We start from the raw sequence: 55959 nt of genomic DNA, 5'->3' as shown, positions 1-55959 counted from the left end.
TATTTGGTCAGGAGGAAGAGCGGGCCGCCGATCAGGCCGTAGAACCAGGCGAACGTCGCGTAGCGGGCGATCAGGACGTCGATGCGCCGCGGATCTTCCAGAAGCAGCGCGACCACGAAGAACGCGAACAATCCGTAGAAGACGAGCACGGCGTCCCGGACCGTGTCGAGGCCGTAGGCGCCGACATAGGGAACCGCCCGGACGACGATCAGCACCATCAACCCGACCAGGATCTGGTTCTGCAGCGGCACGAAGCTCGCCAGCACGCAGCGCGTCTGGAACCAGGCGAAGACCCCGAGGAGCAGCAGGAGCTCGCCGACGAACAGGGGCGGCAGGCCGAGATAGGCGAAGCCCTTGCCCAAGGTCGCGTAGCCGAAGAGCGCGAGGCAGAGCGCCAGGAGATAGAGGTCGTTGAAGCGCGCCCGCGGCGCGGTCGCCGCGCGGGCGGGACCGGTTCCGTAGGGCAGGCGCGCGAAATTCGTCATGGATCCGGCCAGGAAAACGCGGCGGGCGAGCAGGGGGACGAGGATGGCATGGCGTGCGCGGCCCGAGGGCGGCGCATCGGTGTCATCCCCCTATCCGAAAGGGGGAGGGCACGGCCTCTCCGGGTGAGGCCGTGCCCCTGGCGCGCTTCGCGCGAAGAGACGGATGCGGGGTCAGGAGTGCTCCAGGCTGGAGCGGCCGCCCTGGCGGATCAGCTGGCCGGCGGCGAGGCCCAGGAAGCGCGGGACGATCGAGGCGTAGCGGCGCCCCAGCCGCCGCGGCTCGGTCCCGAGCCGGAAGGCCCATTCGAGCCCGCTCCGCTGCATCCAGAGCGGGGCCTGGCGCTTGGTGCCCGCCAGGAAGTCGAAGGCGGCGCCGACGCCGATCATCACGGGGGCCTCGATCCGGTCCCGGTGGGCGCTCATCCAGCGCTCCTGCTTGGGCGTGCTGAGTCCCACCCAGACGATGTCGGGCTTGGCCTCGTTGATGGCGCTGACAACCGACTCGTCCTCTTCCTCCGTCAGAGGGCGGAAAGGCGGACAGAAGGTGCCGGCCACGGCGAGGCCGGGATGGGCCGCGGACAGGGTCTGCGCGAGCTTGTCGGCCAAGCCCGGGCCGCCGCCGTAATAGTAGTGGCGGTAGCCGCGCGACGGCGAGAGCCGCGTGATCTCGCGCATCAGATCCGGGCCGTAGACGCGCCGGACGCCGGGCCGGCCGAGCCGGCGGGCCATCCAGACGAGGGGCATCCCGTCCGGCGTCACCATGCCGGCCGATTCGTGGATGGCGCGCAGGGCGGCGTCGTGGCGGCATTCCATGACGCCGTGGACCCCGGTGATGCAGACGTAGTGGCGTCGGCGCGAGCGGATCCAGAAATCGATGGTCGCGACCGCATCCTGCATGTCGATGGCGCTCACCGGAACGCCGAGGATGCGCACGCGCGGGAGGGAGGAGGGGGAGCTCATGACGCGGCCTTCAGAAGGGGGCTGACGGTCCCGGCCCGGCGCGCCAGCAGCGCGTCGAAATAGGCGATGGTGCGCCGCAGGCCCTCGTCGAGATGGACCTTGGGCTTCCAGCGCAGGAGCTCGCGCGCCCGCTCGATGTTGGGGCAGCGCTGCGTCGGGTCGTCCTGCGGCAGCTCGCGATAGACGATGGTCGAGCGCGAATCGCACAGCCCGACGATGCGGTGCGCGAGCTCCGCGATGGTGATCTCGGTCGGATTGCCGAGATTGACCGGGGCCGGCACCTCCTGGTCCGTCGCCATCAGCCGCGCCAGCCCTTCGACCAGATCGTCGACGTAGCAGAAGGAGCGCGTCTGCGAGCCGTCGCCGTAGAGGGTGATCGGCTCGCCGGTCAGCGCCTGGATGATGAAGTTGGAGACCACCCGCCCGTCCTGGGGATGCATGTGCGGGCCGTAGGTGTTGAAGATCCGCGCGACGCGGATCGGAAGCCGGTGCTGCCGCAGATAGTCGAAGAACAGCGTCTCCGCGCAGCGCTTGCCCTCGTCGTAGCAGGCCCTCGGGCCGGTGATGCTGACCCGGCCGCGATAGGCTTCCGGCTGCGGGTGGATGTCGGGATCGCCGTAGACCTCGCTGGTCGAGGCCTGGAGGATGGGGATGCGCAGGCGCTTGGCCAGCCCCAGCATGTTGATCGCCCCCATGACGCTCGTCTTGGTCGTCTGGACGGGATCGCGCTGGTAATGGATCGGCGAGGCCGGGCAGGCGAGATTGTAGATCTCGTCCACCTCGACGTAGAGCGGAAACGATACGTCGTGCCGGAGAAGCTCGAAAGACGGATTGCTCGTGAGCTCGGCGACGTTGTTCCGCGAGCCCGTATAGAAGTTATCGACGCACAAGACTTCGTTCTTCTCCTTGAGCAGCCGGGCGCACAGGTGCGACCCGATGAAGCCGGCTCCTCCGGTAACGAGCACGCGTTTGTTCATTGTCCCGGTCTCCGAATGCAGCGGACATGTCGCGCTTCCCTCCTCGCCGGCTTCGCCGGATGGCCCGCGGGGCCATCGCAGGGACGGGATCGGAAACGTGACCTCCTGAGCTTGCATGGGGTGCACTTGGCCCCAAAGCATGCATCGGCATGACCTTGACTTGCGATACGGCTCTTTCGCACTAATCCTGCTGGAGCCGCTCTGATTTTTCGCGCGTGTTATAGAGTTCTGCTCGCGTGCCGCCGCGAAGACGCTTCGACTCGACGAGAGCAGCACTTCGGATTTGCCCTCGGTATCCCTGGCTTCGTGCGTGTTCGTCTCAAAGGCGCTGCACCACGCGCGGCACGGAGGAACTTGCCGAAGAGGACGCTCCGATGGGCAGCAACGCGGTCGACATCACCATCCTGGGGCTGGCCAGGGACTGCGCCCGCACGATCCCGAATCTTCTCGGCCTGATCGACGCCCTCCAGGCGTCGGGGATCACGACGCAGGCGATCATCGGCGAGAACGGATCTCGGGACGGCACGCGCCCGCTGCTCGACGCGGCCGCTGCCCGTGGACGCCTGCGGATCCTCGATACCGGCTTCATGGCGGAGCATGGCCGGCTGAAGCGCATGGCCCTGGGGCGGGAGGCCCTGGCGGGGGCCGCTCGCGAATCGGGGATCGCGAGCAAGGTGGTCTGCGTCGTCGACCTCGACACGCCGATGGCGGTGACGCCCGATGCCGCGAGCCTGAGGCAGGCGATGAGGCGCCTTCTCGCCGACGATGCGATCTTCGCCGCGGCGGCGACGTCGCGTCCTTCCTATTACGATCTCATCGCCTTCGACGATGGACAGGCGTCGTTCGAGCACCTCCTGGACGAGATCCACGCCCGGGAGACCAATCCCCTCCGGTATTACAGCCTGTTCCGGGACGTCATCTATCCTGCGCAGGAAGCCCTGACCTCCGAGCGGGTGCTGTACTGCATCTCGGCCTTCAACGGCCTGTGCCTGTATCGCTCGGAGGATTACGCGACAGGCTCCTATTGCACGGGAAGCCGCTTCGATCTCTGCGAGCACCTGACCTTCAACCGGTCGGTCGCGGCGGCGACCGGCAAGTCCATGATCATCGACCCCCTCCTGAGGGTGGCCATGCCCCCCGAGCATTGCCGCAAGTCCTTCGTCGCCTTCTGGGTTCAGCGGGCCCGCAAACTCGGCCAGCGCTTCTGAGGCGACGTTCCGCAAGCGCCCAGACTACGTAAGCGGCCGGTGCCGGACCGGGTTTGCACGTCCCTTCGGTAGTAATCCCCCAGGAAGGGCCCGGATGTCCCGAAGAATACCCTCAGGCAGGACCGAGGGGCCATAGGGTGATGTGGTCGGGACTGTAAACCACAGTCGCGATTTCGGGATGATCCCTTCGGGTTGCGGCGGAAGACATGTCGTTCTCCATGCTTGCTTTGCCTCGATTGTCCGGTCGCATCCATTCGGCCGTTCTGATGGTGCTGTTGCTGGTGGCGGTCGTGTCTCCGTCATGGGCGCAAGACGATGTCTATCGGATCGCGCCGGGAGACAAGGTCACGCTCTCGGTCTTTGGCCAACCCGAGCTGGCCGGAGACTATGTGGTCGGCGGTGACGGCAGCATTCTGCTTCCGATCGTCGGCGACGTTGTCGTCGCGGACCTGACGCTCCCCGAACTTCAGAAGCGCGTCACCGAGAGGCTGGCGGACGGATACTTCCATCAGCCGGTCGTGAGCGTGCGCATCGGCGAGATGCGGCCGATCTACGTGATGGGCGACGTCAAGACGCCGGGCAGCTACCCCTACCGCTACGGCGCCACCGTTCAGAGCGCGATCGCGCTCGCCGGCGGCTACGCTCTGCCCGAGCAGGCCCAGATCGGCCTGCGAACGGAGTTCCTGCTCGCCGAGGAGCGGGTCCGCGCGCTGGAACTGACCCGCCGTACCCTGCTCATCCGCCGCGCCCGCCTGGAGGCGCAGCTCAACGACGCCGCGAGCTTCGCGCTGCCGGCCGGCATCCGCGAGGACGACACGGTGCGCCTCCTCCTGCGCAGCGAGCGCGAGGTGCTGGAGACGCAGCAGAAGGCGCTGAAGGCGGAGATCGGGCTGCTCAACGAGCAGAAGCCCCGGCTCGAGGCGGAGATCCTCGGCAACAAGGCCCAGACCGAATCCGAGCAGACGCAGCTGTCGCTGATCCAGGAGCATCTGGCCGATTACGGCCAGCTGATGAGCAACGGCCTCGCGCGGCGCTACACCGGCATCGAGCTCAAGCGCGAGGAAGCCCGCAACAAGGGCAATATCGCCCGCCTCGCCTCCGAGCTGGCCCGCCTCGAACTGAGCATCGGCGATCTCTCGGTCCGCGTGCTGGACGCCCAGAACACCTACAAGCGCCGCGTCATCACCGAGTTGCAGGACGTGCGCTCGCGCCTGGCGGATGTCGAGACGAGCCTGCCCACGGCGCGGGAGGTGCGCGAGGCGCGCATCCAGCAGGGGGGCACCCTCGGTATCGCGACCACGCAGGAGCTGAGCCGCAGCGTCTCCATCACCCGTCGCCAGAACGGCAAGACCGAGATGGTGCGGGCGACGTTCACGACGACGCTCATGCCCGGCGACATCGTCGAGATCCGCCGCGACGGGACGCCCGCGGAAGCCCTCGCGGCCGCGGGGGGGCCGGGCACGGCGGTCGCCGCCGCCGGCCCGACGGCCGGCCCGTCCGATCCGGCGGCGCGGCGCCAGGCCGATGGTCTCGTCTCGGACCTGACCTGGCCGGGCGGTGGCGCGCGCCCGGTCAAGGGCACCCCTTGAGCTTCCCGTCAAAAGCTTCCCGTCAGAACAAACGAGGATGACATGAACCAGTTGTCGCGGTTCGATCCCCATATCCGGGAGACGAGTGTCCGCGATCACTACGACGGTGTCGCGCAATCGGCGATGAAGCTGATCTGGCGCCACCGTCGTCTCATCCTGATCGCGCTCGCGGTGGGGCTCGTGGCCGGGCTCGCCGGCGTGATCCTGATCAGGAAGACCTATACCGCGGATGCCCTGATCCAGCTGACCTTCAGCCGGGACGAGCAGAGCCGCTCGGGCTCGTCCTCCCAGGCCTCCGGCACGGCGGTGGAAGCCTCCTCGCTGGTGGAGAGCGAGGCACGCCTGCTGCGCTCGCGGGCGGTCGCGCACCGGGTCGTCAAGCGCCTCAAGCTGGCGGAGGATCCCGATTTCGCGCCGACCCTGCCGCTCTCCGTCCGCATCGAATCCTGGCTGCCGGAGGCGCTCCGCCCGGCGCACGCCCCCCGGACCGCCGAGGTGGAGGATTCGATCCGCGAGGACCTGATCGCGCTCGCGCTCCTGCAGCACCTCGTCGTCACCAACGACACGCGCTCCTACGTCATCGCCGTCTCCTACAGCTCGAGCGATGCGGTGCGCTCCGCGCGGATCGTCAACGCCTTCATCGACGAATACATCAACAACAACATGGAGACCGGCGTCCGGGCGGCGCAGCGGACCAGCGACTGGATCGCGCTCCAGATTCGCCAGACCCGCACCGCCCTCGATGCCGCCGAGGCGGCGGTGAACACCTATCGCCGCCAATCCGGGTTCCTGGAGCTCGCCGCGGACGGAGGCACGCCCCAGCAGCAGCAATTGCAGGACCTGACCACCCGCCTCGACGCCGCGACCACCACGCGCCTCGCCGAGCAGGCGAAGGCCGCCCGCGCCAGGGAGATCTTCGCCGCCGGCGGCGTGCCCTCCACGCAGGACCTCGCCGGAGCCCCGGTCATCCAGAGTCTCCTGGAGAGCCGGGAGAACCTGCGGCGGGAGCTGGCCGAGCTCACCCTGAACGGCCCCAAGCATCCCGGCCTCGCGCGGACCCGGTCCGCCCTCGAGGAGACGGAGGGCCGCCTTCGCACGGAAGTCGAGGGCGCCATCGACCATCTGGACAGCAGCGCGAAGGCCGCGGCCGATTCCGAGACCGCCCTGGCGGCCCATATCCAGCAGATCAAGGATGCGGTGATCGATTCGAAGAAGCGCGAGAGCCAGCTGAAGAGCCTGCAGCTCGACGCCACGTCCCTGCGCGACAGGCTGAAGGTGCTCACCGAAAGCTACGCGCAGGCGGTCGCGGCCGCGGGCCTCGCCTCCACGAGCGCCCAGGTCGCGATGCGGGCCGAGGCGATCCCGCTGCCCTCCGGGCCGAATCCCATCGTGATCCTCAGCGCGGCGCTGTTCGCCGCCGCCGCCGCGGGGATCGGGGCCGCCTATCTCTTGGAGAACCGGCGCAAGGGGTTCCGCTCGGAATCCGACCTGTCGGCCGAGACGCAGACGCTCTGCCTCGGCATGATCCCCAGCCCGTCGAAGGATCTGAAGCCGCGGGAAGCCCGCATCTTCGACGAGGCGATCCGTTACGTCGCCGCATCGATCGAGGTCCAGATCGCGGCCGCCTCCAGCCGGGTCATCCTCGTGACCTCGTCGATTCCCGACGAGGGCAAGAGCGCCTTCAGCCTCGCCCTGGCCGAAGCCACGGCGAAGCAGGGCGGGCAGACGCTCATCATCGACGTGGCCTCGGGGCCCGGCGAGGGCGAGGCCGCGGCGCCCCTGTCCCTCGACGACGCCCTTCGTTCGGACCCCGCCAGCGTCCTGCGTGGCTTCGCCGCGGACCCGATCGTCCATCTGCACGCCTCGCCGCGCTTCGCCCTCGACGACGAGGAGACCTGCCAACGCCTCGCGGCCCTCATCCGCGAAGCCAAGCCCGCCTACGATCTCATCGTGATCAAGGCGCCTCCGGTTCTGCTGGCGCTGGATTTCCTCCCGCTCGCGCGCCTGGCCGACGCGGTCGTCCATCTCGCGCGCTGGGGCACGACCCCGCGCGACACCGTCACCGCCGCGCTTCGGCGCTTCGACAGCCTCGCGGTCCGGGTCTGCGGCCTCGTGATGACGCATGTCGATCTGAAGGCGCACAAGGACTACGTCAAAGCCGACCAGTGCTGGCACTACTGGGCCTACCGCCGATACTACGCGCAGCACGCGCTGCCGCACCGGCTCCTGCAGAGCTGAGGCGGCTCGCAGGCCGCCGCCCGAAGCGCGGAGGGAGCACAGACCCACGCGCCATCAACCCCGCGCGGAGCACCGCCGGGGGCATGGCCCAAGACGCTCTGACCGAGGGGTGACGCGGGACGCCGCGAAGCCACTCGACAAGCTTGTGGGAAGCCAACGGCTCCCCGGCGTCCCGCGGCCCGGACCTTCTCCGTCCGAACCGTCTTTGCGTCGCGGTGTCTCCGGCTTCTCCGACAGGACGCTTGGACATCGTGGGACCACACCCTCGGGAACACAGCCGATGACAGCATCGGCTGAGACGCGGGCAGAACCCCAAATCGCGCTCTCAGCGGGAACTTCCCCCGCACGCCGGCCTCGTAGTGGGCCGCGCCGTCCTTCTCGGTGCCGGGCCAGAACGCCGTCGGGCAGTCGGGGCCATTTGCCTCCCCGCCACCCGTGGTGACCGGCCCGACCTTGCGTCGGTCTCGCCGCCCGGGGCGATGACGGCCGAGGCCATCGACGCGGGCACCGCCTCCCCACCCATCACCGTTCCGGTCGGCCCCGGAACGGCACCCCGGAAGTCCGGGCGGGAAGTGGAGGGAGACAAGCACGGAACAGGAATGATGTCAAGGAAAAACAGAAAATAGTCCTATATCGTCCGGTCGTACGGCTCCCCTTTTCGGCATCCATCTGTCCGTCGTCAGATGATTTGAGACAGGCTGCGGGCCTCAGGAACGGAGGCACTGGTCCACCTGGGTTGAGAAGTTAGGCAGCCTGCGCGTGGTGGCGCAAGCGGCGGTCGGTGAGAGTCTGGCGCTTGATCCGCTCCCGCTCGCGCAGGATGGCCTCGCCCCGGCCGAAGTAGACGTCGGCCGGCGTGAGATTGTTCAGGCTCTCATGAGCTCGGACGTGGTTGTAGTGCTCCACGAACGCCCCGACCCGCGCCTCCAACTCGCCGGGCAGATAGGCGTGTTCGAGCAGGATGCGGTTCTTCAGCGTCTGGTGCCAGCGCTCGATCTTGCCCTGAGTTTGGGGATGGCGGGGAGCACCGCGGATGTGGGTCATGCCGCGGCTGCCGAGCCAGTCGGCCAGGTCACCCGCGACGTAGCTCGATCCGTTGTCGGTCAGCAGCCGCGGCCGGTGCACCACCTGCACCTGATCGAGCCCGGCGGCGCTGAGCGCCAGGTCGAGCGTGGCAGTGACGTCGCTGGCCTGCATCGTGGCGCACAGCTTCCAGGCCACGATGAAGCGGGAGAAGTCGTCGAGCACCGTCGACAGATAGTACCAGCCCCAGCCGACCACCTTCAGGTAGGTGAAGTCGGTCTGCCAGAGCTGGTTGGAGGCCGTGGTCTTGTCACGGAACTCGTCGGCTGCCTTGACAACGATGTAGGCTGGGCTGGTGATCAGGTCGTGCGCCTTGAGCAGGCGGTAGACCGTGGCTTCCGAGACGAAGGAGCGCTGCTCGTCGGTGAAGCGCACGGCCAGCTCGCGTGGGCTGAGCTCCGGCTGCTCGAGCGCGAGGGCGACGATCTGCTCGCGGATCGCCGTGGGCAGGCGGTTCCAGACCCGGCTGGGCCGAGAGGGTCGGTCGGCCAGGGCCTCGGGTCCCCCTTGCTGGTAGGCGTCGTACCAGCGGTAGAATGTGGCGCGCGGGATGCCGAGTTTCTCCAGGGTGGCGCGCACCGGCAGAGAGGACTGCTCGACCAGCCGGATGATCTCCAGCTTCTCAGAAGCCGAGTACCTCATGCCTCGTCTTCCCCAGCTCCGCTCATACTTTTTTTGAGCAGGCGGTTTTCCAGGGTGAGATCGGCCACGACCTCCTTGAGGGCACGAGCCTCACGGCGCAGGTCCTTGACCTCGTCCGAGGTGGCGGCGCGGGCCGTGTCGCCGGCCAGCCGCTTCTTGCCCGCTTCCAGGAACTCCTTGGACCAGCCGTAGTACATCGAGGTGGCAATGCCTTCGCGTCGGCACAGCTCTGCGATGCTGTCCTCGCCGCGCAGGCCCTCCAGCACGATGCGGATCTTCTCCTCGGCCGAGAACTGGCGGCGGGTGGCGCGGCGGATGTCCTTGATCACCGCCTCTGCCGGCTTCCGTGCCGGCCCGGATGTCTGCTTCATCTTCGCTCCTTGGGGGCTACGATGAACCAGTCATCCTCCGTTCGTGAAGGGCCTCACTCTGTCTCACGGCCGCTGACGGCGGACACTGGGCATGAGCACGCGCACCCTGTCGCGCCGGCTGCACCAGGAAGGCAAGACCTTCAGCGGCGTGCTGGACGAGCTGCGGGCCGAGCTCGCCATCCACTACATCAAGATCAAGGGATTGCCGATCTCCGAGATCGCCTGGCTGTTGGGCTATCGCGAGGCGAGCGCCCTGGTCGTGGCCTTCCGGCGCTGGACCGGCATGTCGCCGACCGAGCTGCGGCGGCGCTACGACGTGGCGCCGGTTCCCTCGGGGCGCAGGGGCCCGCGGGAGCCGCCGGGCGGCCGCCTGCATTGAGGGCGGCGACGAAGAGCCCGACCTCCTCGCTCGGCGGCGGGGCGCATGTCTCTCGGATTAGTCCCAGCGGTGAGGTTGTCTCGCCGGGCGTTCCCGGGAAGATCGACGGCGTTGCGACCGAGGTTTCGTCGTTGGTGCCCGCTTTCGATGAAGCTTGCGTAGCAGCGGGCCCCTGACCGAGCGATCGGTCAGGGGTTCCCGAACGCGGCCCGAGGCCGGTTCCGATTCCCTACCCGACCAGGGCCAGGGGCACGACCTGCGCCTCCTCGACGGCCTCGCCCTGACCGCGCCCGACGCCGACATAGCGGAAGCCGGCCTTCTCGGCCTGATCCGGCCCGTAGATGTTGCGCAGATCGACGAGGACGGGCCGGGCGACCGCGGCGCGGATGCGGTCGAGATCGAGGGCCCGGAAGGCGTCCCACTCGGTCACGATGACGACCGCGTCCGCGTCGCGCGCGCAATCGTAGGCGTCGAGGCAGTAGTCGATGTCGGTGAGCACCAGGCGGGCCTGATCCATCCCCTCCGGATCATAGGCGCGGATCCGCGCCCCGGCATCCTGCAGGGCCGTGATGATCGCGATCGCCGGCGATTCGCGCATGTCGTCCGTGTTGGGCTTGAAGGTGAGCCCGAGGACGGCGATCGTGCGTCCGCGGACACCCCCGCAGGCGCGGACGATCTTGCGCGCCATGTTGCGCTTGCGGTGGTCGTTCACCGCGGCGGCGGTCTCGACGATGCGCATGGCCGCCCCATGGGCCTGCGCCATGGCGATCATGGCCTGCGTATCCTTGGGAAAGCAGGATCCGCCGAAGCCGGGGCCGGCATGCAGGAACTTGCTGCCGATTCGCTTGTCGAGGCCGATGCCGTAGGCGACGTCCTGAACGTCGGCGCCAGCCTGCTCGCAGAGATCCGCCACCTCGTTGATGAAGGCGATCTTCGTCGCGAGGAAGGCGTTGGCGGCGTATTTCGTCATCTCGGCGCTGCGCCGGGCCATGAACAGGATCGGCGCCTTGTTGAGGAAGAGGGGCCGATAGAGCTCCGCCATCACCGCCCGGGCCCGGTCGCTCTCGGCGCCGATGACGATCCGGTCCGGCCGCTTGAAATCGATGATGGCCGCCCCCTCGCGGAGGAATTCCGGATTCGAGACGACGGCGACGTCGAGCTGCGGCCGAATGTCTCGGATGATGCGTTCGACCTCGTCCCCCGTGCCGACGGGAACCGTCGATTTCGTTACCACCACCGTGGAGCCGCTCAAGGCGGCGGCCACCTCCCGGACGGCGCCGAACACGTAGGTGAGATCGGCCTGGCCGTCGCGCGGGCGCGCCGGCGTGCCCACGGCGATGAAGACGACGTCCGCCGCCGCGACCGCGGAGGCCAGATCCCTCGAGAAGGCGAGCCGGCCCTCGGCCATGTTCTTCGCGACCATCTCGCCGAGGTTCGGCTCGTAGATCGGGATCTCGCCGCGCGCCAGCGCCGCGACCTTGTCCGCGTCCCGGTCGATACAGACGACGTTATGGCCGAAATCGGCAAGGCAAGCGCCGGAGACCAGACCGACATATCCAGATCCGATGACTGCTACGCGCATCGCGGGGACCCCTGTTCGATGGAAAAGTCTGCGGCACAGCACTGAATGCGGCTGCGACATCATTCGAACGAGCATGTCTCAAGAAGCGCCAAGGTCGCAATCAACCCAGTCGTATATTTGGGATGAGCCGGCGATCATGCGATCTATTATTGATTAATGCCTCCGGGCTGGATGGCACGCGGCAGTAAACAGCTTACCCGATGCTTGTATCATCGGGCACCATGCCCGATGCGCGGCCAAGGACCTGCCCGGTTGCGGGCGTTCCGGTCGGACGCGAAACGATCGTCGGCACATCGATACGGGGCTCGACGACCGCGGTTTACAGGCCCGACCCCAAGCAGGAGACGTCCATGCCGTATCTCAAGCAGAAGGCCTATGCGCTGATCACCGAAGCCGTGGAGGACATGCTGCCGCTCGCGAGCAAATCACAGCGCCTGAAGGACAAAATCGTCTTCGTCGATGTCGGGGCCTCGAACGGCATCCAGGCGAAGTGGTTGAAGCAGAAGCACAATATCGTGCCGGTGCTGTTCGAGCCCAATCCGGACGAGGCCCGCCGTCTCCGGGAGCAGCTCTCCGAATTCGAGAGGCACTTCGTCCTCGAACACGGATTGTCCGACCGGGCCGGGGAGCAGAATCTGCATATCGGTAATCACTACGGATGCACCTCCATCCTGGAGGCGAACACGGACTTTCTGAAAGACTATGCGATCGCCGACAGCTATCGCACGAAGAAGGTCGTTCAGATCAACTGCGTCCGGTACGACGATCTCGTGAGATCCGGCGAAGCACCGGTGCCCGACGTCATCAAGATCGATGTCGAGGGGTACGAAAGTTTTGTCCTGGCCGGCTTTGGTGATCTGCTGCATGACGTGCTGGCGATCGAGACGGAAACATTCTTCTACCCCGTCTACAAGAAACAAGCCCTGCTCCACGACCTCATCGACCAGCTCGAGCCGTTCGGTCTGCGCCTGAGAAGGATCGAGGAGATCCCAGCCTTCGACGGTGATTTCATCTGTGCGAACGCTTACTTCACCAAAACCAAGAAAGCCTGCTCCGGCTTCAGCGCTGAGCGCCGGGCCAAGCACGAACTCGCGTCGCAGGTCTTTCGTGTAACTTATTAGATGCGATTCACATTTGATATTTTTCAAAGGAATTAACTTGATAAGATCGCAACTCTTCAAGTCGTTCGCAGGAAATATTAAATCTATGTCAAATATCTGTCGGCGATTATTGCCGGTTCTGATGAGGTGTATGCACGCCGAGTTTTCGTAGCGGCGGCTTTGTGTGATAATTGTTCGTGAAAACTTTACTGTCATTTTGGCTGTTGGGTTTGTTTTTTTTATAAAAATATGAAATGACTTCTGTTATTTTTGTATTTTTGTTTGTTAATCTAAATTAAAAACTATCCAATTTGAAAATTTTGACTTCGCTTTGCTAGATCGATAATAATAAAAATCCGGAATCAGGGGGAGATGACTTGTGTCATGAGAATAGAATTCATCTTACGGGCGTGCGGGGTCGCCGATTTGTAATTAACCGGGACGACTCGATTTCGACTACTAGACATACGCCTTTTGGCGCATTATGCATCTTTAACGCGAATTTTGATGCAAAATAGGATGATGTTCCCTTCCGCGGGATGGTGGGGTGAATCGCCAGCCTCAGAAAGCTGCTCGTATTGCGTCGCACTCAAGCAAGAATAAACAGGTGGCTTGCCTGGTATTTTGTGAAAATATCAAAATATATGATAAATAATAATAAATGTAAAATAAAGTACTATCCGTTCAAAAACAGGGGCGTTCTGAGTCTTTGAGGCATCGGAGGAGGGCAAAGATGCGAACCACGCCGCAGGAGCCGAGCGAGAGCTCGGGAATGTCCGATCTGAAGGAGCTGGATGTCGAGGATGACGGACAGCGGGTTCTCAAGATTCGGGAGCATGTGCGCTCGATTCTCAAGAAGATCCCGCTCCGTACGCCCAGCTCCGACCATCAGGGAGCTTTGTCGCGCTGCTTCCCGAAGGGTCCGGCCTTTCGCGAAGGCTACAGGATGGCCCATCCGGGCTGATATTTGCAGAGAGCTGTTCTGTTTCCCTTGCATTGATCAGAGCCTGCGCGGCGCGACGATCCGCCTGCCGGGCCCGATCGCGAGGGGAGGTTTTTCGAGGGGATGCAGCGGACCGATAGGATTGCGGCGGCAAGTTTTTTCGCGATCCGCGCCTGTTCCTTTCGATCTACTCCGAATGGAGCGTGGGCGCTGCCCCGAAGAATTCTCCTGGTCCCGAGACGCCGACCTACCATGCGTCCGTGAGGCACGCGTCAGAGCATCCGTCGATGCGGGATCGTCAGCGCTGCGACCGCCGCGGGGGCGTGGCGCTCTGCCGATCCGCAGGAGCGGAGGATCCGGCCGGCGCCGATAGGCCGTCCGTCACGCCAGGGGAAGACTATGCCGGTTTCCGTGATCATTCCCGTCTACAATCGCTGCAGGCACGTCGCCAAGGCCGTGGAAAGCGTCCTGGGGCAGACTTACAGAGATCTTGAGCTGATCATCGTCGATGACGCATCGACGGACGGAACCTCGGAGATCCTCGCCGATCTGGCGACGAAAGACTCGCGGATCACGCTGATCCGCCAGACCGTGAACAAGGGCGGCGCGACGGGCCGAAACCTGGCCTTGACCCTTGCCCGGCACGACTTGGTCGCCTGCATGGATGATGACGACATCATGCTGCCGGATCGTCTGGAACTGCAGGTCGCGTTCATGGAGGCGCATCCGGATGTCAGCGTCCTGAGCTCGGCAGCCCACATGATCGATGAGAATGATCAGATCATCGGATTGAGCGTTCCGACCATCGATCTCGAAAGAGGCAAACGGGAGTTCGATCCGAATTACTTCGTGAACATCATTCACCCGACCGCGATGTATCGCAAGAACGATGTGCTGCGGCTCGGCGGCTACCGGAAGTTCCTCCTCGACGATCGGGATCTGTGGGGACGTATGGTGACGGCGGGATACAAGATTGCCGTCTCGCCCGATCCCGTGCTGCTGCATCGGCGACACAGCAGCATCATGACCACGAAGATCAGGGAGATTTTCGAGGTTGGCGATTATATCGACTTCAATATCGTCAGGCGTATGCACGGCGAGCCGGAAATGTCGGTCGAAGAGTACAGGCGTGTCGTTTCCCTCCGGCCGCGTTGGAATAAATTCATGACCTGGAAGAGCCGGAATGCGGCCATCGCGTTCCGGTTGGCGACGCTGTATTACAGTAAGAAGAGCTGGCTCCCCTTTTCCTACAACCTATCCAAGGCGATCGCCCTGGAGCCGGTCCGTTACGTCCGCCGCGTTCTCCTGAAGAAACCGCAGCATATGTTCGGGAGAGGCGCCACGCCGGCGTGGAACCGCCAGGCGCAGGCGGTGAGCGCCCAGCCCTCGTCCTGACGGGACCGGTCCGGCCGCGAGCCTCGTCGCGCAAGGCGGGCCTGAGCGCGTCCGGCAAGGCGCGGATGCGCCGGCCGGAACCCCGGTCTTGCCTTTCCGCAGCCGGAGCGAAGACATCCCTCGGGGCCGTTCCCGCGGTCCCTGAGGGAGCCGTCCGCTTTGCGCATCCATGCTGCTGCCATCCTGTATTTCGATGCCGTGCGTCGGGCCGGCTCGATCCGCGAGGCGGCGCGCCGGCTCAATGTCGCGTCCTCGGCGGTCAACCGGCAGATTCTGAAGCTCGAGGCGGAGATCGGGGCGCCGCTGTTCGAGCGCTTCGCCAGCGGCACCCGGCTCACCTCGGCGGGCGAGGCGCTTGCCCGCCACGTCCTCGTGGTGCTGCAGGATCTCGAACGGGCCCGCTCCGACATCGAGGGGCTGAAGGGCGCGCGGGCCGGGCACGTGTCGATCGCGGCGGTCGAGGGCGTCTCCGGCGCGCTGCTGCCCGCGGTGCTGGAGACCCTGCGCGAGAGGGCGCCGCGGGCGACCGCCAGCGTCGAGGCGATGGGCTCCTTCGCGATCCCGAAGGCGGTCGCCGAGGGTGAGGCCGATATCGGCCTCGCTTTCGCCCTGCCGCGCCGGCCGGACCTGCGTCAGGTGGCTTTGGCCCGGTTCAAGCTCGGCGCCATCATGGCGCCGGGCCATCCCCTCGCGGGCCGTGAGCGCGTCAGCCTTGCGGCCTGCCTCGACCATCCGCTGATCCTGCCCGCGGGCGATCTCTCCATCGGTCAGCTTCTCGCCCCCGCCATGGCGCGGCTGTCGCGGGAGGTGCGGCCGGTGATCCGCTCCTCCTCGATCGAGCTGATGCGCGAGCTCGCCGAGCGGGGCGTCGGCCTCGCCTTCCAGACGCGGATCGGCCTGGAGCGGGCCGTGCGCGAGGGGCGACTGGTCCATGTGCCCATCGAGGCCGGCGGCCCGATCTGGAGCGATCTCGGGGTCTATGTCCGCGCCGGCCGCGCCCTGCCCGCGACCCTCGACCTGGCCCTGCGCGTCCTCACCGAGGAGATCCGGCGCCGCGAGGCGGAGGAGCAGGGCGGATGATGCCGATCCGGCATCGGCCCAGGCGAAACTCTCTGCTTTTTCGACCGGGCCTCGGCTCATAGCCTTTCCCCATCGCGAGCCGAGAGGGAGAGAGCGATGTCCGCTGGCCTGCATGCCGTCCACGTCCCGGGGACCTCGCTTCCGGTCATTCCGGTCGGGGGGCTCTCGTCGTCCGATCCCGCCCGGCGTCGGGCCGTGGGGGCGGCGCTCCGCGAGGCCTGTCTCGCCAGCGGTTTCTTCTACTGCGCCGATCACGGCATCCCCGCCGGCCTGATCGAGGCGGTGTTCGCGGAGAGCCGGCGCTTCTTCGCGCAGGCGCCGGAGGCCAAGGCCGCCGTCGACAAGGCACGCTCCTTCTGCAACCGCGGCTACGAGCCCCTGCGGGGCCAGACCCTGGAGGCGGGCGCGCCCCCGGATCTCAAGGAGGGCTTCTATCTCGGCCTCGAACTGCCGGAGGACGATCCCCGGGTGCGGGCCCGCCGCTTCAACCGCGGCCCGAACCAGTGGCCCGCGGACCTGCCCGGCTTCCGCCCGGCGATGCAGGCCTATTTCGCGGCGATGCTCGATCTCGGCGAGCGCCTGATGCGCGGCATCGCCCTCTCCCTCGACCTGCCCGAGGATCACTTTTCCGCCTTCTGCCGGGATCCGCTCGCGATCCTGCGCCTGCTGCACTACCCGCCCCAGCCGAAGGACGCGGCGCCGGGGGAGAAGGGAGCCGGGGCGCATACCGATTTCGGCGGCCTGACCCTGCTCCTGCAGGACGAGGTCGGCGGCCTGCAGGTCCAATCCGCCGATGGCGGCTGGATCCACGCCGACCCGATCCCCGGCACCTTCGTGGTCAATCTCGGCGACATGATCGCCCGCTGGACCAATGGCCGCTACCGCTCGACCATGCACCGGGTGGTCAACGCCTCGGGCCGGGAGCGCTATTCGGTGCCCTTCTTCTATTCGGGCAATCCGGACCACGAGGTTGCCTGCCTGCCGAACTGCCTCGCCCCCGGGCAGAGCCCGCTCTATCCCGTCACCACGGTCGAGGGGCATCTCCAGGCGATGTACCGCCGCACCTACGCGGCGGCCTGACCATGGGGACGGACCCGGTCGTCCTGATCCATGGCGCCTGGGCGGGGGCCTGGGTCTGGGAGCGGCTGACGCCGCACCTCGAATCCGCCGGCCTCATAACGCAGGCCCTCGATCTGCCCGGCAACGGCGCCGACGACACCCCGCCCGCCGCGGTGTCGCTCGATCGCTACGTCGCGCATGTCGGGGCGGTGCTCGACCGGCTCGGGGGGCGGGCGAGCCTCGTCGCCCATTCCGGCGGCGGTGTCGTCGCCTCCGCGGTGGCGGAGGCGTTCCCGGACCGGGTCGCGCGCATCGCCTATGTCGCCGGCATGATGCTGCCGGACGGGATGGGCTTCGCGGATCTCGTCGCCGAGGCGCGGGCGCGCCATCCCGAAGCCGCTGGGATCGGCCCGCACCTGATCTGGTCGCCGGATCGCCTGACGAGCCGCGTGCCGGAGGCGGCGGCCCGGGCGATCTTCTTCCAGGATGGTCCCGAATCCGACGCGCAGGCCGCCGCGCGCCGGCTGACGCCCCAGCCGGAACGCGGCCGGGCGGTGCGCGCCCGCCTCACCGCCGAAGGCTTCGGCCGGGTGCCCCGCCTCTATGTCGAGGCCCTGCACGACCGGGCGGTGATCCCGGCCCTGCAGCGGCGGATGTGCGCGCTGGTGCCCGAGGCCGCGCGGGTCGCGCTGCCGACCGGCCACGCCCCGCAGCTCTCGGCGCCCGACCGCCTCGCCGCCGCCCTGCTGCCCTTCCTGCTGTCCGACGCCCCTGGCACGTCGTTTGCGGCTCAGCCTGCCGACGCGCGCCATCGCCCCCGTTCCACCGCGTGAGGATCTGAAGCGTGACCCCATCCCTGACCCGACTGGCCGCCGCTTTCGGCCTGACGCTGGCGCTGACCGGCGCCGCCACCGCCGAGCCCCTGACCTTCCTGATCGACTGGCTGCCCGCGGGCGACAAGGCGGCGATCTATCTCGGCGTCGAGAAGGGGCTGTTCAAGGAGCAGGGGCTCGAGGTCACCGTGCAATCGGGGCGCGGCTCCAGCGACGTGGTGACGAAGCTCGGCACCGGCGCGGCCGATATGGGCACGGGGGGCCTCGCCGCCCTGCTCCAGGCCAAGGCCCAGAGCGGCGTGCCGGTCACCGCCGTGATGGCGATCTACACGAAGCAGCCCGACGCGATCTTCACGACGACCGATTCCGGTGTGTCGAGCCTCAAGGATCTGGTGGGCAAGACGATCGCGACCGCGACCTTCTCCTCCTCCAACGTCGCCTGGCCGCTGGTGCTGAAGGCCAACGGCGTGCCCGCCGACGGCATCAAGGTGCTGAAGGTCGATCCCGGCGCGCTGGCGCCGATGCTCGCCGCCGGCAAGGTCGCGGCCACCATCAACTGGCTCACCGTGGCCCCCGCCTTCCAGGGGCCGCTCAAGGAGGCCGGCAAGGCGTTCAAGGCGCTGCCCTGGTCGGAATTCGGCTACGAGGGCTACGGCCTCTCGGTCTTCGCCTCCGACAAGATGATCGCGCAGCGCCCCGAGGCGGTGCGCAAGTTCCTCGCCGCCTACGCCAAGGCCACCGAGATGGCCAATGCCGATCCCGCCGCCGCCGCCCAGGCGCTGAAATCCGCGGTGCCGGAGGTCGAGGTCGAGCGGGCCGCGCAGGAATGGAAGGCGTCCATTCCCCTCATCGACAACGCGGTCTCGAAGAAGGACGGCCTCGGCGTCTACGAGCCGGGCCTCCTCAAGACGACCTGGAAATGGGTCGCGGAATCCCAGGGCATTCCGGTCGAGTCCTTCGATCCGGGCAAGGCCGTCACCGGCGCCTTCCTGCCCACGATGAAGAAGGCCGAGCGGTGAGCGCGCCCGGACCGGCGATCCGCTTCCGCGACGTCGGCCAGCGCTTTCCCGGCGCCAAGGGCGAGGCCGTCACCGCGCTGGACGGCCTCTCCTTCGAGATCGGCCGCCACGAATTCGTGGCGGTGCTCGGCCCCTCGGGCTGCGGCAAGTCCACCCTGCTGCGGCTCATCGCGGGGCTGATCCGGCCGACCTCGGGGAGCGTCGCGATCTTCGACACCCCCGTCACCGAGCCGCGGGACGATATCGGCATCGTCTTCCAGAAACCGACGCTGCTGCCGTGGTTCGACGTGCTCGGCAACGTCACCTTCCCGATGCGCCACAAATACGGGCGTGTCACCGAGACCGAGCGCGTTCGCGCCCGGGAACTGCTCGATCTCGTCGGGCTCGCCGATTTCGCGGCGCGCCGGCCCGACGAATTGTCGGGGGGCATGCAGCAGCGGGTCGCCATCGCCCGCGCCCTGCTGCTCGACCCCGACATCCTGCTCATGGACGAGCCCTTCTCGGCCCTCGACGCGCTCACCCGCGACGAGATGAGCTTCGAGCTCCTGCGGATCTGGGCCGAGCGACCCAAGACCGTGCTGTTCATCACCCACTCGATCCCCGAGGCGCTGCTGCTGGCCGACCGCGTCATCGTCATGACCGGCCGCCCCGGCCGGGTGCGCGAGACGCTGTCCGTGCCGCTGCCGCGGCCCCGATCCATGGCGACGCTGTCGCAGCCGGCCTTCCATGAGCTTGCAAACCATATCCGTGGACGCCTCTTCAGCCGCCCCCTCGCCGCCTGAGCCGGCCGCCCCGGTCCTCGTCGGCACGCAGGTCCTGTCGGCCGCGGCCGCCCGGCGCCGTGCGCTGCTCGACCGCCTCGCGCCGCCGCTCGCCTTCGCGGCCCTGCTCGCCCTCTGGGAGGGAGCCTGCCGGGTCTTCGCCATCCCCTCCTTCCTGCTGCCCGCCCCGAGCGCGATCCTCTCCGCCCTCGTCGTGACGCCCGTCTCCTCCTGGGCGGACCATGCCGGCGCGACGCTCCGGGTGGCGCTGATGGGCTACGCCCTCGCCATCCTGGTCTCGGTGCCCCTCGCGGTCGGCATCGCCACATCGCGCTTCCTGCGGCGGACGCTCTACCCGATCCTGGTCGTGGTGCAGTCGACGCCGATCGTGGCGGTCGCGCCGATCATCGTGGTGACGCTCGGGGCCTCCGACCTGCCGCGGGTCGTGATCACCTTCCTGATCACCTTCTTCCCGATCCTCGTCTCGACGGTGACCGGCCTGCAGACCACGCCGGAGGAACTGATCGAGCTGTCCCGGTCCCTGCGGGCCGGCCGGACCCGGGAGATCCTTCACGTGCGGCTGCCCTTCGCCCTGCCGCACCTGTTCGCGGCCCTGAAGATCTCGACGACCCTCGCGATCATCGGCGCCGTGGTCGCCGAGTTCGTCGCCGCCGAGAAGGGCCTCGGCTTCTTCATCGCCTATGCGACCTCGAATTTCCGGATCCCGACCGCCTTTGCCGGCCTCGTCGTGCTGGTCGCGATCAGCCTCGGGCTGTTCCGGCTGGTCGGATGGGTGCAGACGCGTCTCGCGCCATGGTCGCTGCCGAAATCGGAACGCTGAGCAAACCGCATGAATCTCGACCACGAGCGCTACCTGCGCATGGCCTTCGACGTCGCCCGCAAGGCGCGCGAGGGGGGCGACCATCCCTTCGGCGCGATCCTGGTCGGCCCGGACGGCGCGGTGCTGATGGAGCAGGGCAACGGCTACACGGCGGAAGGCCACGACATGACCGCCCATGCCGAGCGGCTGCTGGCCACCCGCGCCTCGAAGGCGCATGCGCCGGATGAACTCGCCGGCTGCACGCTCTACACCTCGGCCGAGCCCTGCGCGATGTGCGCGGGCGCGATCTACTGGGCGGGGATCGGCCGGGTCGTCTACGGCCAGAGCGAGGCCGAGCTGAAGGCCCTGACCGGCGACCACGCCGAGAACCCGACCCTCGATCTGCCCTGCCGCACGGTGTTCGAGGCCGGCCAGCGGAAGATCGAGGTGATCGGCCCGCTGCTGACGGAGGAATCCGCGGCCCTCCAGGCCGGCTTCTGGGCGGGCGAGCCGTCCGCCGCGTAGCGGCGGATTCGGAGGTCAGCCCCGGGCGGTCTCGCGCGGGAGAGCGGCGTCGTCCGTCGCCGCCGGCCCGAGGCGGCGGGCCAGGAGCCCGAGGCCGAGTCCCGCCGCATGGAGCAGGGCGGTCGCGCCCACGAAGCCGAGGGCATAGGCGAGGCCTGAGGCCGTCTCCGGCATCTCGGCGCCGTGGGCATGGCCGTGGAAGACCGCGAAGGCGCCGACGAGCCCGGCCAGCAGGGCCGTCGGCAGGCGGCGGCTCAGAAGGGCGAGGACGCCGAAGGCGACCAGCGAGGCGAGGATCGCCGTTTCGACGAACGGCAGGGCGAGGCCGGCCATGCCGAGGCCCGCGCCCAGGCTCATCATGGCGAGGAAGGCGAGGGGCACCGCCCAGAGGGCGCGGCCGCCGCGCAGGGCGGCGATCAGGCCGACCGCGAGCATCGCCAGGAGGTGGTCCGCGCCGCCGAACGGATGGGCGAAGCCCGCCGCCGCGCCGACCATCCCGTCATGTCCCGGATGCGCGAGAGCGGCGCTCGGCAGCAGGGCGAGCGCGAGGGCCAGACCGACGGGGAAACGCTTCATTCTCGGGACTCCGGATACGGACGATGCGTCGCATCTTCGCTTGGCGAAGTGCCGACGTCGAGCCTCGAGGCAAGAGCCGTTCCGGGACGGCCGCTCCCTCAGGCATCGTCCTCGCGGGCGAAGACCTCGCCCTCGTCGGCGAGCTTGGCGTCGCGCTCGTCGGCGGTGAGGTTCGCCAGGGTCCGGTACTCCGCCAGAAGCTTGGCGAGCCTCACATGAGCCGCCACCGGGTCGGACGCGTCGGCGATCGCCTGACCGTTGCGTAGGATCAGGGTCGCCGTCTCCGCCTCGACCGTCTCCCGATCCGCGGCGCTCAGAGCCGCGAGATCGCCCAGGCCGAGATCCCGCGCCACCAGGGCCGCGATCTCCTCGCGCTTCTCGTCCAGTTTCGACATCGCCGCCTCCGGTGATGGGGATTAACGAATGTCCGGGCGGGTCGATGCATGTCGATGCGGTGCCGGCAGAGCGCGCCCGTTCCCGATGCCTGCGACGTCGTGCCGGCGCGCGATGTGCGAAATGTTACCGGTCATATCCGGGCAAGGCCGGCAAGCCGCGGATCGCGGGCGATCGCATTGCGCCGCAGCGTCATACAGGCATACATTATTCTCATTATCAGGTGCGGCGCGTCGGCGGGGGCCCACGCGCTGGCGCGGGCATGGGCCCTGGTCGCCAGCGGGCCGTTTCCGCACCCGAGTTCGGGAGCCTCGTCAGAAGGCTTCCAGGCGAAGCCGCCCCGCGGCGACCGCCACATCCGTTCCACGCTCCGCCGTCCCGTCCCGGTTCCGCCGGCGATGCGGGCGGCTCACGACAGGACGAGGCGATGATCAAACTCACGGTCAACGGGACCGAACGCAGCTTCGACGGCGATCCCGACATGCCGCTGCTCTGGTATCTGCGCGACGAGCTCGGCCTCACCGGCTCGAAGTTCGGCTGCGGCCAGGCCCTGTGCGGCGCCTGCACCATCCATATCGGCGGCGAGGCGACGCGCTCCTGCGTGACGCCGATCTCCGCCGCCGAGGGCCAGCAGATCACCACCATCGAGGGGCTCTCGCCCGACGGCAACCATCCGGTTCAGGTGGCCTGGCGCGACCTCAACGTGTCCCAGTGCGGCTACTGCCAGTGCGGCCAGATCATGCAGGCCGCCTCCCTCCTGAAGGACACGCCCAAGCCCACCGATCAGCAGATCGACGAGGCCATGAGCGGCAACATCTGTCGATGCGGCACCTACCCGCGCATCCGCGCGGCGATCCATCAGGCTGCCGGCCAGGCCGCCTCCGGCAAGGGAGACCGCCTGTGATCCACGACGCCCAGCGCATGGCGGATCTCGCCAACGACACCCCGGCCCCGGCCGTCCTCGCCAATGTCAGCCGCCGCGCGATGCTCGGCGGCCTCGGCGCCTTCACCCTGGCGCTCTCCCTCGCGGACCGGGCTCGGGCCGAAGAGGGCGCGCGCACGGAGAAGAAGGACGAGCCGAAGAAGTTCGGGGCCGATGCCATGCCGCATGGCTGGCAGGACGACCCGAAGGTCTTCGTGGCGATCGCCGCCGACGGCACCGTCACCGTCACCTGCCATCGCTCCGAGATGGGCACCGGCGTGCGCACCTCGATCGCCTTCGTCGTCGCCGACGAGCTGGAGGCCGACTGGTCGAAGGTGAAGGTCGCCCAGGCCTGGGGTGACGAGGCCCGCTTCGGCAACCAGGACACGGACGGCTCGCGCTCGCTCCGCCACTTCTTCCAGCATTTCCGCCATGCCGGCGCCGCCGCGCGGCTGATGCTGGTCCAGGCCGCCGCGAAGAAATGGGGCGTGCCGGAAGCCGAGGTGAAGGCCGAGAACCACGTCGTCAGCCACGCCAAGTCCGGCCGCAAGATCGGCTACGGCGAGATCGCGGCCGCCGCCGCGGAGCTGCCGGTGCCGGCCCGCGAGAGCGTCGTGCTCAAGAAGCCCGAGGCCTTCAAGTATATCGGCAAGGGCAAGATCGGCCTGATCGACAACCGCGACATCACCACCGGCAAGGCGATCTACGGCATCGACACCCGCCTCGACGGGTTGCTCTACGCCGTCATCGCCCGTCCGCCGGTCTATGGCGGCAAGGTCGCGAGCTACGACGACACCGATGCCCGCCGGGTGCCGGGCGTGGTCAAGATCTTCAAGATCGACGCGCCGGAGATCCCGAGCGAGTTCCAGCCGCTCGGCGGCGTCGCCGTCATCGCCAAGAACACCTGGTCGGCGATGAAGGCGCGCGACGCCCTCAAGATCACCTGGGACGACGGCCCCAACGCCGCCTACGACACCTCGACCTTCCGGGGCGAGCTGGAGAAGGCGGCGCGCGCGCCCGGCAAGGTCGTGCGCAGCCAGGGCGACGTCGATGCGGCGATGGCCAAGGCCAAGACGAAGCTCGAAGCCGAGTACTTCGTGCCCCATCTCGTCCAGGCGCCGATGGAGCCCCCCGCCGCCACCGTGCGGATCAAGGACGGCTTCTGCGAGGCCTGGGCCTGCACCCAGGCGCCGCAGGCGACCCATGACCGGCTCGCCAAGAAGCTGGGCTTGGCCGCCGACAAGGTGAAGGTGAACGTGACGCTGCTCGGCGGCGGCTTCGGCCGCAAGTCCAAGCCCGACTACGTGCTGGAGGCCGCGCTCTGCAGCAAGGAGGTCGACGGCGCCCCGGTGAAGCTCACCTGGACCCGCGAGGACGACATCCATCACGGCTACTACCACACGATCTCGGTGGAGCGCCTGGAGGCCGGCCTCGACGAAAAGGGCATGCCGGTCGCCTGGCTGCACCGCTCGACCGCGCCGACCATCGGCTCGATCTTCGCGCCCGATCCCAAGCACGAGCTGCCCTTCGAGCTCGGCATGGGCCTCGTGAACACGCCCTTCGCCCTGCCCAACGTCCGCCTGGAGAACCCGGCGGCGGATGCGCATGTGCGGATCGGCTGGTTCCGCTCGGTCTCGAACATCCCGCACGCCTTCGCGATCCAGTCCTTCGTGGCCGAGCTCGCCCATGCGGCGGGCAAGGACCAGAAGGACTACCTGCTCGAGCTGATCGGGCCGGCGCGGAAGATCGATCCGACCGAGATCGGCGACGTCTGGAACTACGGCGAGGATCCCAAGCGCTACCCGATCGACACGGGCCGCCTGCGCGGCGTGATCGAGGCGGTGGCCAAGGGCGCCGGCTGGGGCCGGAAGCTGGAGAAGGGCCGGGGCCTCGGCGTCGCCGGCCACTACAGCTTCGTCACCTACACCGCGGTCGCGGCGGAGGTCGAAGTGACCCCGCAGGGCGAGGTGAAGGTCCACGCCGTCGACATCGCCGTGGATTGCGGGCCTCAGGTGAACCCGGAGCGCATCCGCTCGCAGATGGAAGGCGCGGTCGTGATGGGGATGGGCCTCGCCCTCACCTCGCAGATCACCTTCAAGAACGGCCGGGCGGAGCAGAACAACTTCGACGGCTACGAGGTCACCCGCATCGACGCGGCCCCGAAGGTGGTGCGCGTGCATCTCGTGCCGACGGGGAGCTATGACGGGCCGCTCGGCGGCGTCGGCGAGCCCGGCGTGCCGCCGGTGGCGCCGGCCATCGCCAACGCGGTCTTCGCGGCCACCGGCCGCCGGATCCGGCAACTGCCGATCCGCGACCAGCTCAGCGCCTGACGAACCGGCCGCCGGCTCTCCCCGAGGGAGCCGGCGGGCTGCCGAAAAGCCGGTTCCGCCCTGCCGGGCGGGGCCGGCTTTTCTCATGGCCGCATCCGGGGGGCGTCCATCCGGAACCCGCGGCGGCTTCGCGCAGTCTCTCAGGCAGCGCCGCCCGGGAAACGGCCCGGCGCGGCCCCGTATCAGCTCGTCCTTGAGGGAACGTCCCGTCGATGATCCGCTCCGCCTGCCTCGCCGCGCTCCTCCTCAGCCTGGCCGCCGGCCCGGCCCTCGCCGCCTGCGCCGACGACATCAAGACCCAGGAAGCCCGCTTCAAGGATCAGGCGACCGATGCGGCCGGCGCCTCCAGCGGCGGCCAGGGCGTCGCCGCCGCCCGGCAGAGCCAGGGCATGACCAGGCCCGCGGGCGAGGCGGAGCCCACCCCGCCGGGCAAGGCGGCCGAAGCCGGCAGCGGCAGCAGGGTCCAGACGGCCAAGGCGGCGCTCGAAGAGGCCCGCAAGGCGGATCAGGAGGGCAAGGCGGCGGCCTGCGCGGAGGCCGTGGCCAAGGCGAAGAAGGAGCTCGACGCGACGCCGTGAGGCCGGTCGCGATGGGCGGGGCGCCCGGTGGGGCGTCCCACCCACGACTGCGAGGTCCCTAGACGACGAGCCGCATCGGATTGCAGCTTTCTTCGCGTCGTTCTTCTTATGCGGATGCCCGTTCGGGGCGATCCGAAGCGTCCTACGCAGCCCGCGCGCGAAAGGTTTCGGAAGCCGGGTTCCGTGCGAGGCGCCGTGCTCGGATCGGGGCGGATTCCTCTCCGCCCCGCCATGCTGTCAGGCCGCCGGCAGGATCTGGGCGCGCCCCTTGAGGCCGGCGCAGAGATCGTCGATCTCGATCACGTCGAGGGCCTCGCCGGTGGCCGAGGCGATGGTGTCGATGAGGTGGTCGTGCTGCGGGTCGAAGGGATGACCCTGCATCCGGTAGAACTGGTAATAGCGCAACGCCGCCAGCAGCGTGTCACGCTCGCGGGCGGTCACGGTGAAGTTCTGCGTGGTCATGGGCTTCCCCTTGGCTTGCAACGAACGCCTGGACGAGGCCGCGCGACGACTCGCCAAGCGTGACCGTTGTAAGGCCGCGATGCGGGAGCCGTCCATATCCAGGGCGGAAACGTGGCCGGATTGTTCAACCAAGGATTGTGCCAACGAAGGCCGGAACCGCCTCGCTCGCCGGTCCATACAGCCGTTCGTCGAAGGTGGAGGCGTTGTCGGAAGGCTCCAGATTGATCGCGCAGCTGCGAATGCCGAGGCGCCGCGCCGTCTCCACGTAGCCCGCCGCCGGATAGACCGAGCCCGAGGTTCCGATCGCCACGAACAGGTCGGCGCCCCGCAGGGCGGCGTCGATGGCGTCGAGGTGCTTCGGCATCTCGCCGAACCAGACGATGTCCGGGCGCAGCCCGCCCGGCTCGCTGCATTCCGGGCAGCGCCGGTCGGTATCGAGATCCTCGCGCCAGTCGAGCACGGCCTCGCAGGCGGTGCAGCGGGCCTTGAGCAGTTCGCCGTGCATGTGGGTGACACCGTTCGAGCCGGCCCGCTCGTGCAGGTCGTCGATGTTCTGCGTGCACAGGAACAGCCGTCCGCCCCGGGCGCGCAGCTCTTTCTCCAGCCGGGCGAGGGCGTGGTGGGCCGGGTTCGGCTCGGCCTCGATCACCCCGCGCCGGCGCAGGTTGTAGAAGGCGTGGACCTCGTCGGGATCCGCGGCGAAGGCCTCGGGGGTGGCGAGCTTCATCGGATCGAAGCGGCTCCACAGGCCGCCGCGGTCGCGGAAGGTGCCCAATCCGCTCTCGGCGGACACGCCCGCCCCGGTGAGAACGAAGATCGCCTTGGGAAGCACGCGCGGATCCGAGTCGGAGTTGGCTGCGGGCCGAGATTACCTCCGCGCCCTAGGCCGGGGGAAGGCGCTGCGCGAGCACCTTGTCGATGCGCCGGCCGTCCATGTCGACGACTTCGAGGCGCCAGCCTTCCGCCTCGACGGCATCGCCCTCCGTCGGGATGCGGCCGAGCCGGACGATGACGAAGCCGGCCAGCGTCGAGAAGTCGTCGCTGCGCGGCTTCTCCGAGAAATCGAGGCGGTCGAAGGCGTCGGCTGCCGATATCATGCCGTCCATCAGCAGCGAGCCGTCCGGCCGCTCGATCACCATCTTCTCCTCGCCCGGTTCCGGGATCTCGCCGGCCATGGCCTCGAGGAGGTCGGTCTGGGTGACGATGCCTTCGAGGCTCCCGTATTCGTCGACGACGATCGCCATGCGCACGGGCTTGGTCTGGAACATCTCCAGCACCTTCAGGATGGCGAGACCCTCGTGCACCACGATCGGCTCGCGGGTCGCCGCCCTCACGTCGAGGGGGCGGCCGTCGAGGAGCTGGTCGAGCAGGTCCTGCTTGCGCAGCACGCCGACCACGTCGTCGATCTGGCCGCGGCTGACCACGATCTGCTCGTGCTTGCAGGCCTTGATGGCCGCGATCATCTCCTCCGCCTCGTCGTCGAGATCGACCCAGTCGACCTCGTTGCGCGGCGTCACGATCTCGCGGATCCGGCGCTCGCCGATGGCGAGGATGCGGGCCACCGCATCCTCCTGCGCCTCGTGCAGCAGGCCGGCCTCGTGGCTCGCCGTGACGAGGAGGCTCAGCTCGGCGGGGGAGGGTAGGTTCTCCTCGCCCGATCCCGGCTGGAGCCCCATCAGGCGCAGCACGCCGTTGCCGAGCCCGTTCAGGAACAGGATCGCCGGACGGAAGACGAGCAGGAACAGGGACAGGGGCCGCACGATCACCAGAGCCGTGCGCTCGCTGCGCTGGAGCGCGAGACTCTTCGGGGCGAGCTCGCCGAGCACGATGTGGAGGGCGGTGATGACCACGAAGGCGACGGCGACGGCCAGCGTATGCGCGCCGATGCCGGCCGCCGGCTCGGGCAGCCAGGCGAAGAGCGGCTCGATCAGATGCGCGAGGGCTGGCTCGCCGACCCAGCCCAGGGCCAGGGAGGAGATGGTGATGCCGAGCTGCGTCGCGGCGAGATGCGCGTCGAGGCTCTCGATGGCCCGCTGCAGGGCCGTGGCGTTCACGCGCTTCTCGTTGACGAGTTCGGCGACCCGGCTGCGCCGCACCGCGACGAGGGAGAATTCCGCCGCAACGAAGAAGCCGTTGGCGAGAACGAGCGCCAGGACCGAGAGCAGCCCCAGCGCCGTAGACCATCCGTCGTCGAAAATCGTGCCCTCCCGGGCGCAGCCTCCGCCTCACGGGCGGTCCCCGCTATAGAGCCGAACGCCGCCCGGGAGAAAAGGTGGCGGCGAAAAAGTCGCGAAGCCTGCGGCGCGGACGGCGCCCACCGCCGTGAACGGTGAACGTTTGGTGATCGGCGGCGGTAAAACGCCTCTTAACCCGAAACTTGCATCATGGCCGCTTCCCCGCGACTCAGGTCGCGCATTGCCGGAGGCGAACCGTGGGACAGCCCCTCGACAGGCCGAAGGACGACAAGCCCGTCCGCTCCAAGGGGGCGCCCCTGAGCGGCAGCACGCGCCGGCATCTCGGCGAAGGGCTGCGGGCGCATTATGCCGAGGTTCTCACCGAGCCGGTGGATCCGCGCATCGCCGCCCTGCTCGCGCGCCTAGAGAAGCCTCCGGCCTGAACCCGGGGCGGTCAGTCGAGAACGACCGCGACCAGGGAGAAGAGGCCGGCCAGCAGGAAGTTGCCGACGATAACGAGGGCGATGACGGTCATCGGAGGGGGGAGCCTTGGGCGGCGATTCGGGATCGGGAGCCTGCTTCTAGCGGCCCGAACCTGAACGCGCCGTATCCGGTCGACCACCATGCCCGGGATTCGCCGATCAAGGTGAAGGCGATGTGTCCGTGCCACGCCGCCCCCGGCATGGCCACCACCGCGCCCGGCGCTTTTGGCAGGATTTCCTCCCGCGCCTTGCCTTATGCTGCGCAGCCATGACCTCCGCTCTCAAAGCCGACGTGCTCGCCGCCATCGGCGGCACGCCCCTGATCAAGCTGCGCCGGGTTTCCGAGGAGACCGGCTGTACGATTCTCGGCAAGGCCGAATTCCTCAATCCCGGCCTCTCGGTGAAGGACCGCGCGGCCCTCTCGATCGTCCGGGACGCCGAGGCGCGGGGGCTGATCCGGCCCGGCGGCACCATCGTCGAGGGCACGGCGGGCAATACGGGCATCGGGCTTGCCCTGGTCGCCGCCGTGCGCGGCTACCGCACGGTCATCGTCATCCCCGAGACCCAGTCCGCCGAGAAGAAAGAGACGCTGCGCCTCGCCGGCGCCCAGCTCGTCGAGGTGCCCGCCGTCCCCTTCGCCAATCCCAACAACTACGTGCATGCGGCGCGCCGCCTCGCGGAGAAGCTCGCGGCGCGGGAGAGCGCGGGCGCCTTCTTCGCCGACCAGTTCGACAACGTGGCCAACCGCCTCGCCCATGTGGAGGGCACCGGTCCGGAGATCTTCGCGGCGACCGGGGGCCAGGTCGACGGCTTCGTCTGCGCCGCCGGCACCGGGGGCACCCTCGCCGGAACGGCGGAGGCCCTGCGGGCGCGCAATCCGAAGGTGACGATCGCCCTGTCGGATCCCGAGGGCTCGGCGCTGCACGCCTATTACAGCACCGGCACCCTGAAGGCGGAAGGCTCCTCGATCACCGAGGGGATCGGCCAGGGCCGCGTCACGAAGAACCTCGAAGGCTTCCGGCCGGACGTCTCCTTCTGGGTTCCGGACGACGAGGCCCTGGGCCATGTCTTCCAGCTGATGCGCGAGGAGGGCCTCTCCCTTGGTGGCTCCTCCGGCATCAACGTCGCCGGCGCGGTGCGCCTCGCCCGCCATCTCGGGCCGGGCCACACCATCGTGACGATCCTCTGCGACGGCGCGGCGCGCTACGCCTCCAAGCTGTTCAACCCGGCCTTCCTGCAGGGCAAGGGCCTGCCGGTGCCGGACTGGCTGACGGCGCCCGCCGAGCCGCTGCCGGATTGGCGGGCGGATTCCGCATTCGTCTGATCGGAGCGGCGCACACGTCCTCAAGTTGAACGAAACCGCGGATCGCGACGTTTACGGTCACGCTCGGGCGCCCTTGCCCGGCGGCCCGGAGTCCGCGTCGATGACCTTGACCACCATTCTCCTGATCGTGCTGATCCTGATCGTCCTCGGCGGCGGCAACTTTCTCGGAGGGGGTGCCTATCGCGGACCGAGCTTCGGCCTGGGCGGCATCCTCCTCATCATCCTGATCGTCCTGCTCCTCACCGGAAATCGCGTCTGACGCGCAGGACCGCTCAGCCCCGCGGGCCGCAGGCGATGGCGACCACGGCGCCCAGATAGGGCGCCGCGGCCGCGCCCAGTCTCGCCGGAGGAGCGGCGGTCGTGGCAGGCGTCACGCCGTTGGCCGTCAGGAAACCGCCGATCGCCGCGGCCGGCACCAGCCGGTAGCGGGTCGGCGGCACCACCCCCGCCACGAGCCGCGGAGCGCTTGGATAGACCGCGACCAGGCCCGCGAGCCGTCCCGACCGGTCGAAGGCCGGAGCACCGCCGGAGCCCGGCTGCAAGGGTGCGCTGACGCCGTCGCCGGCCGGCTCGGCGGGCGCTGCGGAGGGCGTGCCCGCCGGTTCGGCGCTGAGGACGATGAGGGCTTCGCTTGCGGCAAGCGCGTCCGCCCGCAGGGCCGGCGCTTTCGAAGCGGGTGCACCCCGCCCCTCCAGCTTGAGCAGCACCAGCCCGTTCACGGCATCGCGGGGGCCGATCGTCGCCGCCGAGGACCCGATCCGCGGTGCGGCGCAGCCTTCGAGGGCCATGGCCGAGGTGAGGACGAGGCTCGGCGTGACCGCGAGCCCCGTCGCTGTGGCGCGGGCCCGAAGAGAGGGGACGGCCGGCAGCGGCGTGGGCTTCGGTGTGGCCATCGCCGCGGGTCCCGCCGGGGCGGGCGCGGTGTCCGGGAAGGGCGTGAAGCTGTTGGCCACCGCGATCACGAGCCGATCGACATCGGCCGCGAGCGCCTTGTCGTAGGCGAAGCTGAAGCCGCGGATTCCCGCCTCGCCGAGGGCGTAGCGGAGGTAGAACTTGCCCGTCGCCGTCTCCCCGGTGACGACGAAGAAATCCGGCTTCTTCAACTTGTAAGTGACCTTGCGCTCCGGCGTCGCCGTGCTCAGGCGCTCGAACAGCGGGTCGAGCCCGCCCTCCGCGGGGGCGGATTTGGCGTCGAGGGTGACGCGGCCGTCGGCGCTCTGCCAGCGGCTGCCGCCGGGGATGGCGCTGCGCTTGGGCAGGAGACGCTCGGGCACCCCGAGGGCGATCCCGCTCGCCGCATCGGTCCGCACCGAGAAACGGGCGGCCTTGCGGGCCGCCTCGCCGGCGGCCAGCAGCGCGGCCGTCTCCGTGCCCGAGAGCTGGCCGGTCGGGTTGGCCCCGATCCGCTTCTGATAGGTGAGGAGCCCGTCGAAGCTGCGCCGGCCGAAGGCACCCGTGGTCACGCCGTTATAGTCGCCGGTCCAGACCAGGGCGTCCTGGATCGCCCTGCGCTCGGATTCGGGGCGTGCCTCGAAGGCGGATTTCGCGGCCTCGAAGACGGGATCGGGCTGGGCCGCCGGCCGCGGCGCCTGCGCCCGGGCCCCCATCGGGACGCCCGGGCCGGTGAGAAGCGTGAGCGCGGCAAGACCGGCAACATACCACCGCAAGTCGCGCCCCTGAACCATGTCTCTCGCCCTCGAGCCGGGAATCAGCGGGCTTCCCCGCCGGCCTGGCGATCATAGGGGATTTCGGGACGGCCTCACGCATCGGTGCACCGGCTCAAAGCGGCTGTTGCGGCCATGAGTGCCGGTGCTAGCGTGCCGGCCGCCCCGGACGGGACGAATCATTCGGAGACAAGGCATGGCGTATGGCGGTGGCCTCTTCGGGTGTCTCGCGGCAGCCTTGGCCCTCTCCACGACCCTCGTCTTGCCCGCTTCCGCGCAACAGCCCGCGCGCCCGGTCCCCGCTGCCGGGAGCGCGACGGCCCCGGTCCAGAAATCCTATCAGCGCCAGGAACTGGCGAGCGAGGGCGTCAGGCTTGCGGCGGCGCTGAAGGCCGAGGCTCCGGCCGGCGCGAAGAATGCGGCCCAGTGGCGGCGCGAGGCGGAGAACGCGGCCAAGAGCGATGAGGCGGACGGTCTCGCCGAGCTGAACGCCCTCGCCGCCGCCGTGTCCGCCGATCCCGGCGATCCGCGCTCCTGGCTCGACTATGCCCGGGCTGCCAACGAGGCCGGCCTCGACGAGGAATGGGACGACTACCAGGCCAAGGAGACGCTGAAGCGCCGGGCCACGGTCGCCGCCTACCAGGCCTATCTGCGGGCCCGCACGGCCGCCGACGAGGGGAAGGCGCTGGCCAAGCTCGGCGAGATCGAGGGCAGCCATTCCGACTGGCGCCCGGCCCTCGACGCCTACCGCGCCAGCCTCGCCCTGCGCGAAGACGCGGCGATCCGCGAGACCTTCGACACGATGCGGGCGGAGCACGGTTTCCGCATCCTCGACTACAAGGTCGATTCCGATGCGGCCGCCCCGCGGGTCTGCTTCGTCTTCTCCGAGAGCCTGCCCGCCAAGACGGACATGACGCCCTACATCGCCGTCTCGGGCTCGGCGAACGCCGCCGTGACGAGCGAGGGGGCGCAGGCCTGCGTCGACGGGCTCAAGCACGGCGAGCGCTACGCCTTCGTGCTGCGCCAGGGCCTGCCTTCGGCGCTCGGCGACGATCTTCTGAAATCCGCCGATTACGAGATCTACGTGCGCGACCGCGCACCGCAGGCGCGGTTCACCGGCCGCAACTACGTGCTGCCCCGCACCGGCCAGGCGGGCGTGCCCGTCATCTCGGTGAACGCGCCGAAGCTCGACGTCGAGGTCTTCCGCATCGGTGATCGCGGCCTGCTGCCGGCCCTGCGCTCGGAGGAGTTCCTCGGCCAGATCAGCGGCTGGAGCGCCAAGACCATCGGCGACCAGAAGGGCGTCAGCGTCTGGAAGGGCAGCCTGGAGACCGCCAAGGCCGATCTCAACCGCGAGGCGGTGACCGCCTTCCCGGTGCTCCAGGCGGTCGGCAAGCTCGAGGCCGGCCTCTACGTCATGGTCGCCCAGCCGAGCGGGACCGCTGCGCGACTCGGCGGCGAGGAGGAGGTCAGCGCCGACGCGAAGGCGACCCAGTGGTTCGTGGTGTCCGATCTCGGGCTCACCGCCTTCAAGGGCAGGGACGGCGTCCATGTCTTCGCCCGCTCGTTGGCGAGCGCCAAGGCCGTGCCCGAAGCGGAGATCCGGCTCGTCGCCCGCAACAACGACGTGCTCGCGAGCGCGAAGACCGACAGGCAGGGCCATGCCGCCTTCGCCGCCGGGCTCGCCAAGGGCGAGGGCGGCCTCGCCCCGGGCCTCGTGGTGGCGCAGCTCGGGGAGGATTACGGCTTCCTCGACCTGTCCCTCGGTGCCTTCGACCTGACCGATCGCGGCGTGAAGGGGCGCGCGGCTTCGGCCGCGCTCGAAGCCTATGTCTTCCCCGAGCGGGGCGTCTACCGCTCCGGCGAGACCGTGGCGCTGACCGCGCTGCTGCGCGACAGCACCGGCGCGGCGGTGCCGAGCCTGCCCCTCACCCTGGTGGTGAAGCGGCCCGACGGGGTGGAGTATCGCCGCGTCTCCGTCGCCGATGGCGGGCTCGGCGGCCGCGCGCTGGCGGTGCCTCTCCTGTCCGGCGCCATGCACGGCACCTGGCGGGTCGCGGCCTATACCGATCCGAAGGCGCCGCCGGTCGGCGAGGCGAGCTGGCTCGTGGAGGATTACGTCCCCGAGCGGCTGGAGGTGAGCCTCACCCCGAAGATTCCGGCCCTGAAGCGCGGGGAGGCGGCCGCGATCGACGTCGCCGCCCGCTATCTCTACGGGGCGCCCGGCGCCGGGCTCTCGGTGACCGGCTCGGTGGCGGTGCAGGCCGCCGCTGCGCCCGGCATCAAGGGGCTGGACGGCTTCTCCATCGGCCTCGACGACGAGGCGGTGCAGGCGACGACCGCCGAGATCGGCGAGGCCGGCACCACGGATGCCAAGGGCAACGCCACCGTGAGCGTGCCGGTGCAGGAAGTGACGGCACCGCGCGCCATGGAGGCGCGGATCACGCTCGCGGTGGGCGAGCCCGGCGGCCGGGCCCTCAGCCGCAGCCTGACCCTGCCGATCTTGCCCGAAGGCCCGGTCCTCGCCCTCCGCAAGAATTTTTCCGGTGAGCTCCGGGAGGGCGGCACCGCCACCTTCGATCTCGTCCTGGCCGCGCCCGACGGGAGGCGCCTCGCCCAGCCCGGCGTGAGCTGGACCCTGTCGAAGATCGAGCGGAACTACCAATGGTACCGCCAGGACGGGCGCTGGTCCTTCGAGCCGGTGCAGAACACGCGCCGCGTGGCCGACGGCACGGTCGATCTCTCGGCCGAGGGCCCGGCGAAGCTCTCGGCCCCGGTGGGGTTCGGCAGCTACCGGCTGGAGGCGAGCCTTCCTGACCAGCCGAATGCGGCCGTGAGCGTGTCCTTCACGGTCGGCTGGGGCGGTTCGGAGAGCGCGGACGTGCCCGATCTCCTCGACCTCACCCTCGACAAGGCCGCCTACGCGACCGGCGAGCGCCTGCGCGCCCGGCTCCAGCCGAAATTCGCCGGCAGCGCCACCCTCGCGGTGGTGAGCGACCGGGTGCAGGACATCCTCGACGTCGCGGTGCCCGAGGGCGGCACCACCGTCGAGATCCCGGTGAAGGCGGAATGGGGCCCGGGCGCCTATCTCGTCGCCACGGCCTACCGGCCCCTCGACCAGGCGGCCAAGCGCATGCCGGGCCGCGCCCTCGGCCTCGCCTGGTTCTCGGTCGACCGGGACAAGCGCGGGCTCGCCGTGTCGATCGCGGCCCCGGCCAAGACGAAGCCGCGGGAGACCCTGACCGTGCCGGTGACGGTCGCCGGGCTCCAGGCCGGCGAGGAGGCGCGGGTGACGCTGGCCGCGGTGGATGTCGGCATCCTCAACCTCACCCGCTACGAGGCGCCGAACCCGTTCCAGTTCTTCTTCGGCCAGAAGGCCCTGGGGCCGGAGATCCGCGATCTCTACGGCTACCTGATCGACGGCATGCAGGGCGTCCTCGGTGCGATCCGCTCCGGCGGCGACGCCGGGGGCGCCGAGCTGGCCGACGTGCCGCCGACCCAGGCGCCGCTCGCCCTCTATTCCGGGATCGTCACGGTGGGGCCGGACGGCACGGCGCAGATCCCCCTGGCGCTGCCGGCCTTCAACGGCACCGCCCGGCTGATGGCGACCGCCTGGACCAAGGGACGGGTGGGGCAGGCCCAGGCGGATGTGATCGTGCGCGATCCCGTCGTGGTCACGGGCACGCTGCCGCGCTTCCTCAATGTCGGCGACCGTTCGCGCTTCTTCGTGGCGCTCGACAATGTCGAGGGCGCGGCGGGCGACTACACCCTCGACCTCGACCTCTCCGGCCCCGTGCTGGTGGCGGGCGACGCGCTCCACCGGACCGTTCGGCTGGAGGCCGGAGCCAAGGGCCAGCTCGTGATCCCGATCACTGCCGCCGGCCCGGGCACGGCCCGGATCGACCTGACCCTGAGCGGTCCGGGCCTCTCCGAGGGCATCGGCCAGAGCTTCGCGCTCGCGGTCAATCCGGGCACCGGGCCGCTCCTGCGCCGCACGGTGCGCACGCTCGAGCCCGGCGCCAGCGCCGAGATCGGCCGGGAGCTTCTGGCCGAGATGCTGCCCGGCACCGGCTCCGTCTCGGTCTCCGTGAGCCAGATCACCGGGATCGACGTGCCGGCTCTGCTCCAGGCCCTCGACCGCTATCCCTATGGCTGCTCCGAGCAGACGGTGAGCCGGGCCATGCCGCTGCTCTACGTCAACAGCCTCGCTTCCGCCGAGCGGTTGGGCCTCGACGGCAAGCTCGACGAGCGGGTGCGCGAGGCGATCGACCGGGTGCTCTCCCGCCAGAATTCCGGCGGCGATTTCGGACTCTGGTCCGCGGGCGAGGCGAGCGACGTCTGGCTCAACGCTTATGTCACCGACTTCCTCACCCGCGCCCGCGAGCGGGGATTTCCCGTGCCGCAGACCGCCTTCAGCAACGCCCTCGACCGCCTGCGCAACGAGGTCGCCAATGCGAGCGAGGTGCGCGACGGCGGCATGGACATCGCCTATGCGGCCTATGTGCTCGCCCGCAACGGCCGCCCGGTGATGGGCGATCTGCGCTACCTCGCCGATACCAAGCTGTCCGATTTCGCCACCCCGCTCGGGCGCGGGCAGATCGCGGCGGCCCTCGCGCTGCTGGGGGATCGCGGCCGGGCGGCCAGGGCCTACGAGTCCGCGCTCCAGGCCCTGCGAAGCGAGGCCGATGCGAAGACCTACCGGGCCGATTACGGGACGCGGCTACGCGACGGCGCCGGGCTGATCGCGCTGGGGGCCGAGACCGGCCTGCTGCGCGACGCGTTGAAGCCCCTCGCCGCGGTGGTCACGCAGGAGCGGGAGACGAGCCGCACCACCAGCACGCAGGAGAATGCCTGGATGGTGCTCGCCGCCGAGGCCCTGGCGAAGGAAGGGGAGGCCCTGTCCGTGGCCGTCGACGGCACCCCCGGCAAGGGGCCGCTCGCCCGCAGCTTCAAGCCCGCTGCGCTGGAGGCGCGGACGGTGCGCGTGACCAACGAGGGCAAGGATCCGGTCCAGCTCGTGGTCGGCGTCTCCGGAAATCCGATCGCGCCGGAGCCGGCGGAGTCCCGCGGCTACACGGTGGAGCGCAGCCTCTACCGGCTCGACGGCACGCCGGTCGACGCCGCCAAGCCCCTGCGCCAGAACGACCGGCTCGTGGTGGTGCTGAAGGTGACGGAGGCCAAGGCCAGTGCCGGCCGCCTGCTCCTCGTCGACCGCCTGCCCGCCGGGCTCGAGATCGACAACCCGAAGCTCCTCGACACCGACGCGCTGGCGGGCCTGAGCTTCGCCAAGAGCGACGTGCCGCCGGCGCATACCGAGTTCCGCGACGACCGCTTCGTGGCGGCCTACAACCGGGACACCGAGCAATCGGCCTTCTTCTCGGTGGCCTATACGGTGCGGGCGGTCTCGCCGGGCGTCTACGTGCAGCCGGCCGCCACCATCGAGGACATGTACCGCCCCGACCGCTTCGGCCGCACCGGCTTTGGTACGGTCGAGGTGGTGGCGAAGGAGTGATGGGGAAGCGGCCGCCAAGGCCCTCTCCCCTCCGCGGGAGAGGGGGACCCTCGCGTCAGCGAGGGGCGGGAGAGGGGAGCGCCGTCTCCGGAAGGACCTGCGCCGGCCCCTCTCCCGCCTGCTCCGCAGGCACCCTCCCCCGCAGAGTGGGGAGGGGCGTGGCGGCCGTCTTCGTCGCGCTCCTCGTCGCGCTGCCCGGCCTCGCTCTCTGGCGCTACGCCGCGAGCCTCCCGGCCCTCGACCTCACGGAGGCATCCCGGCGCTCCACCGTCGTGCTCGACCGGAACGGGGCGCTGCTGCGCCCCTTCGCCACCGCCGACGGGCGCTGGCGGCTGCCGGTGACGGCGGCGGAGGTCGATCCGCGCTACCTCGCCATGCTCAAGGCCTACGAGGATCGGCGCTTCGACGACCATCCCGGCATCGATCCCGCGGCGATGCTGCGGGCCGCCGGACAATGGCTGAGCCAGCGCCGCATCGTCTCGGGGGGCTCGACCCTGTCGATGCAGGTCGCCCGTCTCGTCGAGCCGCGGCCCGAGCGCTCGCTGACGCAGAAGCTGCGGCAGGCGGTCCGCGCCCTCGCCCTGGAGCGGGCGCAGGGCAAGGTGGCGGTGCTCGATCTCTATCTGGCGCTGGCGCCCTTCGGCGGCCCGGTGGAGGGCGTGCGGGCGGCGAGCCTCGCCTATTTCGGGCGCGAGCCGGCCCGGCTCTCGGCGGCGGAGGCCGCCCTGCTCGTCGCCCTGCCGCAATCCCCGGAGACGCGCCGGCCGGATCGCTTCTCCGCCCGGGCCAAGCAGGCCCGCGACCGGGTGCTCGACATCGCCGCCGCCCGCGGCGTCCTGCCCGCGGCCGAGGCGCAGGCGGCCAAGGCCGAGCCGGTGCCGACGGTGCGAAAGACCTTCCCGATGCTGGCGGCCCATGCCGCCGAGCAGGCGGTGGCCGCCGATCCCACGGCGCGGGTGATCGCCCTCAGCCTCGACCGCCGCCTGCAGGCGAGCCTCGAAGCCCTGGCCGCGGAGCGCGCCGCCGCGGCGGGGCCGGGCCTCTCGGCGGCGATCGTCGCCATCGACAACCGCAGCGGCGCGGTGCTCGCCCATGTTGGCAGCGCCGGCTATCTCGATTCCGCCCGGGCCGGCGCGGTCGATGCGGCCCTGGCCCTGCGCTCCCCCGGCTCGGCCCTGAAGCCCTTCATCTACGCCCTCGCTTTCGAGAACGGCATCGCCCATCCCGAGACGCTGCTCGACGACCGCCCGGCCCGCTTCGCCGCGAGCTACGCGCCGGAGAACTTCGATCTCACCTTCCAGGGCACGGTGACGGCGCGGCGCGCCCTGCAGCTCTCGCTCAACGTGCCGGCGGTGGACCTGCTCGATACGGTCGGCGCCGCCCGCTTCGTCACCCGCCTGCGCGGGGCGGGCGCCGACATCGTGCTGCCGCGGGATACGGCGCCCGGCCTGCCGGTGGCGCTCGGCGGCCTCGGCATCCGGCTGGCCGACCTCGCCCGGCTCTATGCGGGGTTCGCCCGTGGGGGGGCGGTGCCGCCCTGGCGCGAGCGCATCGTCTCCGCCGCGCCGGAGCCGGAGCGCAGCGTCGCCGATCCCGTCTCCGCCTGGTACGTGGCGGACATCCTGCGCGGGGCGCCCCCGCCGGAGAACGCCCTGACCGGGCGCCTCGCCTTCAAGACCGGCACCTCCTACGGCTATCGCGACGCCTGGGCGGTCGGGTTCGACCGGCGCGTCACCATCGCGGTCTGGGTCGGGCGCCCGGACGGCGCGGCCGTTCCCGGGCTGGTCGGGCGGCTCGTGGCCGCGCCGGTGCTGTTCGATGCCTTCGCCCGTTACGGCGGCGAGCCGGAGTCCCTGCCGATGCCGCGGGACGCCCTGGTCGCCACCACGGCGAGCCTGCCGCCGCCCCTGCGCCACATCCGCAAGGACGCGCCGAAGACGCTGGCCGCCACCCTCGGCGTGCCCCTGAAGATCGCCTACCCGCCGGACGGCGCCCGGGTCGAGCTCGGCCTGTCGGAGAACGGCGCCGTGCGCAGCGAGGCCGCGACTCTGGCGCTCAAGGCGCTCGGCGGCGAGCCGCCGCTCACCTGGATGGTCGACGGCGCTCCGGTGGCCGAAGGCCTGAGGCGGCAGACGGACTGGCACCCCGAGGGCGCCGGTTTCGCCCGCATCTCGGTGATGGACGCGAAGGGTGCCAGCGACAGCGTGGTGGTGCGGCTCGAATAGGCCGGCCGATGGCTGGTCTGCGCGGGCGCCGCTGGCAGGCCGGCCCCACCCGAAATAGATCAGGCGCCATGAACACGACCCGCATCGTCTGCATCCGCCACGGCGAATCGACCTTCAATGCGGTGCATCAGGCCACGGGGCGCGACCCCGGCCATATCGACGCTCCCCTGTCCGAGCGCGGCCACCGCCAGGTCGCCGCGGCCCGGGGATCCCTGCGGGACATTCCCTTCGAGCTGGTGGTGACGTCCCCGCTGACCCGCGCGCTGCAGACCACCGCGGGCCTCTTCGCCGATCATCCGGCCAAGCCGCAGGTTCTCGTCGAGGTGCTCCACCGCGAATGCCAAGAGAGCAGCTGCGACGTCGGCCGCGCCGCCTCCCTGCTCGCGCGGGAATTCCCGGATTTCCGCGTGGACCACCTGCCCGAGACCTGGTGGTACGCCGAGGGCGAGGTCGGGCCGGAGGGCTGGCATGTCGAGCCCCGCACCCTGTTCGAGGCCCGGGTGGAGGGGTTTCGCGACTTCCTGCGGGCGCGGCCGGAGAGGACCATCGCCGTGGTCGGCCACTGCACCTTCTTCTACCACCTGACCGGACGGTGGCTGGAGAACTGCGAGGCCCTGGAGATCGACCTCGACAGCCCCTCCCGGGCCTCCGCGCGCGCCTGATCCGGCCCTCGCTCCGCTCGCAGAGCGAGGGCCGGCGAAGCGTCAGAACCGGTAGTTCACGCCGGCCCGGACCACCGCGAAGCCGGGATCGGTCTTGGCGAGGCCGTAATAGGCGGGAACCGAGGAATCGTAGACGGTCGTGCTGGTGTTGCTCTGCTTCAGGTTGACGTAGAGGGCCTCGATCTTGGCCGAGAGCTTTTCGGTGAAGGCGTATTCGAAGCCGCCGCCGAAGGCGTAGCCGGTGCGGAAGTCGCTCGGCAGCGTGCCGGTGTAGGACGCGGCATAGGACGACTTCGAGCCTCCGCCATAGGCGAAGCCGCCGGTGCCGTAGATCAGCACGCGATCGAAGGCGTAGCCGACCCGGCCGCGGACGGTTCCGAAATAGTCGAGGGTGGAGCCGATAGTGTAATAGGGCGTGGTGCCGAGATAGGCGGCATCCGCCTTGGCGAAGGCCGTGCCCTGGATGTCGGTCTCGACGCCGACCACGAAGCCGGCGCCCGGCGTGAACTGGTAATTGTAGCCGATCTGGCCGCCGCCGAGGAAACCGCCGCGATCGGTCTTGCTCTGGGTCACGGTGCCGTAGGTCGCGTCCGTGAAGCTGCTCGGGGCGCCGCGGAAGCCGTAACCCGCATTCACGCCGGCATAGAAGCCGGTCCAGGTGAAGGCCGGCGGGACCGGCGGCAGGGGCGGGGCCGCGCGCCGCGGCAAGTCGGCGGCCTGGGCGGAGGCCAGCCCGGTGCCGAGGCAGAGCAGGGCGGCGGAGATCGGTTTCAGCATCGCAGGTCCTCGTGAGGTCGAAGGGTTCGGGGTCGGTGCGGCTCAGCGGCCGAGGAGCAGCAGGCCGAGCACGGCGAGGGCGAGGGCCAATCCGAGGGGCACCTCTCGCCCGACAGCCGCGTTCTGCGGTGCTCGGGCTTCGAAGCGGCTCGCGGTGGGCCGGCGAAAGGCCTTGGGAAGCATGGGCAATTCGGATCGTGCGCCGGGCCGCCATCCGGTTCGGGGAACCGGCGGCAGCCCCGAACTAATGCGTGGGAAATTTTCACACGTCAACGCGGCGTGCCTCATTCGCGTGTGCTGGCGCACGCGCGGCGGGCGTCGGGAGTTCCGGTTCAGCCCTTCACAGGGGCGACGATGGCGGACCCTGGAGCTTGGAAATGTGCCCGGTCAGGTGCGGGCGCGGGCCGTCTCCATCCGGCGGCCGGCCTCGATCACGTCGATCGTCGGCGCCTGCCGTCCGATCGCGAGCGCTTCGTCGAGGATCGACACGGCGGTCGGCCAGATGCCCTCCGCGAAGGGCGCCGCCCCTTCCGCGACCTCCGCCGCGCAGCGGGCGTCGTCGAAGGCCTTCACGGCCGCGGTGCCGGTGCGGGCGACGGCGGCGGCCCGGGCGCCCTGGACCCAGGCCCGGCGGTAGCCTGCCATCTGGGACAGGGCGCCGCCCTGGCTCTGGGCGATCCGGGCCGCCGACAGGGCCGCCCGCGGGTCGGGGGCGGTCTCGCAGCGGGCCGCGAGGGCGGGCAGGCCGGCCCGGTCGAGGAGCGGGGGCAGGATGCGGCGCACGCTCTCGGTGGCGAGGAAGGTGGTTCGCCGGGTCTCGACCTCCGGCCCGTCCGCCGAGCCGGAGAGCCGCAGCACGAAGGCCATCAGGCGTCCGCGCTCGGCATCGGGCATCGCGTCGTTGAGGCCGAGCGCATAGGCCGCCAGCGGTCGCGAGAAGCAGGGCGGGCAATCCTCGCTGCCGCGGATCGCCCGGTAGGGCAGGCCCGCGGCCACGATCGCCGCCTCATTGATGCAGGTGCCGCCCTCCGGCCCCGGAAATTCGTGCGAGCCGGCGAGCAGGCGCCAGTTCAGGATGCGGTCGAAGGCGTCGGGCAGGCTCGATGCGCTCAAGGGCCTCTCCTCGCGTGTCCGCAGGGAGAGTGGCACGCGGGCGACGCGCTGGCGAGGGGGGAGCCGACCCTGCGGCGTCAGCCGCCCGCCGCTGCCGCGAGCCCGGTGAGCAGGGCCGCCCCGAGCACCAGCACGAAGGCGGCGGCCACGAGTTCGAGGCCGCCGATGGCCAGCGTGCCGGCTTGGCCCCGTCCGCCTGCGAGGCGCAGGGCGAGGGCCTTGGCGAAGACCGCGAGGCTCGCCAGCGCCCCCGTGGTCAGGGCCGTGCCGGCGGCCATGGCGAAGGTCGCGCCGATCCCGGCCGCGAGCATGCCCTGGGAGGCGCAGAAGACCAGGATCAGCACGGCGCCGGCGCAGGGGCGCGTGCCGGCGGCGAGCACGACGCCGATGCGCTCGCGCCAGGTCTCCAGCCGGGAGACGGTCTCGGCATCGCTCAGATGCCGGTGCCCGCAGCCCGGCCCGCAGGCGGCGGCCGGCTCGGCCGCGAGCAGGGCCGCGAGCCGACCGGCCTTGCGCCAGGTGACGGCGAGGCCGAGCAGGGCGACGAGGGCGAAGCTCACCGTCTCGATCAGCGTGCCGGCCCGCGTCATGCCGGCCGCGGTGGCGTTGAGCAGGAGGGTGCCGATCCCGACGATCGCGATCGCCACCAGGGCCTGGAGCAGGGCGGCGGCGGCGCTCAGGGCGAAGCCGCGCCGCAGGGTCTTCTCGCCGGCGACGATGTAGCCGGCGATCACCGCCTTGCCGTGGCCGGGGCCGGCGGCGTGGAAGACCCCGTAGGCGAAGCCGAGCAGGGCCAGAGCCTCCCAGCCGCCGCCGTTCTTCAGGGCGGAGACGGCCCCGCGCAGGCTCTGGGCGAAGCTCGCCTGGATCGCGAGCAGCCGCCCGCCCAGGCCCGTGGCCGCGGGGGCGGCCTCGCGGAAGCCGATGCCGAAGGGGGAGCGGGGGGGCGGCGCGGTCAGGCCCGGCGCCACCAGCCAGACGAGGCCGGCCAGCACGCCGGCGGCCAGGGCGACGGCGCCGAGCGCCAGGGCGATCCGCAGGAGCAGGGAACGCCCCCCGCCCTTCGCGACGGGAAGCGTCGGCGCGGCGCTTACGGACACGCGACGATGGCCCGGTTGGCGAATTGCACGCCGTAATCGGAGGCGGCGGTCAGCGCCTCGAAGAAGGCCTCCGAGAGCGGCTTGCCGGCATCGGCGGTCTTGGCCTCGGTGGTCTTCGGCCGGGTGATCGAAGTGGTGCAGCCCGTGGGCGCGCCGGCGAGCCGCACGGCGTCGGCGCCCTCCGCGAGCCCGAAGGAGACGAAGTAGGTCGGGTCGTAGACCTCCAGCGCGGCGACGCCGCGGCCCTGCGCGGCCGGCGTCTTGAGCGGCAGCAGGAAGGTCAGGGTGAGCTTGCCCCCCTCCAGCGCCATGCGCGGGTCCTTCGGCTCGGCGAAGGCCTGCTCCTTGCCGCCGACCTTGAGCTTGGTGAAGTAGCCGAACTCGGCGAGGCCCGCGGTGTTCTCGGTGGCGAGCCCCTGCAACTCCTCGGGGGAGACCTTGCCGTCCTTGTTGGCGTCGAGCCCCTGCGTGATGAAGGCCGAGTATTCCGCGTCGAAGGTCCAGTGGTGGCGCACGCCGGTGACGCGGCCGGATTCGTAGGCGACCTCCTCGGTCGCCGTCACCCAGACATGGGGATGGGCGAGCGCCGGGACGGGCGTGAGCAGCAGCACCGGAGCGAGAAGCCGACGGAGCGGCGAGAAAGACGGCATGGCGGTCCCGCGACGCTGGCGTGCGATGGCGTTGGCGTGGCCCGACCATGCCGGCGCGGTTTGGCGAAAGCGAGGCGCCGACGCGAAGAGCCCGCCCGCACCGGGCGGCGCGGACGGGCTCCTGTCGGACGAAGAGCGGACGGCTTATTCGGCCGAGGCGACCTCGACCACGTCGCCGCTGCGGGTGAAGGCGATGGTCGTCTCGCTGCCATCGGCGCCGAGGGTGCCGGGCACGGAGAGGTTCACCGTCTGGTCGCCCTTCAGGGTGGTGACGAGGCGGATGACCTGCGGGTGGTCGGCGTTGGTGTTGAGCGCGGCGAGGGTCGTCACCACGCGGTAGCCGTCCTTCTCGACCGTGTAATAGGCCATGCCGCGGAAGCTGCCGAGCTCGATCCGCTTCGGGGTGGCGGGCTTCCAGTCGGCGGCGGAGGCCGGCGCGGCCGTGGAAAAGGCCGCCGTCATCGCCGCCGCGGCGAGCGCGTAGGAAAGGGTGCGCATGTCGTGAGGTCCTGTGCGGTTACTGTCCGCCGGGAGCGCCCGTACGGAAAGCCGGTTGCACCGGGAGACCCCGATATGCCCCAGGCGTTGTGCGCTGCGAAGGGCTCTGAATGCGCCGCACAAATGCAATCAATGCATGGCGCTGTGCAAAACCGCACGAAATCAGTCGTTCAGCGCATGGATGGGTCTTGAAACGCGCCCTTTCAAAAAATCGCGTTTGACGCGCGATCAGCCGTTTTTGCGCCGCAGCAAGGTCTCGACCTCGGCCTGTTCGGCGGGCGACAACGTCGCGTTGCGTCCCGCCGGTGCGCGCCGCCGCGACAGGTTCCAGATCCCCAGCCCGCCGAGGAGCACCGCGAGCAGCGGCGTCAGCCAGAGCAGCAGGGTGTGCCAAGCGAAGACCGGGCGCAGCAGCACGAACTCGCCGTAGCGGCCGACCACGTAATCGACGACCTGTTTGTCGTCGTCGCCTTCCCTGAGGCGCTCCCGCACGAGCAGGCGCAGGTCCTTGGCGAGCGGCGCGTCGGAATCGTCGATCGACTGGTTCTGGCAGACGAGGCAGCGCAGTCCCTCGGAGATGTGGCGGGCCCGGGCCTCGAGCGCCGGGTCCTTCATCACCTCGTCCGGCTGCACGGCCTGCGCGGCGGCGAGGCCGAGCGCCAGCAGCAGCCCGGCGGCGAGAAGCGGCCGTCTCATTCCGCCGGCACCGCGTGGGGCGGCAGCTTGGCCTTGGCCCGCGCCGGGGCGCCGACCCGCATGCGCCGGTCGGTCAGCGAGAGGGCGCCGCCGAGCGCCATCACCACGGCGCCGAGCCAGATCAGCAGCACGAGCGGCTTGTAGTAGAGCCGCAGACCGATCCCGCCCCCGGGTACGACCTCCCCCAGGCTCGCATAGATCTGGCTGAAGCCGACGGTCTTCAGGCCCGATTCCGTCACGGTCATGCGGCGGGAGGGATAGAAGCGCTTGCCGGTCTCCACGGTGCCGACCTTGTCCCCCTCCCGCGTGCGCAGGGTGAGGAAGGCGGTCGTCTCCTCGTAATTCTCGCCCGAGCGCGGGCCGACCCGGTCGAGGGTGGCGACATAGGGCCCGGTCGCCAGCGTCTCGCCGGGAGTGAGCGTGGCGAGCCCTTCCTTGGCCCAGCCCTGGGCGGCGATGCCGATCACCACCACGCCGACGCCGGCATGGGCAAGCGCCGTGCCCCAGGCCGAGCGCGGCAGGCCGATCGCCCGCCGCCAGACCGTGGCCACGCCCCGGCTGCGCGAGGCCCCGTAGCCGCGGGCGCGGTTGGCGATCTCGAGGGCCGAGCCGATCACGAGATAGGCGCCGATCCCGATCCCGACCGGGGCCATCACCGGGCCGCCCCAGGTCAGCGCCAGGGTGGCGAGCCCGGCCACCAGGGCGAGGCCGAAGGCCAGCATCAGGCGCTGGGAGGCCGCGGCCACGTCGCCGCGTTTCCAGGCGAGCGTCTGCCCGAAGGGCACGATCACCAGGAGCGGGATCGCCAGGGGCACGAAGGTCCAGTTGAAGAAGGGGGGGCCGACCGAGATCTTTTCCCCCGTCAGCATCTCGAGGAGCAACGGGTAGAGGGTGCCCACCAGCACCGTGGCGCAGGCGGCGACCAGGAACAGGTTGTTGAGCACCAGCGACCCCTCGCGGGAGATCGGCGCGAACAGGCCGCCCTGGCGCAGCATCGGCGCGCGCCAGGCAAACAGCGTCAGCGAGCCGCCGATGAACAGCACCAGGATCGCCAGGATGAAGGTGCCCCGCGTCGGGTCGGTGGCGAAGGTGTGCACCGAGGTGAGCAACCCGGAGCGCACGATGAAGGTGCCGAGCAGCGACAGGGAGAAGGTGAGGATCGCCAGGAGGACGGTCCAGACCTTCAGGGCGTCGCGCTTCTCCATGACCACGGTGGAGTGGACCAGGGCGGTGCCCGCGATCCAGGGCATCAGCGAGGCGTTTTCGACCGGATCCCAGAACCACCAGCCGCCCCAGCCGAGCTCGTAATAGGCCCAGTAGGAGCCCATGGCGATGCCGAGCGTCAGGAAGCTCCAGGCGGCGAGCGTCCAGGGGCGCACGGCCCGGGCCCAGACGGCGTCGATCCGGCCGTCGACCAGCGCGGCGATGGCGAAGGCGAAGCTGATCGAGAAGCCGACATAGCCGAGATAGAGCAGCGGCGGATGGATCGCGAGGCCGGCATCCTGCAGGAGCGGGTTGAGGTCGTTGCCCTCCATCGGCGCCGGCGCCACCCGGGTGAAGGGGTTCGAGGTGGTGATGATGAACAGCACGAACACGAAGGTGATCGTGGCCTGCACCCCGAGGGTGTTGGCCCGCAGGGTCGGCGGCACCGCGTTGCGCGCCACCGCCACCATCGCCCCGAACAGGGCGAGGATGAGGACCCAGAGCAGCATCGAGCCCTCGTGGTTCCCCCAGACGCCGCTGAGCTTGTAGATGAAGGGCTTGAGGGTGTGCGAGTTCTCGACCACGTTCTGGACCGAGAAGTCGGACGTGGCGTGGGCATAGGTCAGCGCCGCGTAGGCGAACAGGATCGCGGCGAACACGCCCAGGGCCGCGGGCACCGTCGCCTCGCGCAGGGCCGCGTCGCCGGAGCGGGCCGCCCAGACCGGCAGCACCGCCTGGACCAGCGAGAGCGCCAGCGCCAGCGCCAGCGCGAAATGGCCGACCTCTACCAGCATCGGCGGGTCTCCTTCTTCCGGTTCCGGGCCATCACCGCTCGCTGCGCTTGCCGATGGGGGCGCCCGTCTCCGCCTGCGGCGCGGCGGGCGCGACGCCCTTCTCCCCGCCTTCCTGCCAGCGGCCCTGCGCCTTCAGCGCGTCGGCGACCTCGCGGGGCATGTATTTCTCGTCGTGCTTGGCGAGCACGGTGTCGGCGCGGAAGATGCCGCCGGCATCGAGGGTGCCCTCGGCCACCACGCCCTGTCCCTCCCGGAACAGGTCCGGCAGCAGGCCCTGGTAATGCACCGGCACGCTCGCCTTGGTGTCGGTCACCGAGAAATCCACGCTCTGGTTCGACCCGCGCTTGAGGGAGCCCTCCTCGACGAGGCCGCCGAGGCGGAAACGGGTGCCCGGCGCCACGCCCTGGGCCGCGACCTCGGCCGGGGCCCGGAAGAAGACGATCGACCCGCTCATGGCGGAGAGGATCAGCCCGAGGGCGAGGGCGAGCACGGCCCCGCAGGAGGCGATCAGGATCAGACGTCGGCTCTTGCGGGTCACTTCGCGATTCCGCCCCGGATCGCTGCCGCGCCGCGGGTGCGATCGTGTTTTCGAACGATGATAAGGTCGGGTTTCGGCCGACCGCCCCGCGAAATCAAGGTGCGCGGCCGGGACCGATTGTCAGGGTGGGGACGATTGCGGAGGTCTCAGGGCTTGAGGTCGAGCTCGCGGGCGAGGGCGTCGAGGCGTTCGGCGGCGCCCCTGTCGGCGGCAAGGGCCATCTTCGCCCGGTCGAGCGCCTGGGTCGCGGCCGGGCGGTCGCCCAGCGCGTTGTAGGAGCGCACGAGCCGCATCCACTCGTCGACGCTGCCGCCCTTGGCCGAGAGGCGCCGGTCGAGACCCGCCACCATGTCCCGGATCATCTTCTCGCGATCGGCCTCGGGCATGGCGCGCATCGCCGCCGCGGCCTCCGGGTCGATGCGGGCCGGCCCGGGCGGGGGCTCGCTCCGCGGCGGCTGAACCTGGGACAGCCCGAGTCCGGCGACCTGCGCCTCCAGGCTCTCCCGGGCCGCCGTGTCGCCGGACAGGGCGGCCCGGCCCCGCTCCAGCGCCTCGCGTGCCTTGTCCGGCTGGTCGAGCGCCCCGTAGGAGCGCACCAGACGCGCCCATTCCTCCGGCGTGCCGCCCTGCTTGGCGAGGCGCCGGTCGAGCCCCTCGACCATGCCGCGGATCGCATCCATGCGCTGGGAGGGGGGCAGCGCCTGGAGATTGGCCGCGGGCCCGGCGGCCGGTGCGTCCGGCTTCGTGTCGGGCGTGGGCTTCGTCTCCCCCGCCGGCTTGCCGGCCTCGGCCTTCAGCCGGGCGAGGCTGTCGCGCACGCCGCCCATCCAGGAGGCGTCGGCCGGACCCTGGGCTTCGAGCGCCGCCAGGCGGCGGATGGCGCCGTCGAGGTTGCCCGCCAGCTCGTCGGCCCGGGCGAGGTAGAATTGCGGCTTGGGCGCCTTGGGATCGGCGGCGACCGCCCGGTCGAACAGCGTGCGCGCCTCCGGCGGCACGTTGCCGTCATTGGCCGCGACCAGGGCCTCGCCCCAATCCGACAGGATCGTGGCGTTCTCGCCCTTCAGGCGGGCCACGGCGGCGAAGGCGCGGGCGGCCTCGTCGAAGCGGCCGAGCCGCATGTAGACCGGGGCCAGCACCTCCCAGCCGCGGGCGTCGTCGGGATGGCTCGCGAGGCGCGCCTCGATCTGGCCGATCGCCTTCATCAGGTCCTGGCCGCCGGCCTGGGCGGCCTTGCGGTCGTCCTCGGTCTGCGAGGGCATGTTGGGCGAGCCGTAGAGCCCGTAGACGACGAGGGCCACCAGCGGCACGGTCGAGAGGGCGAAGGCCGCCGCGGCCCGGCGCTGGCGCAGATGGGGTTCGGCGAGATGCGGGCCGTCCCGATGGTCGGCGGCTTCCTCGCGGCTCGCCCGCAGCAGGCGCCGGGCGGCCTCCGCCCGCGCCGATTCGGCCTCCGCCGGGGCGATCAGCCCGCGGGCGAGGTCGCGCTCGATCTCGGCGAGCTGGTCCTCGTAGAAGCCGGTCTGCGTCGCGAGCCCCTCCGGCTCGCCGGCCTGGGCCTGCGGCTTCGGACGGCGCGTGAGCGGCCAGAGCAGCGCGAGCACGGCCGCGCCGGTCATGAACGCCAGGATGAACCAGATCGCCGTCATTGAACCTTACAGAGTGCCGGGGCTTCGCGGCCAGCGCCCCGCACCGGATCGTGGATCCGCGGCAAGTCGACAGCTCCCCTCGTCCCGTCCCGAGCATCGGGTGCCTGACGGCCCGCCGCCCATGGCCCGCTTGACCGCGAGCCGCCGCGCCTTAGCACGGACGAGGCCGAACGTAACCGCGCCGGGGCCGCGCGCGATGTCGCTCCGGGGCGGGGCCGCCCTATCGCTGGGCCGCCCCGGCCGGGGCGTCGCCCGGCACTTCCAGCACGGCGCGCAGCCCGCCGATCGCCGCCTGCTCCAGGCGGAAGCGGCCGCGATAGAGCGCGGCGAGGTCTGCGACGATGGACAGGCCGAGGCCGGAGCCGGGCTTGGTCTCGTCGAGGCGGCGCCCGCGCTTGAGCACGGCGGTGAGGTCCGCCTCGGGCAGGCCCGGACCGTCATCCTCCACCGCGACGATCAGATGTGGAAAATCCTGCTCGCCGACCGCGGCGGCCGAGATCGCCACCCGGCCGTTCGCCCATTTCGAGGCGTTGTCGACGAGGTTGCCGACCATCTCCTCGAAATCCTGGCGCTCGCCGCGGAAGCGCAGGCCCGGCGGGACCTGCACCTCGTAGGCGATGTCCTTGTCGCGGTAGATCTTGCCGAAGGTGCGCACCAGGCCGGCCAGCGCCGGTTCGACCTCCGTCGAGGCGCCCAGCGTGCCGGCGAGCGCCGCGGCCCGGGCCCGGTCGAGGTGATAGTTCACCTGGTCGCGCATCACCGCGGCCTGCTCGCGGATCTTGTCGGCGAGCTCGGGGGGCGCCTCGCCGCCGCCGACCTCGTTCACGATGATCGAGAGCGGCGTCTTGAGGGCATGGGCGAGGTTGCCGACCTGGGTGCGCGCCCGCTCCAGGATCTCGCGGTTGGTCTCGATCAGCAGGTTGATCTCGCCCGCCAGGGGGGCGATGTCGCGGGGATACTCGCCGTCGATGCGGTCGGCCTCGCCCCGGCGGATGGCGCCGAGCGCCGTGCGCAGCTTGGTCAGCGGCGCGAGGCCGAAGCGGATCTGCAGGAGCGCCGTCACGGCCAGCGAGAAGCCGAGCAGGCCGAAGGTGACGAAGAGGGAGAAGCGGAAGCGGTCGACGTCGTTGACGATCTCGTCCGCCGGTCCCGCCACCCGCACGGTGTAGCGCCCCTCCTGGCCGAGATCGACGTCGCGCTCGACGATGCGCAGGAGCCGGTCGTCCTGGCCGTGGCCGTAGCCCTGGCGGATCTGTCCGATCGTCGCCGTGCCGGCCTGGTCCGGCCCCTTCAGGGGCACGCCGACCAGAGAGCGCGAGCCGCGCAGGTCCCGCGGCCGCGCATCGGGCCGCCCGACCTGCCAGTACCAGCCGGACAGGGGCAGGTCGAAGCGCGGGTCGCCCAGCGCGAAGGAGCGCGTCTCCGGATCGTTGGGCGAGACGAGGTCGGTCGCGAGGTTGTTGGCGTAGACGAGCAGCCGGCTGTCGAAGCCGCGCTCGGTGTTCTCCCGGTAGAGCGTGGTCAGGATCCAGGCGGCCAACACCAGGATCGCCGTGCTCGACAGGAGCGAGGACACCGCAAGGCGGACCGCGATGGAACGGCGGCGCAGGGGCAGCCAGGCGAGGCGGTCGGTCATGGCGGTGGCAAAGGGGCGGGCGTGTCGACCCGCTTGACGGAACGCCGGTAAAGAAAGGCGCCCACGACGGAAACGATGGTGCCGCCACCGATCGTGGCGGCGACCCAGGGTTCATGCATCCAGATTGCGAAGGCGGAGACCCCGAGCGCCGTCAGGGCAAACAGGACCGCGCTGATCTGACCGAGGGCCTCGCGCCGTACGGTGGCATCGAGCGCCGTTCGCTCGTAGGCGCGGCGGTGATCGGCCTCCAGCTCCCATTGCCGCAGGATGCGCTCCGGGGCATCTGGAACGATACGCTGAAAATCCTCCAGGATGGCCGGTGGCGGGAGAGGACCCTTCCAGAACGCACCGTGTTCCAGGAAGACGGAGGATTCGTTCGGTTCGCTCGTCCGGCCCTGGTCGGTCGGCCCCGGCTGTCGCGCGGGCGAGCTAGACCGCCGGGGTTTCCGCACGGAGCCGCTCACGCACGATCACACGGCGCATATCGTTGCCGATCCGAAGCCCGTCGAGGCGCAGGGCCTCGGCCTCGTCGCGATGGGGATAGCGCAGCGGTGCCTCCGGTGCGGGCCAGATCGACGCGAGGGCACCAAGACCTTCCAGGAAGCTGCCAAAGCGCGTCTTGCGCTCATCTGAGGGCATCGAGGGTTCTCTGCCTTGCGGTCGCGGTTGCTGCATCTCGGGTGCAGGCTGCGGACCATGCCATGAAACGCGCGCCCTGCGTAGGGACATGACCCCCGCTCACCCCCGCCCGGTCGGCTGGTTCGGGTCGACCAGGTAGCCGAGGCCGCGCACGGTCTGGATCAGGTCCACCGCGAGCTTCTTGCGCAGGCGGCCGACGAAGACCTCGATCGTGTTGGAATCCCGGTCGAAATCCTGGTCGTAGAGATGCTCGGTCAATTCGGCGCGGGAGACGACCCGGCCGGTATGGTGCATCAGGTAGGAGAGCAGCCGGTATTCGTGGCTGGTGAGCTTCACCGGGTTGCCGTCGACGAAGACGCGGCCGGAGCGGGTGTCGAGGGTCACGGGGCCGCAGGCGATCTGGCTGGTGGCGTGGCCGGCGGCGCGGCGCAGCAGGGCGCGCACCCGGGCCATCAGCTCCTCCATGTGGAAGGGCTTGGTCACGTAGTCGTCGGCCCCGGCATCGAAGCCGTCGACCTTGTCCGACCAGCGGTCGCGGGCGGTGAGGATGATGACGGGCGTCTTCACGCCCGCCCGGCGCCAGCGCTGCAGCACGGTGACGCCATCGGCCTTGGGCAGGCCCATGTCGAGGATGATGGCGTCGTAGGGCTCGTTCTCGCCGAGATAGCCGCCCTCCTCGCCGTCGAAGGCCTTGTCGGCGACGTAGCCGGCCTCTTCCAGGGCGTTGACGACCTGCCGGTTGATGTCCCGGTCGTCCTCGACGACGAGCAGACGCACGTGAACCTCCTCGAAACCGTTGCGGGCCGCCCCACCGCCGGCCCTACCACTGCCCCGCGACCTGACCGGACTGGGCGTCGACCATCACCTTCACGAACTGCCCGTCCCGCCGCAGGGCGGTGAGCAGATAGACGAGGCCCTGGTCGTGCCGGCAGAGGGTGGCGCGCTGGATCTCGGCCCGGGGAATCACCTGCCGCGCCGCGCGGATCGCCGCAATGGGGGCGACGACGCGCTTGTCCGCCACCGCCTCGCGCAGGTCGGCGGGCGAGAGGCAGTCATCCCCCTTGTTCAGGGGTTCGCGGGGGATCTGCGGCTGCGCGGCGGTGACGGCGCCGGTCTCCTCGGCGAGCGGCCCAAGGCCGTCCGTCGCGAGGAGCGCGACGGCCGGTACGGCGAGCAGCAGGACGAGGGCGAGACGCATGGGCGGCACTGTCGAGTTCAGGCACTGAATGCGCCCTGAATGGAGTCGGTTGCGCGGTGCGACGAAGGCGCCTTCACTCGGGCAGGATCACGGGCGCAATCCGCGTCCGCACCCCCTGCAGGGCGTGGCGGGCGAGGGCCTGGCCTTCGAGGGCGTCCTGGGCCGCCAGGCGCAGGGCGCCGAGCGAGCTCTCGAAGCCACGCTGCGCGGCGCGCAGGCGTCCCTGCGCCGCCAGGCACCGGGCGGCCTCGCGCCGGCGGCGGATTCCGCGCGGGATCTCGAAGGGCCCCATCGTCATCTCCATCGTCGTGAAACGGGGGGGGCGTCACGGCCGCGCCCGCCCCTGGATCTCGGCCAGGCGCCGCAGGATCTCGTCGAAACGGTCGCGGGCATGCCCGTCGCTGCGGTCGACCCCCTGCGCGATCTCCCCGACGAGCCGGGCCAGCTCCTCCAGCACGCGGCTGCGGGCCTCCAGCGCCGCGGCCACGGCGGCGTTGGTCTGGGAGGCCCGTTCCAGGGCGGTGGCGGTGCTGCCCGCCTCCTCGATCCGGGCCTGCGCCGCGCGCGTGCCCTCCCGGTGGAGATGCAGGCAGGCGAGCCCGAGCAGCACCGCGACGATCCAGCCCGCGCCCGCCTCGGACAGGAGCAGGCGCGCGGCCTCGATGGCGATCCGGTCCACGGGCGGCCTCCTGCGGCGTCGGGGCGGCCCGGCCCGCCCTCAGGGGCGGGCGAGGGCCGGGGCGAGGGTGTTGGCGCGGGTGGCCTCGGCTTCGAGCGGAAGGCTACGGAACACCTTCTCGGCGAGGCCCGTCTCGCCGCCGGCCGCCCGCACCAGCCAGGCCGGGGCCTGATCGAGGGCGCGCTGCACGGCCTGGGCGATCACCGCGGAGCCGATGGGCACGGAGAGGGTGCGCCCGCGCGCCGCCCCGGCCACGGCGTTGAGCGCGTAATCCGTGGCGTTGCGCACCAGGCGCTCGACCAGGGTGCTGGTGACGAGGAAGCGCAGCGGCCCGGCGAGCCGCGCCGTGGCCCCCGCGGCGGCCGCGGCCAGGGCGGGCGCCGCGATGCCGCCGAGCGCCTGCAGGCCGGCGGCGAGGGCGTCGCCCCAGGGCAGCAGGATCTCCGCGCCCGCGGCACGGGCCGGGCTGCAGGCCCCGGCGAGGCCGAGGACGGACAGGGCGAGGAGGGCGGCAGGGGTTCGTGCGGGACGGTTTCGTGCGGTCATGGCGATGTCTCCGAACGGCGTGTGGGTCAGCGGCGGAAGAGGCGGGCGAGGGCGCGGCGCAGCCAGCCGGGCCGCGCTGCGGCGCCCGGAGGCGGGGTCTCGGCGGGGGGCGCCTGCGCGGGCCATGCGACCGGCTGCCGGTCGTCGCGGCGGGCGCGGGGCAGGGCGGTGGCGTAGGGCGTGCGGAACTGGTCGTGTTCGCCTTGGCGGCGGGGGATCAGTGCGGCCGGCCGGTCCCACATCAGGATCGCCTGCGCCGCGCCGTCGCGATCGCCGTCCCGCAGGCGCCGCAGCACGGTGGAGCGCAGGAAGGCGGTGGGTCCGATGTTGAAGCAGAGGGAGACGAGGGCGTCGAAGGCGTTCTGCGGCAGGTCCTCGCCCGGGGATCCGGCGAGGGCCTCGCGTACCGTCCGGGCGTAGCGGGCCACGTCCCGGGCGAAGAGCGCGTCGCATGCCTGCGCCGTGATGGTCAGGCCCGGCACGACGACGGGTGGCCCCGCGGCGGCGGTGTGGCCGACGCCGATCGTCCAGATGCCGGCGGAATCGCGATAGGCCTCGAGCCGGCGTCCCTCGCGGGCGACGAGCACGGCGCGGCCGATGGGGCTGAGCTCCATGGAAATCTCCGGCGATGGTCGAGGGACGAGACGGGCCTCAGCCCCGGCACAGGATCCAGACCTCGCCGCGGCCACCGGCGCCCCCCGGGCCGGAGGCAGCGCCGTTGCTGGCGCCGCCACCCCCGCCCCCGCCGCCGCCGGGAAGGCCGCCATTGCCGCCGGCACCGCCGGAGCCCGAGCCGTTGGCCGGTCCGGCCCCGCCGCCGCCGCCGCCGCTCGCACCTCCGCGGATCCAGGCCTTGGCCGCCCCGTTGTTGCCGCCGAGCCCGACGGCGCCTCCTGCGGCGGTGATGGCCCGCCGTCCCGCATTGCCGAGGATGTAGCCCTGTCCACTCGGGCCGCCGGCGGTCGCGGCCTCGCTTGCCGAGATACCGCCGCCACCCCCGCCGCCGCCACTTCCCTGGAGGCCGTTTCCGCCGGATCCGCCGGCGCCGGCGCCTGCGGAGCCGGTGCCGCCGCTCCCCACGGCCAGCACGCTCAAGCCGCCTCCGCCCGTGCCGCCGCCGGCTGCCGCCGTGGCGCCTGCGCCGCCGGCACCCCCGCCCAGGGCCGTCAGCAGGATGACGGAGCCGTTGGCGACCGTGGTGTTGCTCCCGGCCGTGCCGCCGCTGCCATTGGTCGAATCCGCGGTCTGGGCCGGTGCGCCGGCCCCGCCGGCGCCGATCGTGATGGCGAGCGTCGCCGGAAGGTCGTCGGCGAGGAATTCCTCCACGACCAGGGCGCCCGCGCCGCCGCCCCCGCCTCCGGCCCGGACCGTGCCGGCGGCGCCGCGGCGCCCCGCGCCGCCCCCGCCTCCGCCACCCATGGCGAAGATCGTCACCATGCGCGCCCAGGCGGGCCTCTCCCAGGTGCCGGAGCCGGTGAGGGCCGTCACCTCCGTGCGCAGGGCGCCGCGCTCGAAGCTGACGAGGCCGCTGCTCCGGTCGACGCTGAAGGCGGTCGACCAGGCGCTTCCGTCGGCGCTGACCCGGAGGCTCAGGTCGTCGCTGCCGACGAGCCCGATCTCCGCCCGGCCCGAGAAGGCGCTCTGGAGCAGGAGGGACAGGACATTGGCCGCCCCCTCCTTGTTGAGGGTGTAGCGCAGATCCCCGCTCCCGCCCTCGGCGGCGGGCCTGGCGGTCCAGAGGGCCTTGTTGAGGCGGGCCGCGAAGGGATTCTGCGCATCCGCCTGCGTGCCGATCCCGAGAAGGGCGAGGTTCTGCAGCCCGGCGATCGTGCTGCGCAGGTCGATCCAGGCGGAGCCGGTGAAGGCGTAGAGGGCGCCCTCGTCGAGGAGGAA

The 55959-nt window shown here is 70.5% G+C and carries 54 protein-coding genes (2 of these 54 running past the window's edge); 23 read left to right on the top strand and 31 right to left on the bottom strand.

Annotated features, from left to right (window positions below):
- The 3 genes from MMB17_RS04585 to MMB17_RS04575 all read right to left on the bottom strand — a co-directional run.
- Positions 1 to 485 carry the start of an O-antigen ligase family protein gene (locus tag MMB17_RS04585; protein WP_241101228.1) on the bottom strand. Its footprint begins 931 nt before the window's first position, so the window shows 485 of its 1416 coding nt (coding positions 1-485); it begins with the start codon at positions 483 to 485; its stop codon lies beyond the left edge, outside the window.
- 171 nt (positions 486 to 656) lie between these two features.
- Positions 657 to 1445, bottom strand: a complete 789-nt coding sequence (locus tag MMB17_RS04580) for a WecB/TagA/CpsF family glycosyltransferase (RefSeq protein WP_241101227.1) — start codon at positions 1443 to 1445, stop codon at positions 657 to 659.
- Complete coding sequence (locus MMB17_RS04575; RefSeq protein WP_241101226.1) at positions 1442 to 2422, bottom strand: UDP-glucuronic acid decarboxylase family protein; 981 nt, start codon at positions 2420 to 2422, stop codon at positions 1442 to 1444. The genes MMB17_RS04580 and MMB17_RS04575 overlap by 4 nt, the downstream gene beginning before the upstream one ends.
- A gap of 374 nt (positions 2423 to 2796) precedes the next feature.
- Here MMB17_RS04575 and MMB17_RS04570 point away from each other — a divergent pair, with 374 nt between their 5' ends.
- The 3 genes from MMB17_RS04570 to MMB17_RS04560 all read left to right on the top strand — a co-directional run bounded on the left by MMB17_RS04570 (position 2797) and on the right by MMB17_RS04560 (position 7457).
- Positions 2797 to 3630: a glycosyltransferase family 2 protein gene (locus MMB17_RS04570; protein ID WP_241101225.1), complete on the top strand. Its 834-nt coding sequence runs from the start codon at positions 2797 to 2799 to the stop codon at positions 3628 to 3630.
- 206 nt (positions 3631 to 3836) lie between these two features.
- Positions 3837 to 5219, top strand: a complete 1383-nt coding sequence (locus MMB17_RS04565; protein ID WP_241101224.1) for a polysaccharide biosynthesis/export family protein — start codon at positions 3837 to 3839, stop codon at positions 5217 to 5219.
- A 42-nt stretch (positions 5220 to 5261) separates the two neighbouring features.
- Positions 5262 to 7457, top strand: coding sequence for a GumC family protein (locus tag MMB17_RS04560; protein WP_241101223.1), 2196 nt, complete (start codon positions 5262 to 5264; stop codon positions 7455 to 7457).
- A gap of 744 nt (positions 7458 to 8201) precedes the next feature.
- On the opposite strand, the gene MMB17_RS04555 is transcribed toward MMB17_RS04560, so the two are convergent.
- Positions 8202 to 9553, bottom strand: a protein-coding gene (locus tag MMB17_RS04555) for an IS3 family transposase (protein ID WP_085987083.1) whose coding sequence is annotated in 2 segments (ribosomal slippage) — positions 8202 to 9217 and positions 9217 to 9553 — 1353 coding nt in all. Because the reading frame shifts where the segments join, the coding sequence is not laid out codon by codon here.
- A 91-nt stretch (positions 9554 to 9644) separates the two neighbouring features.
- Between MMB17_RS04555 and MMB17_RS04550 the strand changes: the two genes are divergently transcribed.
- A complete protein-coding gene (locus MMB17_RS04550) occupies positions 9645 to 9932 on the top strand; it encodes a helix-turn-helix domain-containing protein (protein WP_241101222.1) in 288 nt (95 codons plus the stop codon).
- A 229-nt stretch (positions 9933 to 10161) separates the two neighbouring features.
- On the opposite strand, the gene MMB17_RS04545 is transcribed toward MMB17_RS04550, so the two are convergent.
- Complete coding sequence (locus tag MMB17_RS04545) at positions 10162 to 11514, bottom strand: UDP-glucose dehydrogenase family protein (RefSeq protein ID WP_238314008.1); 1353 nt, start codon at positions 11512 to 11514, stop codon at positions 10162 to 10164.
- Positions 11515 to 11864: 350 nt separating this feature from the next.
- Here MMB17_RS04545 and MMB17_RS04540 point away from each other — a divergent pair, with 350 nt between their 5' ends.
- The 10 genes from MMB17_RS04540 to MMB17_RS04495 all read left to right on the top strand — a co-directional run bounded on the left by MMB17_RS04540 (position 11865) and on the right by MMB17_RS04495 (position 21049).
- Positions 11865 to 12635, top strand: a complete 771-nt coding sequence (locus tag MMB17_RS04540) for an FkbM family methyltransferase (protein WP_241101221.1) — start codon at positions 11865 to 11867, stop codon at positions 12633 to 12635.
- Positions 12636 to 13386: 751 nt separating this feature from the next.
- On the top strand, positions 13387 to 13578 hold the full coding sequence (locus tag MMB17_RS04535; RefSeq protein ID WP_241101220.1) for a hypothetical protein: 192 nt from the start codon (positions 13387 to 13389) through the stop codon (positions 13576 to 13578).
- A 378-nt stretch (positions 13579 to 13956) separates the two neighbouring features.
- Positions 13957 to 14952, top strand: coding sequence for a glycosyltransferase family 2 protein (locus tag MMB17_RS04530; protein ID WP_241101219.1), 996 nt, complete (start codon positions 13957 to 13959; stop codon positions 14950 to 14952).
- A 159-nt stretch (positions 14953 to 15111) separates the two neighbouring features.
- Entirely contained in the window at positions 15112 to 16032 is a 921-nt protein-coding gene (locus MMB17_RS04525) for a LysR family transcriptional regulator (RefSeq protein ID WP_241101218.1), read from the top strand.
- Between the two features lie 96 nt (positions 16033 to 16128).
- Positions 16129 to 17112, top strand: a complete 984-nt coding sequence (locus MMB17_RS04520) for an isopenicillin N synthase family dioxygenase (RefSeq protein WP_241101217.1) — start codon at positions 16129 to 16131, stop codon at positions 17110 to 17112.
- 2 nt (positions 17113 to 17114) lie between these two features.
- Positions 17115 to 17924, top strand: coding sequence for an alpha/beta fold hydrolase (locus MMB17_RS04515; protein ID WP_241101216.1), 810 nt, complete (start codon positions 17115 to 17117; stop codon positions 17922 to 17924).
- A gap of 11 nt (positions 17925 to 17935) precedes the next feature.
- Positions 17936 to 18943: an ABC transporter substrate-binding protein gene (locus MMB17_RS04510; protein ID WP_238314022.1), complete on the top strand. Its 1008-nt coding sequence runs from the start codon at positions 17936 to 17938 to the stop codon at positions 18941 to 18943.
- Positions 18940 to 19725, top strand: a complete 786-nt coding sequence (locus MMB17_RS04505; RefSeq protein ID WP_238314024.1) for an ABC transporter ATP-binding protein — start codon at positions 18940 to 18942, stop codon at positions 19723 to 19725. The genes MMB17_RS04510 and MMB17_RS04505 overlap by 4 nt, the downstream gene beginning before the upstream one ends.
- Positions 19691 to 20545, top strand: a complete 855-nt coding sequence (locus MMB17_RS04500; protein ID WP_241101215.1) for an ABC transporter permease — start codon at positions 19691 to 19693, stop codon at positions 20543 to 20545. Before MMB17_RS04505 ends, MMB17_RS04500 begins: the two co-directional genes overlap by 35 nt.
- 9 nt (positions 20546 to 20554) lie before the next feature.
- Positions 20555 to 21049 (top strand): nucleoside deaminase, encoded by a 495-nt coding sequence (locus MMB17_RS04495; RefSeq protein ID WP_238314032.1) that lies wholly within the window; start codon positions 20555 to 20557, stop codon positions 21047 to 21049.
- A gap of 15 nt (positions 21050 to 21064) precedes the next feature.
- Here MMB17_RS04495 and MMB17_RS04490 read toward each other — a convergent pair whose 3' ends face one another.
- Positions 21065 to 21625, bottom strand: coding sequence for a HupE/UreJ family protein (locus tag MMB17_RS04490; RefSeq protein WP_241101214.1), 561 nt, complete (start codon positions 21623 to 21625; stop codon positions 21065 to 21067).
- 98 nt (positions 21626 to 21723) lie between these two features.
- Positions 21724 to 22020, bottom strand: a complete 297-nt coding sequence (locus MMB17_RS04485; protein WP_238314036.1) for a hypothetical protein — start codon at positions 22018 to 22020, stop codon at positions 21724 to 21726.
- Between the two features lie 425 nt (positions 22021 to 22445).
- On the opposite strand from MMB17_RS04485, the gene MMB17_RS04480 reads away from it, so the two are divergent.
- The 3 genes from MMB17_RS04480 (at position 22446) to MMB17_RS04470 (ending at position 25848) form a co-directional block, all read left to right on the top strand.
- Positions 22446 to 22922, top strand: a complete 477-nt coding sequence (locus MMB17_RS04480; protein ID WP_238314043.1) for a (2Fe-2S)-binding protein — start codon at positions 22446 to 22448, stop codon at positions 22920 to 22922.
- Positions 22919 to 25270, top strand: coding sequence for a xanthine dehydrogenase family protein molybdopterin-binding subunit (locus MMB17_RS04475; RefSeq protein ID WP_241101213.1), 2352 nt, complete (start codon positions 22919 to 22921; stop codon positions 25268 to 25270). The genes MMB17_RS04480 and MMB17_RS04475 overlap by 4 nt, the downstream gene beginning before the upstream one ends.
- 212 nt (positions 25271 to 25482) lie before the next feature.
- Positions 25483 to 25848: a hypothetical protein gene (locus MMB17_RS04470; protein ID WP_238314047.1), complete on the top strand. Its 366-nt coding sequence runs from the start codon at positions 25483 to 25485 to the stop codon at positions 25846 to 25848.
- A 237-nt stretch (positions 25849 to 26085) separates the two neighbouring features.
- Here MMB17_RS04470 and MMB17_RS04465 read toward each other — a convergent pair whose 3' ends face one another.
- From MMB17_RS04465 to MMB17_RS04455, 3 genes are all read right to left on the bottom strand, one after another.
- Positions 26086 to 26310 carry a hypothetical protein gene (locus MMB17_RS04465; protein ID WP_238314048.1) on the bottom strand — a complete coding sequence of 75 codons (225 nt, stop codon included), beginning with the start codon at positions 26308 to 26310 and terminating at the stop codon, positions 26086 to 26088.
- A 124-nt stretch (positions 26311 to 26434) separates the two neighbouring features.
- Positions 26435 to 27142 (bottom strand): NAD-dependent deacylase, encoded by a 708-nt coding sequence (locus MMB17_RS04460; protein WP_241101212.1) that lies wholly within the window; start codon positions 27140 to 27142, stop codon positions 26435 to 26437.
- A gap of 49 nt (positions 27143 to 27191) precedes the next feature.
- Entirely contained in the window at positions 27192 to 28406 is a 1215-nt protein-coding gene (locus tag MMB17_RS04455; protein WP_238314052.1) for a hemolysin family protein, read from the bottom strand.
- A gap of 335 nt (positions 28407 to 28741) precedes the next feature.
- Between MMB17_RS04455 and MMB17_RS04450 the strand changes: the two genes are divergently transcribed.
- The 3 genes from MMB17_RS04450 (at position 28742) to MMB17_RS04440 (ending at position 30549) form a co-directional block, all read left to right on the top strand.
- Positions 28742 to 28927, top strand: coding sequence for a NepR family anti-sigma factor (locus MMB17_RS04450; protein ID WP_238314054.1), 186 nt, complete (start codon positions 28742 to 28744; stop codon positions 28925 to 28927).
- Between the two features lie 307 nt (positions 28928 to 29234).
- On the top strand, positions 29235 to 30290 hold the full coding sequence (locus MMB17_RS04445) for a cysteine synthase A (protein WP_241101211.1): 1056 nt from the start codon (positions 29235 to 29237) through the stop codon (positions 30288 to 30290).
- Positions 30291 to 30390: 100 nt separating this feature from the next.
- Positions 30391 to 30549: a DUF3309 domain-containing protein gene (locus tag MMB17_RS04440; RefSeq protein WP_238314058.1), complete on the top strand. Its 159-nt coding sequence runs from the start codon at positions 30391 to 30393 to the stop codon at positions 30547 to 30549.
- A 13-nt stretch (positions 30550 to 30562) separates the two neighbouring features.
- On the opposite strand, the gene MMB17_RS04435 is transcribed toward MMB17_RS04440, so the two are convergent.
- Positions 30563 to 31975 carry a serine protease gene (locus tag MMB17_RS04435; RefSeq protein ID WP_420847330.1) on the bottom strand — a complete coding sequence of 471 codons (1413 nt, stop codon included), beginning with the start codon at positions 31973 to 31975 and terminating at the stop codon, positions 30563 to 30565.
- 175 nt (positions 31976 to 32150) lie between these two features.
- On the opposite strand from MMB17_RS04435, the gene MMB17_RS04430 reads away from it, so the two are divergent.
- The 3 genes from MMB17_RS04430 (at position 32151) to MMB17_RS04420 (ending at position 40353) form a co-directional block, all read left to right on the top strand.
- The gene (locus MMB17_RS04430) at positions 32151 to 37466 is read left to right on the top strand and encodes an alpha-2-macroglobulin family protein (RefSeq protein WP_241101209.1); all 5316 of its coding nucleotides are present in this window, start codon (positions 32151 to 32153) and stop codon (positions 37464 to 37466) included.
- A complete protein-coding gene (gene pbpC / locus MMB17_RS04425; protein ID WP_420847329.1) occupies positions 37466 to 39691 on the top strand; it encodes a penicillin-binding protein 1C in 2226 nt (741 codons plus the stop codon). The genes MMB17_RS04430 and pbpC overlap by 1 nt, the downstream gene beginning before the upstream one ends.
- Positions 39692 to 39759: 68 nt before the next feature.
- Positions 39760 to 40353: a histidine phosphatase family protein gene (locus MMB17_RS04420; RefSeq protein WP_241101207.1), complete on the top strand. Its 594-nt coding sequence runs from the start codon at positions 39760 to 39762 to the stop codon at positions 40351 to 40353.
- Positions 40354 to 40395: 42 nt separating this feature from the next.
- Here MMB17_RS04420 and MMB17_RS04415 read toward each other — a convergent pair whose 3' ends face one another.
- The 20 genes from MMB17_RS04415 to MMB17_RS04320 form a co-directional block, all read right to left on the bottom strand.
- Positions 40396 to 41130, bottom strand: a complete 735-nt coding sequence (locus MMB17_RS04415) for an outer membrane protein (protein WP_241101206.1) — start codon at positions 41128 to 41130, stop codon at positions 40396 to 40398.
- A 42-nt stretch (positions 41131 to 41172) separates the two neighbouring features.
- Positions 41173 to 41313, bottom strand: a complete 141-nt coding sequence (locus MMB17_RS04410; protein ID WP_241101205.1) for a hypothetical protein — start codon at positions 41311 to 41313, stop codon at positions 41173 to 41175.
- 204 nt (positions 41314 to 41517) lie between these two features.
- Positions 41518 to 42243 carry a hypothetical protein gene (locus tag MMB17_RS04405; protein ID WP_241101204.1) on the bottom strand — a complete coding sequence of 242 codons (726 nt, stop codon included), beginning with the start codon at positions 42241 to 42243 and terminating at the stop codon, positions 41518 to 41520.
- Between the two features lie 77 nt (positions 42244 to 42320).
- Positions 42321 to 43343 carry a nickel/cobalt transporter gene (locus tag MMB17_RS04400; RefSeq protein WP_241101203.1) on the bottom strand — a complete coding sequence of 341 codons (1023 nt, stop codon included), beginning with the start codon at positions 43341 to 43343 and terminating at the stop codon, positions 42321 to 42323.
- Positions 43334 to 43993, bottom strand: coding sequence for a DUF1007 family protein (locus tag MMB17_RS04395; protein WP_241101202.1), 660 nt, complete (start codon positions 43991 to 43993; stop codon positions 43334 to 43336). Before MMB17_RS04395 ends, MMB17_RS04400 begins: the two co-directional genes overlap by 10 nt.
- A gap of 144 nt (positions 43994 to 44137) precedes the next feature.
- Positions 44138 to 44491, bottom strand: a complete 354-nt coding sequence (locus MMB17_RS04390) for a hypothetical protein (RefSeq protein WP_241101201.1) — start codon at positions 44489 to 44491, stop codon at positions 44138 to 44140.
- Positions 44492 to 44719: 228 nt separating this feature from the next.
- A complete protein-coding gene (locus MMB17_RS04385; RefSeq protein WP_241101200.1) occupies positions 44720 to 45187 on the bottom strand; it encodes a cytochrome c-type biogenesis protein in 468 nt (155 codons plus the stop codon).
- Complete coding sequence (locus MMB17_RS04380) at positions 45184 to 47184, bottom strand: heme lyase CcmF/NrfE family subunit (RefSeq protein ID WP_241101199.1); 2001 nt, start codon at positions 47182 to 47184, stop codon at positions 45184 to 45186. The genes MMB17_RS04385 and MMB17_RS04380 overlap by 4 nt, the downstream gene beginning before the upstream one ends.
- A 31-nt stretch (positions 47185 to 47215) precedes the next feature.
- The gene (gene ccmE, locus MMB17_RS04375; RefSeq protein ID WP_241101198.1) at positions 47216 to 47722 is read right to left on the bottom strand and encodes a cytochrome c maturation protein CcmE; all 507 of its coding nucleotides are present in this window, start codon (positions 47720 to 47722) and stop codon (positions 47216 to 47218) included.
- 146 nt (positions 47723 to 47868) lie between these two features.
- Positions 47869 to 49368: a c-type cytochrome biogenesis protein CcmI gene (gene ccmI / locus MMB17_RS04370; RefSeq protein WP_241101197.1), complete on the bottom strand. Its 1500-nt coding sequence runs from the start codon at positions 49366 to 49368 to the stop codon at positions 47869 to 47871.
- Between the two features lie 220 nt (positions 49369 to 49588).
- Entirely contained in the window at positions 49589 to 51004 is a 1416-nt protein-coding gene (locus MMB17_RS04365; RefSeq protein WP_238314091.1) for an ATP-binding protein, read from the bottom strand.
- Positions 51001 to 51468, bottom strand: coding sequence for a DUF2335 domain-containing protein (locus MMB17_RS04360; protein WP_238314093.1), 468 nt, complete (start codon positions 51466 to 51468; stop codon positions 51001 to 51003). Before MMB17_RS04360 ends, MMB17_RS04365 begins: the two co-directional genes overlap by 4 nt.
- Positions 51434 to 51643: a hypothetical protein gene (locus MMB17_RS04355; protein ID WP_238314095.1), complete on the bottom strand. Its 210-nt coding sequence runs from the start codon at positions 51641 to 51643 to the stop codon at positions 51434 to 51436. Before MMB17_RS04355 ends, MMB17_RS04360 begins: the two co-directional genes overlap by 35 nt.
- Before the next feature lie 99 nt (positions 51644 to 51742).
- On the bottom strand, positions 51743 to 52420 hold the full coding sequence (locus MMB17_RS04350; protein ID WP_238314098.1) for a response regulator transcription factor: 678 nt from the start codon (positions 52418 to 52420) through the stop codon (positions 51743 to 51745).
- Positions 52421 to 52463: 43 nt separating this feature from the next.
- Positions 52464 to 52841: a PepSY domain-containing protein gene (locus MMB17_RS04345; protein ID WP_241101196.1), complete on the bottom strand. Its 378-nt coding sequence runs from the start codon at positions 52839 to 52841 to the stop codon at positions 52464 to 52466.
- Between the two features lie 73 nt (positions 52842 to 52914).
- Positions 52915 to 53133, bottom strand: a complete 219-nt coding sequence (locus MMB17_RS04340; RefSeq protein WP_241101195.1) for a hypothetical protein — start codon at positions 53131 to 53133, stop codon at positions 52915 to 52917.
- A gap of 33 nt (positions 53134 to 53166) precedes the next feature.
- Positions 53167 to 53520, bottom strand: coding sequence for a hypothetical protein (locus MMB17_RS04335; protein ID WP_241101194.1), 354 nt, complete (start codon positions 53518 to 53520; stop codon positions 53167 to 53169).
- A 39-nt stretch (positions 53521 to 53559) separates the two neighbouring features.
- A complete protein-coding gene (locus MMB17_RS04330; protein WP_241101193.1) occupies positions 53560 to 54066 on the bottom strand; it encodes a hypothetical protein in 507 nt (168 codons plus the stop codon).
- A gap of 26 nt (positions 54067 to 54092) precedes the next feature.
- Positions 54093 to 54680: a lysozyme gene (locus MMB17_RS04325; RefSeq protein WP_241101192.1), complete on the bottom strand. Its 588-nt coding sequence runs from the start codon at positions 54678 to 54680 to the stop codon at positions 54093 to 54095.
- A 37-nt stretch (positions 54681 to 54717) separates the two neighbouring features.
- Positions 54718 to 55959: the 3' portion of a DUF2793 domain-containing protein gene (locus tag MMB17_RS04320; RefSeq protein WP_276518055.1), read on the bottom strand. The gene runs 279 nt beyond the window's last position; 1242 of the gene's 1521 nt are visible here — the last part of the coding sequence; its start codon lies beyond the right edge, outside the window; its stop codon occupies positions 54718 to 54720.

Source organism: Methylobacterium organophilum (genome assembly GCF_022533465.1).
Classification (GTDB): domain Bacteria; phylum Pseudomonadota; class Alphaproteobacteria; order Rhizobiales; family Beijerinckiaceae; genus Methylobacterium; species Methylobacterium organophilum.
Note: the sequence above shows the minus strand (reverse complement) of the source record. Positions and strands in the feature narration are given on the sequence as shown.

Excerpts from the sequence above, each read along its gene's own strand:
- MMB17_RS04580 (WP_241101227.1), bottom strand. The coding sequence starts at position 1,445 with ATGAGCTCCCCCTCCTCCCTCCCGCGCGTGCGCATCCTCGGCGTTCCG.
- MMB17_RS04575 (WP_241101226.1), bottom strand. The coding sequence starts at position 2,422 with ATGAACAAACGCGTGCTCGTTACCGGAGGAGCCGGCTTCATCGGGTCG.
- MMB17_RS04570 (WP_241101225.1), top strand. The coding sequence starts at position 2,797 with ATGGGCAGCAACGCGGTCGACATCACCATCCTGGGGCTGGCCAGGGAC.
- MMB17_RS04565 (WP_241101224.1), top strand. The coding sequence starts at position 3,837 with ATGTCGTTCTCCATGCTTGCTTTGCCTCGATTGTCCGGTCGCATCCAT.
- MMB17_RS04560 (WP_241101223.1), top strand. The coding sequence starts at position 5,262 with ATGAACCAGTTGTCGCGGTTCGATCCCCATATCCGGGAGACGAGTGTC.
- MMB17_RS04550 (WP_241101222.1), top strand. The coding sequence starts at position 9,645 with ATGAGCACGCGCACCCTGTCGCGCCGGCTGCACCAGGAAGGCAAGACC.
- MMB17_RS04545 (WP_238314008.1), bottom strand. The coding sequence starts at position 11,514 with ATGCGCGTAGCAGTCATCGGATCTGGATATGTCGGTCTGGTCTCCGGC.
- MMB17_RS04540 (WP_241101221.1), top strand. The coding sequence starts at position 11,865 with ATGCCGTATCTCAAGCAGAAGGCCTATGCGCTGATCACCGAAGCCGTG.
- MMB17_RS04535 (WP_241101220.1), top strand. The coding sequence starts at position 13,387 with ATGTCCGATCTGAAGGAGCTGGATGTCGAGGATGACGGACAGCGGGTT.
- MMB17_RS04530 (WP_241101219.1), top strand. The coding sequence starts at position 13,957 with ATGCCGGTTTCCGTGATCATTCCCGTCTACAATCGCTGCAGGCACGTC.
- MMB17_RS04520 (WP_241101217.1), top strand. The coding sequence starts at position 16,129 with ATGTCCGCTGGCCTGCATGCCGTCCACGTCCCGGGGACCTCGCTTCCG.
- MMB17_RS04515 (WP_241101216.1), top strand. The coding sequence starts at position 17,115 with ATGGGGACGGACCCGGTCGTCCTGATCCATGGCGCCTGGGCGGGGGCC.
- MMB17_RS04495 (WP_238314032.1), top strand. The coding sequence starts at position 20,555 with ATGAATCTCGACCACGAGCGCTACCTGCGCATGGCCTTCGACGTCGCC.
- MMB17_RS04490 (WP_241101214.1), bottom strand. The coding sequence starts at position 21,625 with ATGAAGCGTTTCCCCGTCGGTCTGGCCCTCGCGCTCGCCCTGCTGCCG.
- MMB17_RS04485 (WP_238314036.1), bottom strand. The coding sequence starts at position 22,020 with ATGTCGAAACTGGACGAGAAGCGCGAGGAGATCGCGGCCCTGGTGGCG.
- MMB17_RS04480 (WP_238314043.1), top strand. The coding sequence starts at position 22,446 with ATGATCAAACTCACGGTCAACGGGACCGAACGCAGCTTCGACGGCGAT.
- MMB17_RS04470 (WP_238314047.1), top strand. The coding sequence starts at position 25,483 with ATGATCCGCTCCGCCTGCCTCGCCGCGCTCCTCCTCAGCCTGGCCGCC.
- MMB17_RS04465 (WP_238314048.1), bottom strand. The coding sequence starts at position 26,310 with ATGACCACGCAGAACTTCACCGTGACCGCCCGCGAGCGTGACACGCTG.
- MMB17_RS04445 (WP_241101211.1), top strand. The coding sequence starts at position 29,235 with ATGACCTCCGCTCTCAAAGCCGACGTGCTCGCCGCCATCGGCGGCACG.
- MMB17_RS04440 (WP_238314058.1), top strand. The coding sequence starts at position 30,391 with ATGACCTTGACCACCATTCTCCTGATCGTGCTGATCCTGATCGTCCTC.
- MMB17_RS04435 (WP_420847330.1), bottom strand. The coding sequence starts at position 31,975 with ATGGTTCAGGGGCGCGACTTGCGGTGGTATGTTGCCGGTCTTGCCGCG.
- MMB17_RS04430 (WP_241101209.1), top strand. The coding sequence starts at position 32,151 with ATGGCGTATGGCGGTGGCCTCTTCGGGTGTCTCGCGGCAGCCTTGGCC.
- pbpC (WP_420847329.1), top strand. The coding sequence starts at position 37,466 with ATGGGGAAGCGGCCGCCAAGGCCCTCTCCCCTCCGCGGGAGAGGGGGA.
- MMB17_RS04420 (WP_241101207.1), top strand. The coding sequence starts at position 39,760 with ATGAACACGACCCGCATCGTCTGCATCCGCCACGGCGAATCGACCTTC.
- MMB17_RS04415 (WP_241101206.1), bottom strand. The coding sequence starts at position 41,130 with ATGCTGAAACCGATCTCCGCCGCCCTGCTCTGCCTCGGCACCGGGCTG.
- MMB17_RS04410 (WP_241101205.1), bottom strand. The coding sequence starts at position 41,313 with ATGCTTCCCAAGGCCTTTCGCCGGCCCACCGCGAGCCGCTTCGAAGCC.
- MMB17_RS04395 (WP_241101202.1), bottom strand. The coding sequence starts at position 43,993 with ATGCCGTCTTTCTCGCCGCTCCGTCGGCTTCTCGCTCCGGTGCTGCTG.
- MMB17_RS04390 (WP_241101201.1), bottom strand. The coding sequence starts at position 44,491 with ATGCGCACCCTTTCCTACGCGCTCGCCGCGGCGGCGATGACGGCGGCC.
- MMB17_RS04385 (WP_241101200.1), bottom strand. The coding sequence starts at position 45,187 with ATGAGACGGCCGCTTCTCGCCGCCGGGCTGCTGCTGGCGCTCGGCCTC.
- MMB17_RS04380 (WP_241101199.1), bottom strand. The coding sequence starts at position 47,184 with ATGCTGGTAGAGGTCGGCCATTTCGCGCTGGCGCTGGCGCTGGCGCTC.
- ccmI (WP_241101197.1), bottom strand. The coding sequence starts at position 49,368 with ATGACGGCGATCTGGTTCATCCTGGCGTTCATGACCGGCGCGGCCGTG.
- MMB17_RS04365 (WP_238314091.1), bottom strand. The coding sequence starts at position 51,004 with ATGACCGACCGCCTCGCCTGGCTGCCCCTGCGCCGCCGTTCCATCGCG.
- MMB17_RS04355 (WP_238314095.1), bottom strand. The coding sequence starts at position 51,643 with ATGCCCTCAGATGAGCGCAAGACGCGCTTTGGCAGCTTCCTGGAAGGT.
- MMB17_RS04345 (WP_241101196.1), bottom strand. The coding sequence starts at position 52,841 with ATGCGTCTCGCCCTCGTCCTGCTGCTCGCCGTACCGGCCGTCGCGCTC.
- MMB17_RS04340 (WP_241101195.1), bottom strand. The coding sequence starts at position 53,133 with ATGGGGCCCTTCGAGATCCCGCGCGGAATCCGCCGCCGGCGCGAGGCC.
- MMB17_RS04330 (WP_241101193.1), bottom strand. The coding sequence starts at position 54,066 with ATGACCGCACGAAACCGTCCCGCACGAACCCCTGCCGCCCTCCTCGCC.
- MMB17_RS04325 (WP_241101192.1), bottom strand. The coding sequence starts at position 54,680 with ATGGAGCTCAGCCCCATCGGCCGCGCCGTGCTCGTCGCCCGCGAGGGA.